The organism is Micromonospora sp. NPDC005197 (assembly GCF_040608295.1).
Taxonomy (GTDB): domain Bacteria; phylum Actinomycetota; class Actinomycetes; order Mycobacteriales; family Micromonosporaceae; genus Micromonospora.
On the sequence record NZ_JBEXHY010000018.1, the window covers coordinates 1 to 56,193 of the forward strand.

Annotated in this window: 53 protein-coding genes and 1 pseudogene (1 of these 54 only partly in view); 36 read left to right on the forward strand and 18 right to left on the reverse strand. The window is 71.1% G+C overall.

Annotated elements, in window-relative coordinates; genetic code table 11:
• Positions 1-41 precede the first annotated feature (41 nt).
• The 3 genes from ABZU46_RS09435 to ABZU46_RS09445 form a co-directional block, all read right to left on the reverse strand.
• Positions 42-989, reverse strand: coding sequence for a permease prefix domain 1-containing protein (locus tag ABZU46_RS09435; RefSeq protein WP_354855977.1), 948 nt, complete (start codon positions 987-989; stop codon positions 42-44).
• Positions 986-1,327: a PadR family transcriptional regulator gene (locus ABZU46_RS09440; protein ID WP_110564981.1), complete on the reverse strand. Its 342-nt coding sequence runs from the start codon at positions 1,325-1,327 to the stop codon at positions 986-988. Before ABZU46_RS09440 ends, ABZU46_RS09435 begins: the two co-directional genes overlap by 4 nt.
• 131 nt (positions 1,328-1,458) lie before the next feature.
• Entirely contained in the window at positions 1,459-2,061 is a 603-nt protein-coding gene (locus ABZU46_RS09445; RefSeq protein WP_354855978.1) for a hypothetical protein, read from the reverse strand.
• Positions 2,062-2,182: 121 nt separating this feature from the next.
• Between ABZU46_RS09445 and ABZU46_RS09450 the strand changes: the two genes are divergently transcribed.
• Positions 2,183-3,646, forward strand: coding sequence for a serine/threonine-protein kinase (locus tag ABZU46_RS09450; protein WP_354855979.1), 1,464 nt, complete (start codon positions 2,183-2,185; stop codon positions 3,644-3,646).
• A 59-nt stretch (positions 3,647-3,705) separates the two neighbouring features.
• Here ABZU46_RS09450 and ABZU46_RS09455 read toward each other — a convergent pair whose 3' ends face one another.
• From ABZU46_RS09455 to ABZU46_RS09465, 3 genes are all read right to left on the reverse strand, one after another.
• The gene (locus ABZU46_RS09455) at positions 3,706-4,242 is read right to left on the reverse strand and encodes a hypothetical protein (RefSeq protein ID WP_354855980.1); all 537 of its coding nucleotides are present in this window, start codon (positions 4,240-4,242) and stop codon (positions 3,706-3,708) included.
• Positions 4,239-4,778 (reverse strand): RNA polymerase sigma factor, encoded by a 540-nt coding sequence (locus ABZU46_RS09460; RefSeq protein WP_354855981.1) that lies wholly within the window; start codon positions 4,776-4,778, stop codon positions 4,239-4,241. Before ABZU46_RS09460 ends, ABZU46_RS09455 begins: the two co-directional genes overlap by 4 nt.
• 91 nt (positions 4,779-4,869) lie before the next feature.
• A complete protein-coding gene (locus ABZU46_RS09465) occupies positions 4,870-5,490 on the reverse strand; it encodes an L-threonylcarbamoyladenylate synthase (protein WP_354855982.1) in 621 nt (206 codons plus the stop codon).
• Between the two features lie 197 nt (positions 5,491-5,687).
• Between ABZU46_RS09465 and ABZU46_RS09470 the strand changes: the two genes are divergently transcribed.
• The 4 genes from ABZU46_RS09470 (at position 5,688) to ABZU46_RS09485 (ending at position 13,315) form a co-directional block, all read left to right on the forward strand.
• The gene (locus ABZU46_RS09470) at positions 5,688-6,053 is read left to right on the forward strand and encodes a hypothetical protein (protein WP_354855983.1); all 366 of its coding nucleotides are present in this window, start codon (positions 5,688-5,690) and stop codon (positions 6,051-6,053) included.
• Positions 6,029-8,086, forward strand: coding sequence for a hypothetical protein (locus ABZU46_RS09475; protein ID WP_354855984.1), 2,058 nt, complete (start codon positions 6,029-6,031; stop codon positions 8,084-8,086). The genes ABZU46_RS09470 and ABZU46_RS09475 overlap by 25 nt, the downstream gene beginning before the upstream one ends.
• Positions 8,087-8,517: 431 nt before the next feature.
• Positions 8,518-12,048: a DNA polymerase III subunit alpha gene (gene dnaE / locus ABZU46_RS09480; RefSeq protein WP_354855985.1), complete on the forward strand. Its 3,531-nt coding sequence runs from the start codon at positions 8,518-8,520 to the stop codon at positions 12,046-12,048.
• Between the two features lie 58 nt (positions 12,049-12,106).
• The gene (locus tag ABZU46_RS09485; protein WP_354855986.1) at positions 12,107-13,315 is read left to right on the forward strand and encodes a YncE family protein; all 1,209 of its coding nucleotides are present in this window, start codon (positions 12,107-12,109) and stop codon (positions 13,313-13,315) included.
• A 53-nt stretch (positions 13,316-13,368) separates the two neighbouring features.
• Here the strand turns inward: ABZU46_RS09485 and abc-f are convergent, their stop codons facing one another.
• Entirely contained in the window at positions 13,369-15,006 is a 1,638-nt protein-coding gene (gene abc-f, locus ABZU46_RS09490) for a ribosomal protection-like ABC-F family protein (RefSeq protein WP_354855987.1), read from the reverse strand.
• 276 nt (positions 15,007-15,282) lie between these two features.
• On the opposite strand from abc-f, the gene ABZU46_RS09495 reads away from it, so the two are divergent.
• Positions 15,283-15,675 (forward strand): type II toxin-antitoxin system RelE/ParE family toxin, encoded by a 393-nt coding sequence (locus ABZU46_RS09495; RefSeq protein WP_354855988.1) that lies wholly within the window; start codon positions 15,283-15,285, stop codon positions 15,673-15,675.
• Positions 15,675-15,989 carry a helix-turn-helix transcriptional regulator gene (locus ABZU46_RS09500; protein ID WP_354855989.1) on the forward strand — a complete coding sequence of 105 codons (315 nt, stop codon included), beginning with the start codon at positions 15,675-15,677 and terminating at the stop codon, positions 15,987-15,989. The genes ABZU46_RS09495 and ABZU46_RS09500 overlap by 1 nt, the downstream gene beginning before the upstream one ends.
• Before the next feature lie 82 nt (positions 15,990-16,071).
• Here ABZU46_RS09500 and ABZU46_RS09505 read toward each other — a convergent pair whose 3' ends face one another.
• Positions 16,072-16,767 carry a response regulator gene (locus ABZU46_RS09505; RefSeq protein WP_354855990.1) on the reverse strand — a complete coding sequence of 232 codons (696 nt, stop codon included), beginning with the start codon at positions 16,765-16,767 and terminating at the stop codon, positions 16,072-16,074.
• The gene (locus tag ABZU46_RS09510; protein ID WP_354855991.1) at positions 16,764-18,350 is read right to left on the reverse strand and encodes a sensor histidine kinase; all 1,587 of its coding nucleotides are present in this window, start codon (positions 18,348-18,350) and stop codon (positions 16,764-16,766) included. Before ABZU46_RS09510 ends, ABZU46_RS09505 begins: the two co-directional genes overlap by 4 nt.
• An 82-nt stretch (positions 18,351-18,432) precedes the next feature.
• Between ABZU46_RS09510 and ABZU46_RS09515 the strand changes: the two genes are divergently transcribed.
• Complete coding sequence (locus tag ABZU46_RS09515; RefSeq protein WP_354855992.1) at positions 18,433-19,812, forward strand: cation:dicarboxylase symporter family transporter; 1,380 nt, start codon at positions 18,433-18,435, stop codon at positions 19,810-19,812.
• Positions 19,813-20,075: 263 nt separating this feature from the next.
• Here the strand turns inward: ABZU46_RS09515 and ABZU46_RS09520 are convergent, their stop codons facing one another.
• Positions 20,076-20,486, reverse strand: coding sequence for a hypothetical protein (locus tag ABZU46_RS09520; protein ID WP_354855993.1), 411 nt, complete (start codon positions 20,484-20,486; stop codon positions 20,076-20,078).
• 176 nt (positions 20,487-20,662) lie between these two features.
• Between ABZU46_RS09520 and ABZU46_RS09525 the strand changes: the two genes are divergently transcribed.
• The 4 genes from ABZU46_RS09525 (at position 20,663) to ABZU46_RS09540 (ending at position 26,293) form a co-directional block, all read left to right on the forward strand.
• Entirely contained in the window at positions 20,663-21,118 is a 456-nt protein-coding gene (locus ABZU46_RS09525) for an RICIN domain-containing protein (protein ID WP_354855994.1), read from the forward strand.
• Positions 21,119-21,322: 204 nt separating this feature from the next.
• Complete coding sequence (locus tag ABZU46_RS09530) at positions 21,323-22,735, forward strand: FAD-dependent oxidoreductase (RefSeq protein WP_354855995.1); 1,413 nt, start codon at positions 21,323-21,325, stop codon at positions 22,733-22,735.
• A gap of 87 nt (positions 22,736-22,822) precedes the next feature.
• Complete coding sequence (locus ABZU46_RS09535; RefSeq protein WP_354855996.1) at positions 22,823-24,994, forward strand: FUSC family protein; 2,172 nt, start codon at positions 22,823-22,825, stop codon at positions 24,992-24,994.
• A gap of 261 nt (positions 24,995-25,255) precedes the next feature.
• Positions 25,256-26,293, forward strand: a complete 1,038-nt coding sequence (locus ABZU46_RS09540) for an aminotransferase class V-fold PLP-dependent enzyme (RefSeq protein WP_354855997.1) — start codon at positions 25,256-25,258, stop codon at positions 26,291-26,293.
• Between the two features lie 6 nt (positions 26,294-26,299).
• On the opposite strand, the gene ABZU46_RS09545 is transcribed toward ABZU46_RS09540, so the two are convergent.
• Positions 26,300-27,472, reverse strand: a complete 1,173-nt coding sequence (locus ABZU46_RS09545) for an acyl-CoA dehydrogenase family protein (protein ID WP_354855998.1) — start codon at positions 27,470-27,472, stop codon at positions 26,300-26,302.
• Between the two features lie 98 nt (positions 27,473-27,570).
• On the opposite strand from ABZU46_RS09545, the gene ABZU46_RS09550 reads away from it, so the two are divergent.
• The 3 genes from ABZU46_RS09550 to ABZU46_RS09560 all read left to right on the forward strand — a co-directional run bounded on the left by ABZU46_RS09550 (position 27,571) and on the right by ABZU46_RS09560 (position 30,951).
• Positions 27,571-28,227: a TetR/AcrR family transcriptional regulator C-terminal domain-containing protein gene (locus tag ABZU46_RS09550; RefSeq protein WP_354855999.1), complete on the forward strand. Its 657-nt coding sequence runs from the start codon at positions 27,571-27,573 to the stop codon at positions 28,225-28,227.
• Between the two features lie 103 nt (positions 28,228-28,330).
• Positions 28,331-29,785, forward strand: coding sequence for an aldehyde dehydrogenase family protein (locus tag ABZU46_RS09555; RefSeq protein ID WP_354856000.1), 1,455 nt, complete (start codon positions 28,331-28,333; stop codon positions 29,783-29,785).
• The gene (locus ABZU46_RS09560) at positions 29,782-30,951 is read left to right on the forward strand and encodes a zinc-binding dehydrogenase (RefSeq protein ID WP_354856001.1); all 1,170 of its coding nucleotides are present in this window, start codon (positions 29,782-29,784) and stop codon (positions 30,949-30,951) included. The genes ABZU46_RS09555 and ABZU46_RS09560 overlap by 4 nt, the downstream gene beginning before the upstream one ends.
• Before the next feature lie 61 nt (positions 30,952-31,012).
• On the opposite strand, the gene ABZU46_RS09565 is transcribed toward ABZU46_RS09560, so the two are convergent.
• The gene (locus ABZU46_RS09565) at positions 31,013-31,300 is read right to left on the reverse strand and encodes a hypothetical protein (protein ID WP_354856002.1); all 288 of its coding nucleotides are present in this window, start codon (positions 31,298-31,300) and stop codon (positions 31,013-31,015) included.
• 314 nt (positions 31,301-31,614) lie between these two features.
• Here ABZU46_RS09565 and ABZU46_RS09570 point away from each other — a divergent pair, with 314 nt between their 5' ends.
• On the forward strand, positions 31,615-32,604 hold the full coding sequence (locus tag ABZU46_RS09570) for a hypothetical protein (RefSeq protein WP_354856003.1): 990 nt from the start codon (positions 31,615-31,617) through the stop codon (positions 32,602-32,604).
• A gap of 115 nt (positions 32,605-32,719) precedes the next feature.
• On the opposite strand, the pseudogene ABZU46_RS09575 reads toward ABZU46_RS09570, so the two are convergent.
• Positions 32,720-32,860, reverse strand: a pseudogene (locus ABZU46_RS09575) (site-specific integrase); the annotation flags it as partial.
• Positions 32,861-32,987: 127 nt separating this feature from the next.
• On the opposite strand from ABZU46_RS09575, the gene ABZU46_RS09580 reads away from it, so the two are divergent.
• Positions 32,988-33,332 (forward strand): hypothetical protein, encoded by a 345-nt coding sequence (locus ABZU46_RS09580; RefSeq protein WP_354856004.1) that lies wholly within the window; start codon positions 32,988-32,990, stop codon positions 33,330-33,332.
• A 133-nt stretch (positions 33,333-33,465) separates the two neighbouring features.
• The gene (locus ABZU46_RS09585; protein WP_354856005.1) at positions 33,466-34,005 is read left to right on the forward strand and encodes an alpha/beta hydrolase; all 540 of its coding nucleotides are present in this window, start codon (positions 33,466-33,468) and stop codon (positions 34,003-34,005) included.
• 6 nt (positions 34,006-34,011) lie between these two features.
• Here the strand turns inward: ABZU46_RS09585 and ABZU46_RS09590 are convergent, their stop codons facing one another.
• Positions 34,012-34,749: a phosphotransferase gene (locus tag ABZU46_RS09590; protein ID WP_354856006.1), complete on the reverse strand. Its 738-nt coding sequence runs from the start codon at positions 34,747-34,749 to the stop codon at positions 34,012-34,014.
• Between the two features lie 130 nt (positions 34,750-34,879).
• Between ABZU46_RS09590 and ABZU46_RS09595 the strand changes: the two genes are divergently transcribed.
• Positions 34,880-35,245, forward strand: coding sequence for a PadR family transcriptional regulator (locus ABZU46_RS09595; RefSeq protein WP_354856007.1), 366 nt, complete (start codon positions 34,880-34,882; stop codon positions 35,243-35,245).
• Positions 35,242-36,618: a permease prefix domain 1-containing protein gene (locus ABZU46_RS09600; RefSeq protein WP_354856008.1), complete on the forward strand. Its 1,377-nt coding sequence runs from the start codon at positions 35,242-35,244 to the stop codon at positions 36,616-36,618. Before ABZU46_RS09595 ends, ABZU46_RS09600 begins: the two co-directional genes overlap by 4 nt.
• Before the next feature lie 143 nt (positions 36,619-36,761).
• Here the strand turns inward: ABZU46_RS09600 and ABZU46_RS09605 are convergent, their stop codons facing one another.
• Entirely contained in the window at positions 36,762-37,295 is a 534-nt protein-coding gene (locus ABZU46_RS09605; RefSeq protein ID WP_354856009.1) for a DUF402 domain-containing protein, read from the reverse strand.
• Between the two features lie 206 nt (positions 37,296-37,501).
• On the opposite strand from ABZU46_RS09605, the gene ABZU46_RS09610 reads away from it, so the two are divergent.
• The 3 genes from ABZU46_RS09610 to ABZU46_RS09620 all read left to right on the forward strand — a co-directional run bounded on the left by ABZU46_RS09610 (position 37,502) and on the right by ABZU46_RS09620 (position 40,224).
• Positions 37,502-38,032 carry a TetR/AcrR family transcriptional regulator gene (locus ABZU46_RS09610; protein ID WP_354856010.1) on the forward strand — a complete coding sequence of 177 codons (531 nt, stop codon included), beginning with the start codon at positions 37,502-37,504 and terminating at the stop codon, positions 38,030-38,032.
• Positions 38,025-39,308 carry an FAD-dependent monooxygenase gene (locus ABZU46_RS09615; protein WP_354856011.1) on the forward strand — a complete coding sequence of 428 codons (1,284 nt, stop codon included), beginning with the start codon at positions 38,025-38,027 and terminating at the stop codon, positions 39,306-39,308. The genes ABZU46_RS09610 and ABZU46_RS09615 overlap by 8 nt, the downstream gene beginning before the upstream one ends.
• 88 nt (positions 39,309-39,396) lie before the next feature.
• On the forward strand, positions 39,397-40,224 hold the full coding sequence (locus ABZU46_RS09620) for an NAD(P)-dependent oxidoreductase (protein WP_354856012.1): 828 nt from the start codon (positions 39,397-39,399) through the stop codon (positions 40,222-40,224).
• A gap of 57 nt (positions 40,225-40,281) precedes the next feature.
• Here ABZU46_RS09620 and ABZU46_RS09625 read toward each other — a convergent pair whose 3' ends face one another.
• Positions 40,282-41,139 carry an SPFH domain-containing protein gene (locus tag ABZU46_RS09625; protein ID WP_354856013.1) on the reverse strand — a complete coding sequence of 286 codons (858 nt, stop codon included), beginning with the start codon at positions 41,137-41,139 and terminating at the stop codon, positions 40,282-40,284.
• A 224-nt stretch (positions 41,140-41,363) separates the two neighbouring features.
• Between ABZU46_RS09625 and ABZU46_RS09630 the strand changes: the two genes are divergently transcribed.
• From ABZU46_RS09630 to ABZU46_RS09665, 8 genes are all read left to right on the forward strand, one after another.
• Entirely contained in the window at positions 41,364-42,125 is a 762-nt protein-coding gene (locus ABZU46_RS09630; RefSeq protein WP_354856014.1) for an ABC transporter ATP-binding protein, read from the forward strand.
• The gene (locus ABZU46_RS09635; protein ID WP_354856015.1) at positions 42,112-42,804 is read left to right on the forward strand and encodes an ABC transporter ATP-binding protein; all 693 of its coding nucleotides are present in this window, start codon (positions 42,112-42,114) and stop codon (positions 42,802-42,804) included. The genes ABZU46_RS09630 and ABZU46_RS09635 overlap by 14 nt, the downstream gene beginning before the upstream one ends.
• Positions 42,805-42,855: 51 nt before the next feature.
• Positions 42,856-44,106, forward strand: a complete 1,251-nt coding sequence (locus ABZU46_RS09640) for an ABC transporter substrate-binding protein (RefSeq protein ID WP_354856016.1) — start codon at positions 42,856-42,858, stop codon at positions 44,104-44,106.
• On the forward strand, positions 44,103-44,984 hold the full coding sequence (locus ABZU46_RS09645; RefSeq protein WP_354856017.1) for a branched-chain amino acid ABC transporter permease: 882 nt from the start codon (positions 44,103-44,105) through the stop codon (positions 44,982-44,984). Before ABZU46_RS09640 ends, ABZU46_RS09645 begins: the two co-directional genes overlap by 4 nt.
• Positions 44,981-45,994, forward strand: a complete 1,014-nt coding sequence (locus tag ABZU46_RS09650; protein ID WP_354856018.1) for a branched-chain amino acid ABC transporter permease — start codon at positions 44,981-44,983, stop codon at positions 45,992-45,994. The genes ABZU46_RS09645 and ABZU46_RS09650 overlap by 4 nt, the downstream gene beginning before the upstream one ends.
• 76 nt (positions 45,995-46,070) lie before the next feature.
• Positions 46,071-46,715, forward strand: coding sequence for a transcriptional regulator (locus tag ABZU46_RS09655; RefSeq protein ID WP_354856019.1), 645 nt, complete (start codon positions 46,071-46,073; stop codon positions 46,713-46,715).
• A 120-nt stretch (positions 46,716-46,835) separates the two neighbouring features.
• A complete protein-coding gene (locus ABZU46_RS09660) occupies positions 46,836-48,404 on the forward strand; it encodes an MFS transporter (protein WP_354856020.1) in 1,569 nt (522 codons plus the stop codon).
• A gap of 11 nt (positions 48,405-48,415) precedes the next feature.
• Complete coding sequence (locus ABZU46_RS09665) at positions 48,416-49,024, forward strand: TetR/AcrR family transcriptional regulator (RefSeq protein ID WP_354856021.1); 609 nt, start codon at positions 48,416-48,418, stop codon at positions 49,022-49,024.
• A gap of 24 nt (positions 49,025-49,048) precedes the next feature.
• Here the strand turns inward: ABZU46_RS09665 and ABZU46_RS09670 are convergent, their stop codons facing one another.
• On the reverse strand, positions 49,049-50,968 hold the full coding sequence (locus tag ABZU46_RS09670) for a helix-turn-helix domain-containing protein (protein WP_354856022.1): 1,920 nt from the start codon (positions 50,966-50,968) through the stop codon (positions 49,049-49,051).
• A gap of 14 nt (positions 50,969-50,982) precedes the next feature.
• On the reverse strand, positions 50,983-51,765 hold the full coding sequence (locus ABZU46_RS09675; protein WP_354856023.1) for a 3-hydroxybutyrate dehydrogenase: 783 nt from the start codon (positions 51,763-51,765) through the stop codon (positions 50,983-50,985).
• A 284-nt stretch (positions 51,766-52,049) separates the two neighbouring features.
• Between ABZU46_RS09675 and ruvC the strand changes: the two genes are divergently transcribed.
• From ruvC to secD, 5 genes are all read left to right on the forward strand, one after another.
• On the forward strand, positions 52,050-52,577 hold the full coding sequence (ruvC, locus tag ABZU46_RS09680) for a crossover junction endodeoxyribonuclease RuvC (protein WP_234583505.1): 528 nt from the start codon (positions 52,050-52,052) through the stop codon (positions 52,575-52,577).
• On the forward strand, positions 52,574-53,176 hold the full coding sequence (gene ruvA / locus ABZU46_RS09685) for a Holliday junction branch migration protein RuvA (RefSeq protein WP_354856024.1): 603 nt from the start codon (positions 52,574-52,576) through the stop codon (positions 53,174-53,176). Before ruvC ends, ruvA begins: the two co-directional genes overlap by 4 nt.
• A gap of 28 nt (positions 53,177-53,204) precedes the next feature.
• Positions 53,205-54,272, forward strand: coding sequence for a Holliday junction branch migration DNA helicase RuvB (gene ruvB, locus ABZU46_RS09690; RefSeq protein ID WP_354856025.1), 1,068 nt, complete (start codon positions 53,205-53,207; stop codon positions 54,270-54,272).
• Positions 54,273-54,410: 138 nt separating this feature from the next.
• Entirely contained in the window at positions 54,411-54,749 is a 339-nt protein-coding gene (yajC, locus tag ABZU46_RS09695; protein ID WP_354856026.1) for a preprotein translocase subunit YajC, read from the forward strand.
• A 277-nt stretch (positions 54,750-55,026) separates the two neighbouring features.
• Positions 55,027-56,193: the 5' portion of a protein translocase subunit SecD gene (gene secD, locus ABZU46_RS09700; RefSeq protein WP_354856027.1), read on the forward strand. Its footprint extends 732 nt past the window's final position; the window shows 1,167 of its 1,899 coding nt (coding positions 1-1,167); it begins with the start codon at positions 55,027-55,029; the stop codon falls past the right edge of the window.

A 56,193-nucleotide genomic window follows, 5' to 3' on the forward strand; every position in this document is an offset into this window, starting at 1 on the left:
CCGGCGCGGACACCGCGTCGGGCCGCCGTCTCCGCTGTCGCTCAGGTCGTCTGGCGACGGGTCTTGAGGGCCGTGTCAATCAGGTCCCACACCAGCACCACGGCGGCGCCCAGCGCGATGAGGGCGTTGAGGAGACCGCGGTTGTCCGCGTCCGCCAGCCAGCTCAGCCGCTCGCCCAGGGCCGGGTTGAGCAGCGCGTCGGAGAGCGCCAGCCCGGCCAGCGCCACCGTGAACGCCAGGTTGAGCAGCGCCTTCACCGCGAACAGCGGCCAGCTCCAGCGCCCGATCCGGTACTTGACGATCTCGAACACCGCGATGGCGAGCAGGACGACGATCAGCGCCGGCAGCCAGAACGACCAGAGCGCCGGGTCGAGGACGGGGATGTTGTCGCCGTCGCTGGCACGCACCCACGACTGGTAGTGCTGCAAGGGCAGGTAGCCGATGGTCAGCACCAGCATGGCCACCGACGCGATGGTGTCGACGAGCGAGACGTCGCGGTGCGCGGGGACGTCGGGCAGCTCGTCGACGGTCCAGTCGGGCAGGTCGACGGTGGGCTGGGACCGCTCGATGAGGACGAAGGTCAGGGTGAGCCAGAAGCTGATGTGCACGGCCACGTGCAGGGCGACGACGAGGCCCGGCCCGATGGCGCCGAAGCCCTTGCCGTCGACGACCGCGACGACCGCGACGACCGTGCCGGCGAGCGCCGGGATGAAGCTGAGCAGCAGCTTCAGCAGCCGCAGCCAGACCAGGTAGTAGGTGGGACCGATGAGCTGGAGCCGGCGGTCGGCGTAGCGGGCGGCCAGCCGGTCGGGGTTGCCCAGCTCGGTGAGCACCTCGCGCTCGGCGGCTGCCGCGTCCTCGCCGCCGCCGGTCCGGTCCTCGATCATGTCCTCGATCGAGGCGCGCAGCTCGGTGGCGATCTCGTCGCGACGCTGGGAGGGCACCGAGCGCAGGGTGGCGGCCAGGTAGCGGTCGGTCAGGGTGTTCATCGGTCCACTCCTTGGATCAGCCCGGTGATGGAGGTCTGCACGGCGGCGAGGTCGTCCAGGAGCCGGCTCAGCATCGACTCGCCCTCGTCGCTGGTCCGGTAGAACTTGCGCGGCCGGCTCTCCTCGGTGTTCCACTCGCTGGTCAGCAGGCCCTGGTCCTCCAGACGGCGCAGCAGCGGGTAGAGCGTGTTGGCGTCGACCGGAAAGCCGTGGTCGGTGAGCCGTTGCAGCAGTGCGTAGCCGTAGTCCGGTCGGCGGAGCGCGACCAGGCTGGCCACCACGACGGTGCCTCGACGCAGCTCCTGCAGGTGCGTCCGTAGAACATCCTCGCTAACCATGTGTCACACCATACTGTGTGACACACAGTGTTGTCTACCGCAACATCATCGTGTCTGCCCACGCCCCGTTTCGGCCGCTCCGACGCGCGGGGCGCCCGGTCGGCACCGGACGCCCCGCCACCTGGTCGGAGTCAGCAGGACCCGCCCTGGCGGAAGTTCCGCTCGACGAAGTTGGCCGGGCCGACCTGGAAGTAGCCGACGCCGGGCCGGATCGGGTGCCCGGTGAACAGCTCCACCCGCGACCCGACGCGAACCAGGTACGCCTCGGCGTCCCCCGCGTCGTTGCGGATCAGCGACCCGCGCGGGCCGTAGATCGCCTCCAACTCCGCGAAGGACATGCCGACCCTGGCCCCGGCGGGCGACTGCGGCGGGGCGGTGGCGGTACCGACCTCCACCAGTCGCCCGTCGCGGAAGGCCAGCAGGAGGACACCGGCCCAGGAGCCGGTCACACCGGCGTGTACGACCGTGCCGCAGCCCGGCGCGGTCCAGTCGATGCGGCCCGCCGCGGTGAGCGCGGCCAGGCTGGCGCCGATCCGATACACGCCGGCCCCGGCGACGCTGAGCACCTGCGGGTGGCTGTGCCCGATGGCGGTGGCGCCGGCGAGCGGACCGCCCGCCGAGGCAGGCGCGGCACCACCGGCCAGGGTCGCGGCGGCCGGGCCGGCGACGGTCAGCGGGACGAGCGTGCCGAGCGCCAGCGCGGCGGTGGTGAGAAGGATCGAGGGACGATTCATGGTGGCTCCTTCGGTGATGGGTCTCCTGCCCTGTTAGTCACCGCGCCGGGGTCATCGGTTCGTCGGGTTTCCGACCGGCCCGGTCTACTGTGCAAAGACCGTGCTGGCCGGGGGTGAAACGGTGACGGCTCCGCAGCGGATCGGGCCCTACGCCATCGAGCGACTGCTGGGCGTCGGCTCGTTCGCGACGGTCTGGTTGGGCTACGACGCGGTGCTCGACGCGCGTGTGGCGATCAAGGTGCTGGCCGAGAACTGGAGTCACGACCTGCGGGTCCGGGAACGCTTCCTCGACGAGGCCCGACTGTTGCGCCGCCTGGAGCATGAACGGCTGATCCCGGTGCACACCGTCGGTGAGTTGCCCGACGGCCGGCCGTACGCGGTCCTGGCCTGGGCTGACCGGGGGAGCCTGCGGGACCGCCTCGCCACCGGCGAGATCCCCGCGCCGACCGCACTGCGGCTGCTCGGCGAGATCTGCGCCGGGGTCGCCGTGCTGCACCGGCACGGCGTCGTGCACCGTGACCTCACCCCGGGCAACGTCCTGTTCCGCTCGGCCGGCCCGGATGCTCCCGATGCCGAACAGGTGCTGATCGCCGACCTCGGCCTCGCCAAGGCGCTCGCCGCCGCCTCGGGGCTGACCGCCCGGGCCGGCACCCCCGGTTACATGGCCCCCGAGCAGGACGACCCGGGCGCGGTGGTCGACACCCGCGCCGACGTGTACGGGCTCGGCCGGCTCGGCATCCGGCTGCTGGCCGCCGATCCGCCGGACGCGCACCCGCCCCGGCCCGGCCCGCCCCCGGACCTCCGACTCCGTGAGGACGTGCCACCGGCGGTGGCGGCGGTGCTCGCGCGGGCGACCGCGTACCACCCGGCCAACCGCTATCCCGACGCCGCAGCCCTGCGGGCCGCGCTGACCCGCGCGAGCGACCCGGCGGGGCGGCCCGTCGCCGTGACCCGGGCGGGTGGCCCGGAGGAGCTGATTGCGGCGGCGGGTTCGGGGCGGCGACCGCCGTCACCTCGGCCGGGGGTCCGCCGCCCGTACCGGTTGCGGCTGGCCGGGGCCGCTGTCGTGGCCGCCGTCGCGGTGGGCCAGGTGGCCGCCGAGCCGGGTGGCACCGGGTCGGGTCGGTCGGCCGGCGGCACGTACACGACCGGGCCGCTGACCGTGGCGTTGCCGCCCGGCTGGTCCGCCACGGGGGCGACCTGGGCCGGTCAGTACGGCGCCGACGGCGAACCGGAACCGGCCCTGGTGATGTCGCCGCGACCCCGCCGCTGGGCCGCCGACCCCGGACTGCCCGGCGCGTTCGTCGGCCTCTCCGCCGCCACGGCGGCACGCACCACGCCGGCCGGATTCCTGGCCGAACGGACGCACGGGGACTGCGCGCCCGCACCGGCCCGCACCACCCGACAGGCGAGCGTCGAATGGACTGTGGTCCGCTACATCTGCGACCAGGGCCGGCCGCAGATCGTCGAGTCGGCCGGCCTGCACCCCGGCGGTCCCGCCCTGGTGTACGTGCAGATCGCCCCGCCGGCGGGCAGCGGACCCGACTTCGTGGACACCCTGCTCGCCGGCGTACGCCTGCGGTAGGTGCGGCTGAACGCGCCCGCCGGCGTGGGTTCAGCGCCGAACGGGGCGCAGGGCACCGGTCAGCGGACCACCACGGTGATGGTGTGCTCCCGGCCCTCCTTGGGGATCGTCACGGCGACGGTGCCGGGGCGGACAAAGCGGATGTCCACCACGCCCGCCTCGTACTGCTGGGAGACCAGCTCCGGGCGGTCCACGGTGACCAGCCCCGGCCCGATGCCCTGGATCCGCAGCACCGCACCGGTGGCGAAGCAGAGCGACCGCAGCAGCTCGATCTCGGTCTCGGCGAGCGGCAGGTCGTAGCGGACGGCGCCCTGACAGGCCGGGGTCGCGGCGGTCGGCGGGGGAGTCGTTCGGGGCGTACCCCTTGTCCTGCCTGGTGCGGGCGGTGCCGCGGGCGGACGCCCGCTGGTCGGCGGCGGTCGGGACGGCGACCCGGTGGGCGTGGGGATCGCGGAGCTCGCGGCGGGCGTCGGCGTCGAACGGGTCGGGCCGGGCGGTTGGACGGGCAGCGGCGAGACGGCGTCGGCGCCGCAGGCGGCGACCCCCACGGTGGCAGCGAGGACGACGGCGAGCCGGCGGACCGACGCCGGGCTCATCCGGCGCCGAGCCGTTGCCGGACCTGCCGCCGGGCCAGGTGCAACCGGGACTTCACTGTGCCCACCGGAAGGTCGAGCAGGGCGGCGATCTCGGGGTAGCTCAGCCCGAGGACGTCGCGCAGGGCCACCACCTCGGCGTGGTCGGGGTGGACCGTGTCGAACGCGTCGAGCAGATCGAGGCGGGTGCCCGCGACCACGCTGGTCCGTCGGGGATCGGCCTGGTCGGGCACCGGAACACCGCCGGCCTCCAGTCGGCAGCGGCGGCGCAGCGTGCGGTACGTGGAGCGGGCCCGGTTGGCGGCCAGCCGGTGCAGCCAGGTGCGAAACGAGGAGCGACCCTCGAACCGGGTGATGCCGTCGGCCAGCGCCAGGAGCGTGTCCTGGCAGGCTTCCTCGGCGTCCTCCCGGTTGGGCAGGAATCGGGCGCACAACCGCAGTACCTCCGGGCGCACCGCGACCAGCAGGGCGTCCAGCGCCGCCGGGTCGCCCTGCGCGGCGCGGCGGGCCAGGGCGTCGAGGTCCGCGGGGTCGGGCATGCCGGGTGTCCAATGCTCGCCGGTGGCCGATCCTCAAGCGTACGGCCGTCGGCGGTGGGGCGCCCTCGTCCGGTCCGGCACCCGACCCGCGCTACTCGAAGCGGGAGACGTCCCCGGCGCCCCGGCGCAGGACCTCCGGCTCGGGCCCGGACAGGTCGATCACCGTCGTCGGCTCCTTGCCACAGTCGCCGGCGTCGAGCACCGCGTCGAGCTGGTGGTCGAGCCGTTCCTTGATCTCCCATCCCTGGGTCATCGGCTCGTCCTCGCCGGGCAGCGCCAGGGTGCTCGACACCAGCGGCTCGCCCAGCTCGGCCAGCAGCGCCTGGGTGACGGTGTGCCGGGGCACCCGCACGCCGACGGTCCGCTTCTTCGGGTGCAGCATCCGGCGGGGCACCTCGCGGGTGGCCGGCAGGATGAACGTGTAGCTGCCCGGCGTGGACGCCTTCACCAGGCGGAACACCGCGTTGTTGATCTGGACGAACTGGCCGAGCTGCGCGAAGTCCCGGCAGACCAGGGTGAAGTGGTGCCGGTCGTCGAGGTGACGGATCTCGCGGATCCGGTCCAGCCCGTCCCGGTTGCCCAGCTGGCAGCCGAGCGCGTAGCACGAGTCGGTGGGGTAGGCGACCAGTCCGCCGCCACGGATCAGGTCCGCGACCTGGCCGATGATCCGGGGCTGCGGGTTTTCCGGGTGTACGTCGTAGTACCTCGCCATGGGGTTGAGACTAGGCGTCCACTCGGCGAACTGCGCAAGACGTCCGTACCGTCCACGCCCGCAGATTTCGCAACGGTCGCGATCCGCCCCTCCTTAGTGAGTGACGAATACGGCCGGATCCGTTTGGGTCAGGCGATGATCAGAGTCATTGCGGACATCGTTGAGGTAAGGGGACTGGTTCATTTTCGGTCACGCCGGTGGCAACGTTGGCGGACGTGTCGTTCTCCGCTGGCGGCACGGCCGCCGTCGTACGCCTCCCGGTCGAGGGCGGAGGGGAGGTGTCCCTCGCCTGGCCCGGCACTCTGCCCCGACCCCGGATCGAGGGCGACACCGCGGTCTACGAGTCGGTGCTGCCCGACGTCGACCTGCGCATGCGTGCCCTGACCGACGATTTCAGCTGGGTGCTCGTCGTCAAGTCGGCCACCGCGGCGATGAACCCGGCGCTGGAGACCTGCGGTTCCGCCTCGACACCCCGGGTCTGTCCAAGCGGCAGCGCGCCGACGGCGGCTTCCAGGTCGTCGACGGCTCGGGCCGCGAGGTGCTCTCCGCCGGCAACGCGCTGATGTGGGACTCGTCCGGCCTCACCGCGAAGACCGCGGCGAACAGCAGCAGAGCCCTGGCGACGTTCGCGGCCCAGGAGAAGCGGGACGCACTGCGCACGGTGCCGGATCGGGCGCGCAAGTCGGAGCTGACGACCGAGGTACGGGACGGGAACCTCGTGATCCGTCCGGACCTGGCATTGCTGCGAGGGAAGGACACCACCTACCCGGTGGCGATCGACCCGTGGACGACGATCGGCAAGTCGATCTGGGGATACACCGGCACGGAGAACGCCACCCGCGACGACGGGGTGGCCCGGGTGGGCAAGAACCCGGACGGGTCCGGAAACTACCGATCCTTCTTCCGGTTCAACCTCACGTCGCTGTCGGGCAAGACGATCCGGTCGGCGAAGTTCCTGACCGAGATGACCCACTCGTGGTCGTGCACGTCCACGCCGGTGAACCTCTACCGCACCGCCGAGTTGGGCAGCTCCGGCAAGCAGAGCTGGGACGGCCCGAACCTGATCACCTGGTTGGATGAGCGGTCCGGGCACGCCCACAAGCCGCCCGCGACACCGAGCTGCGACAACGACCCCCAGCCCGACCTGCCGATGGAGTTCTCGAACACGAACCTGAGGGACGACATCTCCGCCAACCGGGGCGAGGACAGGTACACCCTCGCGCTGGCCGCCCGTCAGTCCGACGGCACGTCCGAGTCGGAGTCGACCTGGTGGAAGAAGTTCGACCCGGCGATGACCAAGCTGACGGTCGAGTACAACACCAACCCGAACACGCCGACGGCGGCGCAACTGTCCACCCACGCCGGGTACACCGGCCCCGCGCAGGCGTGTGTGACCGGCGCGAGCCGGCCCATGGTGCGCTCGGACTATCCGTGGCTCAAGGCCACCCTCACCGACCCGGACGGCAGCAACGGCGGCAGCCTCTCCGGGGTCTTCACTCTGCAGAAGCTGGTCAGCGGAGCGTGGGCCACCCCTGCGGCCTGGCCCAAGACCGATGCTGGCGTCGCCCCCGGTGCCAAGGCAGAGGTGCAGTTGACCACCAAGACCGCCAGCGGGGACGTGTACCGGTGGCAGGTGCAGGCCAAGGACACCCTCGGCGGAATCTCGGGCGGGTCGCCGTGGTGCGAGTTCTACGTCGACTACGCCGCGCCTACGGCGATGCCGAAGGTGACCCCGGCGGACGGTCTCTATCTGGAGTCCCCGCCACTGGGTACGAACCAGGACGTGCATGGCTCGGCCGGCTATTCCGGCAGGTTCACCTTCTCCGCCAACGGCGCCGCCGATGTCTACGACTACGTCTATCAGGTAGCGGGCGGGGCGGAACAGGTGGTGAAGGCTGCCACGTTGGGCGGCTCCGCGACGGTGTGGGTCACGCCGAACTCGATCGGTGAGAACGTGCTGAGCGTCAAGAGCCGAGACCAGGCAGGCAACGCGACCAGCGCGTACGACTACGTCTTCCTCGTCGACAGCCCATCGGCGGCTAAGGCGCACTGGGCGATCAATGAGCTGCTGGTTTCTCGTACAAATCTGGGCACCGCTCCGGCGGACTCGCTGGCGGAATCTCGTCAGGTTGGACCCTGGACACGTGATTCGGCACTTGTAGAACCACATCTACACTCACAACTGGTAGTCCGAGCGAGACGCACGTGTACTACCAGGGTTGAGGCGAACTTCTTCCGTCAGCTCCTACGGTCGGCCCTCCGAGTTGTCGGCAGGCGGGTTTGGCCGCTCGACACTGGGGCGGTCGTCACCCTGGAAGCCCAACGCCTGTCGGGAATCGCGGTCCGCCTTGCGCGCAGCACCGAGCGTCAAGTTGATTGCAACTCGTTGCATGATGTCATCTTCTCCATCGATGCTGAACGCCCGGTACAGCTGAATGCCGTCCCCGGGTCCGCTCCGGACCTCAATTCGCCCGTCAACGTCGAAGTAGCTGGACGCCGTGACGCAGTCTTGCTCGAAGATGCCATTCGGTCCGGCTACTACCGGCTTGTCCACGATGGTAGTCAGATCGTAAGGGGCAGCGAGGACTTGATTTAGACGCTCCTCCGCGCGCTGTATTCCTTCGGCGTCATTCGACTCAAATATCCACACCCAGATCTGCTCCGGGTGTGCGTTCCAGCAGATGAGATCGGGACCGGGATAATTGTCATCGACGTCGCACGACACCAGTGCCTCTGGAAAATGTTGTCGTAGTTCCTCCACACGCACTGCGAGCCCGCCCGCATACGCCGCGTGGATTGAGATGTCCCAATCGTCCATGGCTCCTCCTCGCTGAGTATCGTCGGATGATACGGCCGCTCCCGATGACGGCATGGTGCAGCCGGACCTGGCTGAGGTTGTCACGGCAGGTAACGGACGAGACGCGGACCACCCTCGGCGCGGACGGTGGAGCCGCCGAGATCACCTCGGTAGGGTAGGTCCCGGTCGGCTCCGACCACCGAGATCCACACCGCCGGGGGGCGCCAGGCATGGCTGATTCGTTCGCGCATCTGCACGTGCACACCGAGTACTCGATGCTCGACGGAGCGGCCCGGTTGAAGGACCTGTTCGCCGAGGCCAACCGGCTGGGCATGCCGGCGGTGGCGATCACCGACCACGGCAACATGCACGGCGCGAACGACTTCTACAACCAGGCGATGGCCGCCGGGATCACGCCGATCCTGGGCGTCGAGGCGTACGTGGCGCCGGAGTCGCGCTACCACAAGGCGCGGGTCAAGTGGGGTCGGCCGGAGCAGAAGAGCGACGACGTTTCCGGTAACGGCGCGATCACCCACAAGACCATGTGGGCGAAGAACGCGCAGGGTCTGAAGAACCTGTTCACCCTCAACTCGCGGGCGTCCATGGAGGGGCACTACGTCAAGTGGCCCCGGATGGACATGGAGCTGATCGCCGAGCACGCCGAGGGCATCATGGCGACCACCGGCTGCCCGTCGGGTGCGGTGCAGACCCGGCTGCGGCTGGGGCAGTTCGACGAGGCGCTCAAGGTCGCCGCGAGCTACCAGGACATCTTCGGCAAGGAGAACTACTTCCTGGAGATCATGGATCACGGCCTCTCCATCGAGAGCCGGGTCCGCGAGGGGCTCACCGAGATCGCCCGCAAGCTGGACATCCCGCCGGTCGTCACCAACGACTCGCACTACACGCACGAGGCGCAGGCGACCGCGCACGACGTGCTGCTGTGCGTGCAGACCGGCAGCAACATCGACGACCCGAACCGGTTCCGCTTCGAGGGCGGCGGCTACTTCGTCAAGAGCGCCGACCAGATGCGCGCTGTCGACTCCTCGGAGTTGTGGCAACAGGGTTGCCGCAACACCCTGCTGGTGGCCGAGAAGGTCGACCCGAAGGGCATGTTCGAGTTCCACAACCTGATGCCGCGCTTCCCGGTGCCCGACGGCGAGACGGAGGAGTCCTGGTTCCGCAAGGAGACCTTCGCCGGGCTGGCCCGCCGCTACCCGGGCGGCATCCCGGAGGGGCACGTCGTCCAGGCCGAGTACGAGCTGGGCGTCATCAACCAGATGGGTTTCCCGTCGTACTTCCTCGTGGTCGCCGACTTCATCCAGTGGGCGAAGAACCAGGGCATCGCGGTGGGTCCGGGCCGTGGTTCGGCCGCCGGCTCGCTCGTGGCGTACGCGCTGGGCATCACCGACCTGGACCCGATCCTGCACGGCCTGATCTTCGAGCGGTTCCTCAACCCCGAGCGTGTCTCGATGCCGGATGTCGACATCGACTTCGACGAGCGTCGGCGCGGTGAGGTGATCAAGTACGTCACCGACAAGTGGGGTGAGGACAAGGTCGCCCAGATCGCGACCTTCGGCACGATCAAGGCGAAGGCCGCGATCAAGGACTCGGCCCGGGTGCTGGGTTTCCCGTACGCGGTGGGCGACCGGATCACCAAGGCGATGCCGCCGGCCGTGATGGGCAAGGACATCCCGCTGACCGGCATCTTCGACCCGAAGCACCCGCGCTACGCCGAGGCCGGCGAGATCCGGGGCCTGTACGACTCCGACCCGGACGTCCGCAAGGTGATCGACACGGCCAAGGGCATCGAGGGGCTGATCCGGCAGACAGGTGTGCACGCCGCAGGCGTCATCATGTCCGCCGAGCCGATCATCGAGCACATCCCGTTGATGCGCCGCGACGCCGACGGGGCGATCATCACGCAGTTCGACTACCCGACCTGCGAGTCGCTCGGGCTGCTGAAGATGGACTTCCTCGGCCTGCGCAACCTGACGATCATCGACGACGCGGTCAAGAACATCGAGCTGAACCACGGCCTCAAGCTCGATCTGCTGGGTCTGCCGCTGGACGACAAGGCCGCGTACGAGCTGCTGGCCCGCGGTGACACCCTGGGCGTCTTCCAGCTCGACGGTGGGCCGATGCGGTCGCTGCTGCGGTTGATGAAGCCGGACAACTTCGAGGACATCTCGGCCGTCCTGGCGCTGTACCGGCCCGGTCCGATGGGCGTCGACTCGCACACCAACTACGCGCTGCGCAAGAACGGCCTCCAGGAGATCACGCCGATCCACCCGGAGCTGGAGGAGCCGCTGCGGGAGATCCTGGCGCCCACGCACGGCCTGATCGTCTACCAGGAGCAGGTGCAGCGCGCCGCGCAGATCCTCGCCGGCTACACCCTCGGCCAGGCGGACCTGCTGCGCCGGGCGATGGGTAAGAAGAAGAAGGAGATCCTCGACAAGGAGTTCATCCCGTTCCGGGACGGCTGCCGCGAGCGCGGCTACTCCGACGAGGCGATCCAGGCCGTGTGGGACGTCCTGGTGCCGTTCGCCGGGTACGCCTTCAACAAGGCGCACTCCGCCGCGTACGGCCTGGTGTCCTACTGGACCGCGTACCTCAAGGCGCACTACCCGGCCGAGTACATGGCGGGGCTCCTCACGTCCGTCGGCGACGACAAGGACAAGATGGCGCTCTACCTGTCCGAGTGCCGCCGGATGCGCATCCAGGTGCTGCCGCCGGACGTGAACACCTCGGCCGGGCCGTTCACGCCGGTCGGCAAGGACATCCGCTTCGGCCTGGCCGCGGTCCGCAACGTCGGCGCGAACGTCGTCGCCTCGATCATGCGGTGCCGCCAGGAGAAGGGCGACTACGCCGACTTCTACGACTTCCTGTCCAAGGTGGACGCGGTGGTCTGCAACAAGAAGACAATCGAATCGCTGATCAAGGCCGGTGCGTTCGACTCGCTGAAGCACCCCCGCAAGGGACTGCTCGCGGTGCACGCCGACGCCATCGACGCGTACGCCGACGTCAAGCGCAAGGAGGCGGTCGGCCAGTACGACCTGTTCGGCGCCGGCTTCGGTGACGCCGACACCGGCAGCACGACGGTGATGCCTGTCATCGGCGACAGCGAGTGGGACAAGCGTGACAAGTTGGCCTTCGAGCGCGAGATGCTCGGCCTGTACGTCTCCGACCACCCCCTGTTCGGCCTGGAGCACATCCTGGGCGCGGCGGCCGACACCACCATCGCGTCCCTCGCCGAGGACGGCGCGGTGCCCGACGGTGCTGTCGTCACGCTCGCCGGCATCCTCTCCGGGGTGCAGCGGCGGGTCACCAAGCAGGGGCGGGCCTGGGCCTCGGCCACCCTGGAGGACCTGGCCGGTGGGGTGGAGACGCTGTTCTTCCCCAACACCTACGAGGTGATCGGGCAGTACATCGCCGAGGACGCCATCGTGGTGGTCAAGGGCCGGGTGGACCGCCGCGACGACACGCCACGGATCATGGCGATGGACATGTCCATGCCGGACGTCAGCACCAGCGCCACCAACAAGCCGGTCACCCTCACCATCCCGGTGCACCGCTGCACGCCGCCGCTTGTGGAACGGCTCAAGGAGACGCTGGTACTGCACCCCGGCGACACCGAGGTGCACGTCAAGCTGCTCAACGGCGGCCGCACCACCACCCTGCGGCTGGGCCCGTTCCGGGTGGCGGCGACGACCGCGCTGATGGGTGACCTGAAGAGCGTCCTCGGCCCGGCCGCCGTGAGCTGACCTGGTTAGCCGTGGGGAATCTCCAAACATCGGGGAAAATGTCCGTTATTGTCATAAGGTGTCGTGTCGTCGTCTGCGGGCCGTGGTCCCCGCCCTGGCACTGGTGGCCGGCCTCGCGTCCTGCACCGACCGGGGGTCCACCAACGAAGCCGATGCCGGGTCGACCGCGGCTGGGCCGACCTCAGCCGAGGCGAGCGCGGCCGGGCCGGCACCGACCGCCTTCGGCCCGCTGGCACCGGGAATGCCGACCTATCCGGCGGCCGGCAACGTCTACGCTGCCGCCGGCCCCGACCAGCTGACCGATGCGGTACGCGGCGACCGCTCGATGGTGTACGTGCCAAACACCAAGAGCAACGATGTCTGGTTGATTGACCCCGGGACGTACCAGGTGGTGGGGAAGTTCCCCGGCGGCCCGGAGCCCCAACACGTCGTCCCCTCCTATGACCTGCGGACGCTCTACGTGGCGTCCAGTCAGATCCCCCGGGGTGGCCTGATCCCGATCGACGCCCGGACCGGTGAGCCGGGCGAGTTCCGCAACCTCGAGGACGTCTACAACCTCTACTTCACCCCCGACGGCAAGCAGGCGATCGTGGTCGCCGAGGCGTACCAGCGACTGGACTTCTACGACCTGGCCAACTGGCAGCGGGTGCGCTCGGTGCGGTTTCCCGAGTGCGGCGGCATCAACCACATGGACTACTCCGCCGACGGCCGGACGATGCTGTTCAGTTGCGAGTTCGCCAACCGGATGCTGGTGCTGGACACCGCCTCCCTGCGCAAGGTGCGCGAGTTTCGCCTCACCCGAACGCCCGACGGGATGCCGCAGGACACCCGGCTGACGCCGGACGGCCAGCACTTCCTCGTCGCCGACATGCACGCCAACGGGGTGTACGTCTTCGACGGCCAGGCCACCCGGCAGACAGCGTTCATCCCCACCGGCAGGGGCGCGCACGGCATCTACTTCAGCCGGGACGCCCGGCAGGCGTACGTCACCAACCGCGAGGAGGGCACGGTGACCGTGCTCGACCTGGCGAACCTGAAGCGCACCGCGACCTGGCGGATCCCGAACGGCAGCCCCGACATGGGCGGCCTGTCCGCCGACGGCAAGGTGCTGTGGCTCTCCGGGCGCTTCACCGACGAGGTGTACGCGCTGAACACCTCGACCGGCAAACTGCTGGCCCGGATCCCGGTCGGCAAGGGCCCGCACGGCCTCACCGTCTGGCCGCAGCCCGGTCGCTACTCCCTGGGCCACACCAGCAACATCCGCTAGCGGCCCGGTACCGGGCCGGCCGAACGTTCGTCCGGCCGGGCCGCGACGTCGGGTCAGCCCTGGTCGGGTGCCGCGATCTCCCGCAACTGGCCGTCGGCCAGCCGCAGCCAGCGCTGCACGCCGATCTCGGCGAGGAACCGTTCGTCGTGACTCACCACGACAAACGCACCCTGGTACGCGGTCAGCGCGCTCTCCAGTTGGGCGACGCTGACCAGGTCCAGATTGTTCGTCGGCTCGTCGAGCAGCAGCAGTTGCGGCGCCGGTTCGGCGCAGAGCACGCATGCGAGGGTGGCGCGCAGCCGCTCGCCGCCGGAGAGCACCCCGACCGGCAGGTTCACCCGGGCGCCTCGGAACAGGAACCGGGCCAGCAGGTTCATCCGCTTGGCGTCCGGCAGGCTCGGCGCGTACGCGGCGAAGTTCTCCGCGACCGTGCGGTCGAGGTCCAGCAGGTCCAGCCGCTGCGACAGGTACGCGATCCGCCCGTCGGCCCGTTTGATCTCGCCGCCGGCCGGTTCGAGATCGCCGTTGACGAGGCGCAGCAGGGTCGACTTGCCGACGCCGTTCGCCCCGGTGAGCGCGATCCGCTCCGGCCCCCGGATCACCAGGTCGGCGCCGTCGCCGCCGAACAGCTCCCGATCGTCGAAGCGGGCCCGCAGCCCCGTACCGGAGAAGACCGTCCGTCCGGACGGGACGGTGGTGTCCGGCAGGTCGACGGTGATCTTGTCCTCGTCGCGGACCGCCCGGCCGGTCTCGTCGAGCCGGGCCTTGGCCGAGCCGAGCCGGGCGGAGTGGGTCTCCTGCGACCTGCCCGCCGACTCCTGCGCGCTGCGCTTGAGCCCACCAGCGACGATCCGGGCCAGACCGGCGTTCTTCAGGTTCTTGGAGGCGTTGCTGGCCCGCCGGTCGGCCCGCTCACGGGCCTGCTGCATCTCCCGCTTCTCCCGCTTGACCTCCTGCCCGGCGTTGCGCAGGTTGCTCTCGGCCACCTCCCGCGCCGCCTGCACCGCCTCGGTGTACGCGGTGAAGTTGCCCCCGTACCAGTTGATTTCGCCTCGTTCCAGCTCGGCGATGCGGTCCATCCGGTCCAGCAGCTCCCGGTCGTGGCTGACCAGCAGCAGGCACCCGGACCAGTCGGACAGCACGTCGTAGAGCTTGTGCCGAGCCTCCAGGTCCAGGTTGTTGGTCGGCTCGTCGAGCAGCAGCACGTCGGGCCGTCGCAGCAGTTGCGCCGCCAGGCCGAGGGAGACCACCTGACCGCCGCTGAGGGTGTGCAGCCGGCGGTCGAGCGCCAGGTCACCCAGGCCGAGGCGGTCCAGCTCGGCGCGGGTGCGCTCCTCGATGTCCCAGTCGTCGCCGATGGTGACGAAGTGCGCCTCGCTGGCGTCGCCGGCCTCGATGGCGTGCAGCGCCGCGATCCGCTCGGCGACGCCGAGCACCTGGGCCACGGTCAGGTCGCCGACCAGCGGCAGCGTCTGCGGGAGGTAACCGACCACGCCGTCGACGGTGACGCTGCCGCCGCCGGGCGTCAGCTCCCCGGCGATCAGCCGCAGCAGGGTGCTCTTGCCGGCGCCGTTGGGCGCGACCAGGCCGGTACGACCGCCCGGAACGGTGAAGGACAGCTCCGAGAAGACCGGGGTGTCGTCCGGCCAGGAGAAGGACAGGTTCGAGCAGACGATGTACGCATCAGACATGCGAGTGACCTCGAAGGGTGGGGTGGGCGCGCGCCTAAGCCGCCCGACGACAACGGGAACCGGTGGAACGACGGCATGGCCTCGGCGGCTGCGCCTACGCGCGCCGAACCGATGGCCGAACATGTCCGGTCTCACCCGGAGATGTCGTCGTCACCCGCCATGTCTGGTCTCCCTGGTCGTACCGCTAACCCAACCCGGCAAGTCTAACAACGGATCTTGACCCCGCCACCGCATTAGAGCGCAGCGGTTCTGTATAGCTCAGGCTATAGTTGGTCCATGTCTCATGAGCCGCCACGTCGCTGGGCGATCAAGACGACAACGGATGTCCGTAACTGGTTGCGATCCCTGCGAGATGCCGACCCTGCGACGTACCGGTCCGTCAACGTAGCGATCGACATGCTCGCGGATACCGGTCCGGCCCTGGGGCGGCCACTGGTCGACACCCTCAAGGGCTCGACCATCAGCAACCTGAAAGAGCTTCGACCGAGATCCGGAAGGGACGTTGCCGTTCGGGTGCTGTTCGTCTTCGATCCCTGGTCCCAGGCCGTCCTGCTGGTGGCCGGCAACAAGGCGGGAGATTGGAATCGATGGTACGACAAGGCGATTCCGGTGGCCGAGATTGCGTACGAGGGCTGGCTTGCCTTCGAGAAGAAGCGGAGGGAGGGCTGATGAGCGACTTCCATGATTGGAACGACATCCGGGCCGAGCTGCACGACGGGGACGATGAAGCGCTCGACGCCGAACGTGCCCGTACCGAGGCGTGGATCAGCGCGTTCCACCTTGCCGAGGAGCGGAAGCGGTTGGGCTTGACCCAGCGGCAGGTGGCCGAGCTGATGGGTGTCACGCCCGGCCGAATCAGCCAGATCGAGAACGGTGATCTGGAGGCTAATGAGGTCGCGACACTGAGTCGGTATGCGCGAGCGCTCGGCGCCCGAATGCGGATCATCTTCGACTACGGCGACGACTTGCGCCAGATCGCCTGATCTGACGATCAGCACATGTGCAGGCCACAGCAGCCGTTGATCACTCAAGCATCCACCCGGCGCCGCTTGACGTCGCGTTGCGTCAGCGGGGGCGGTACTCGACCTCGGGGCGGCCGGGGGTGCCGTAGCGGGGGGTGCGCACCGCGCGGTCGATGGTGACCAGGTACTCCAGGTAGCGGCGGGCGGTCACCCGGGAGATGCCGGTCGCCGCGCTCACCTCGGTGGCGGACAACCCCGCCCCCGGGCCGGATCCGTCGGCCAGCGCCGCGCGTACCCGATTGAGGGTCTGCGCGTCGAGGCCCTTGGGCAGGCTGTGCCCGGCGGTGCCGCGCAGGGTGGCGAACATCCGGTCCACGTCGTGCTGGGCGGTCACCTCACCGTCGGCGAGCGCCTGGGCGCGGTAGTCGGCGTAGCGCTCCAGCTTGTCGCGGAACGCCGCGAACGTGAACGGTTTGAGCAGGTAGTGGGTCACCCCGAGGGACACCGCGGTGCGCACCACCGCCAGGTCCCGCGCGGAGGTCACCGCGAGCACGTCGACGCTGCTGCCGGCCGCGCGCAGCGCCCGGCAGACGTCCAGGCCGTGCAGGTCGGGCAGCCGAAAATCCAGGAGTACGAGGTCCACGTCGCCGCCGCCACCCGCGCGCAGAGCCGCCATCGCCGCCCGCGCGGTGTGCGCCACCCCGACCACCACGAAACCCCGAACCCGTTCGGTGTACGCGGCGTGCGCCTCGGCCAGCAGCGGCTCGTCCTCGACGACCAGCACCCGGATGTCGGTCATCGCGGGGCACCGCCGACCGGTAGTCGGACCGTGAACAGGCTGCCGCCGTCGTCCGAGCGGGCCACCTCGTGCCGGCCACCGTGGCGGCGGACCACCTGCCCGATCAGCGCCAGACCGAGACCCCGGCCGCTGCTCTTGGTGGACCAGCCGCGCCGGAACGCGTCCGCCACCCGGTCCTCGGCCAGCCCGGGGCCGCTGTCGGCGACCCGGACCACCAGTTCGTCGTCGACGGCGCCGACGAAGACCCGCACCGTACGCGGCGGGGGCGTGCCGGCGACCGCCTCCAGGGCGTTGTCGATCAGGTTGCCGACGACGGTGAGCAGGTCGTTGGTCGGCAACGGGCTGTCGTCGAGGCGGCAGTCCGGCTCGATGACGAGGTCCACGCCGCGCTCGCCGGCCTGGGCGGACTTGCCGAGCAGCAGCGCGGCCAGGGCCGGCTCGGTGACCGCGTCGACCACCCGGTCGGTCAGCTGCTGCGCGAGGGCCAGGTCCCGGGTGCCGAGCCGGACCGCCTCGTCGGCGCGGCCCAGCTCCACCAGCGTGAGGACGGTGTGCAGGCGGTTGGCCGACTCGTGGGTCTGCGCCTGCAACGCCTCGGTCAGCGCGCGGACCGAGTCCAGCTCGCTGGCGAGGGTACGCAGCTCGGTCTGGTCGCGCAGGGTCAGCACGGTGCCGAGCGGCGCGCCCTCGAAGCGAGCGGTCCGCTGGTTGGCCACCAGCACCCGGTCACCGGCCAGCATGGGCTCGTCGAGGGCGTCGCGCCCGGAGCCGAGCAGCTCGGCCACGGCGGGCGGCAGGTCGATCCCGGCGACCGGCTGGTCGGTGACCGGCTCGTCGGCGTCGAGATCGAGCAACCGCCGGCCCTCGTCGTTGATCAGCGCCACCCGCCGATCGGTGGTCAGCACCACGAGACCCTCGCGCACCGAGTGCAGGACAGCGTCGTAGTACTCGTACATCCGGGTCATCTGCGCCGGTCCCAGGCCGTGGGTCTGGCGACGCAGCCGGCGGCTGAGCAGCCACGATCCGGTCGCGGCGAGCGCGAGCGCCGGCGCCGCGACGCCGAGCAGCACGGGGAGCTGGCGCAGGAGCTTGCGGTTGATGGCCCGGGTGGTGATGCCCACCGAGACCAGGCCGACGATGCGCCGCTGCTCGTCGTACACCGGCACCACCGCGCGCACCGACTCGCCGAGCGTCCCGACGTTGGTGGTGGTGAACGGGTGCCCCGCCAGGGCGGGCCCGATGTCGCCGACGAACGGCTCGCCGATGCGGTCCCGGGTCGGGTGCGAGAAACGGGTGCGGTCGGGGGCCATCACGACCACGAAGTCGGTGCCCGTGGCCAGCCGGGTCGATTCGGCGTACGGCGCAAGGATGCTGGCCGGGTCGGCGGTCGTGAGGGCCGCGCGGACGTCGGGGGAGCGGGCCACGGTCTGCGCCACCGCGAGCACCTCCTCCTGCGCGGCCTGGCGGGAGTCGACGCGGGCCAGCCAGACGGCGCCCGCCGCGCCGGCCAGCACGAGCAGCGTCACCACCACCGCCTGGAGGGCGAAGAGCTGCCCCGCGATGCTCCACTGCCGTCGGGCCACCTCCATCACCTCCTCGGATTTTCGCGGTGAACAGAATGACCGCAAATTTGTCAACGGGTGAGACGCGCTTCACATTGTCGACATGGACACCACCGCATCCACCACCACGGCGGAGCCGTCGGCCCGCCGGGACCGTACCCGTTACCTGTACCTGGCCGTCATCGTGGCCGTGCTCGCCGGCATCGTGGTCGGCCTGGTCGCCCCCGATTTCGGCAAGGAACTCAAGCCGATCGGCACGGGCTTCGTCAACCTGATCAAGATGATGATCAGCCCGGTCATCTTCTGCACGATCGTGCTGGGCGTCGGTTCCGTCCGCCAGGCCGCGAAGGTCGGCAAGGTCGGCGGCCTGGCGCTCGGCTACTTCCTGACCATGTCGACCGTCGCGCTCGCCATCGGCCTGGTCGTCGGCAACCTCATCCACCCCGGCTCCGGCCTGGACCTCGGCCAGGACCTCGCGGGCGCGGGCAAGGCCGCCGCCGGTGACGAGGCCGGCGGTACGGCGGAATTCCTGCTCGGGATCATCCCGACCACGCTTTTCTCCGCGCTCACCGAGGGGGAGGTGCTCCAGACGCTGCTGGTGGCGCTGCTCGTCGGCTTCGCGGTGCAGGCGATGGGCCGGCGCGGTGAGCCCGTGCTCGGCGCGATCGCCGTCCTCCAGCGGGTCGTCTTCAAGGTCCTCGCCATGATCATGTGGCTGGCGCCGATCGGCGCGTTCGGCGCGATGGCGGCCGTCGTCGGCGCGACCGGCGTGGACGCCCTCAAGAGCCTCGCCCAGATCATGCTCGGCTTCTACGCCACCTGTCTGATCTTCGTGCTGGTCGTCCTGGGCGCGTTGCTGTGGTTCGTGGCCCGGATCTCGATCTTCTCGCTGCTGCGCTACCTCGGCCGGGAGTTCCTGCTGATCCTGTCGACCTCGTCGTCGGAGTCGGCGCTGCCCCGGCTCATCGCCAAGATGGAGCACTTCGGCGTGAGCAAGCCGGTCGTGGGCATCACGGTGCCGACCGGGTACTCGTTCAACCTCGACGGCACCGCGATCTACCTGACGATGGCGTCGCTGTTCATCGCCGACGCGCTCGGCAAGCCCCTGGCTATCGGCGAGCAGATCTCGCTGCTGCTGTTCATGATCATCGCGTCGAAGGGCGCCGCCGGAGTCACCGGCGCCGGGCTGGCCACGCTTGCCGGTGGCCTCCAGTCGCACCGGCCGGACCTGGTGGACGGCGTCGGGCTGATCGTCGGCATCGACCGGTTCATGTCGGAGGCGCGGGCGCTGACGAACTTCGCCGGCAACGCGGTGGCGACCGTCCTGGTGGGAACCTGGACCGGCGAGTTCGACCGGGACCGGGCGGCCGGCGTGCTGCGCGGCGACGACCCGTTCGACGAGGCCACCATGCTCGACGACCACGACGACGAGTCGGCGGCACGCCCCGACGAATCGACCGCGCCAGCTGGCGTCCCGGCCTGACCGTCCCGGGGGGTGATCGACTCCAGGTCGGCGATATCGGGGTATCCAAGCTTGTAGGACACCCCGATATCGCTGATCTCGTGTCGATCTTCACCGAGAGGTTGACCTCCGGCTGACGACAGAGACCAAATGCTCCCGTGCGACACGACCTCGGCACCCGCCACCGCTGGCAATCTTGGACACTTTCCGTTAGCTGCTAACGGAAACTGTCCAAGATCTACCCTGTCAACCGCCTCCCGCGCCCCGGACGGCGTCGCCCTGGGTCAGCTCGTCGACCTCAGGGCCGCCGCACGGAACTTGGCTGGTGGCAGGTATCCGTGGGCGTCCACGTAGTGGAGCAGGAGCTGAGGAGCGGCGTACGCGACGTTGTCGCCCCGCACCTCGAATTCGGCGCTCTCGCGGGCGATCATGCCCTCCCGAATGGCTTCTCTGGCGTCGTCGCCCAGGTCCCGGATGCAGATCTCGCAGTAGTGGTGTCCCCGTGTCTGGCGGACTCGCACCTTGGCCAGTTCCGTCAGAGCTGGCATCAACCCGCCCGGGGGAGCGCCGGTCGGGAACGGATGCGAGGCGTCCAGCCAGCCGACGTTGAGCAGCGGCTCGTCGGATGGCCCACGCCCGTCCTCGTCATGCCGCTTGAGGTACGTGTACGGCGTCAGGTCCACGAAGTAGGTCACGGGTTCTGTGTACCCACCCTCCGCGCACTTGACAGGGGGTGTGTGAGCGTTAACATCGATAAGCGCCATGCATCGGCTCGGCCACCGTCACCGACCTGTGGTCCGGCGCCGGTCTCGGCACCGTCACCGGCACGCTCACCCGATCCATCCCCGCCCACGGGAGCGGCCTGTACCGGGTGGCGCCGCTGACCACCGCCCCCACGCCGACCACCTACACGGTGGCTGCGCGGCACAGCGGCAAGCTCCTCGACGTCTTCAACGCGTCCACCGCCGATGGCGCCAACGTCGTGCAGTGGGGCGCCAACGGGCAGGCCAACCAGCGGTGGCGGTTCCAGGACGCCGGTGGCGGCTACTCGACGGTGACAAGTGTCAGCAGCGGCAAGTGTCTCGACGTGTACGGCGGCGGGGGCGCCACCGCCGACGGCGTCCGCGTGATCCAGTGGACCTGCAACGGCGGCACCAATCAGCAGTGGCGCGTCGAGGACCTCGGAACCGGCTACGTCAGGCTCGTGGCCCGCCACAGCGGGAAGTGTCTCGACGTGCTGAACGCCGCCACGGCGGACGGTGCTCAGGCCGTGCAGTGGACGTGCGGCACCGGCGCCAGCCAGCAGTGGCGACGCACCACCGCGTAGCGCGCCGTCGGCCCTCGCGGCGGTAATGCGCCGCAGCGGGCGCGGATCCTCGTCACGTCGCTGCCGACGGTCTGGGCGCTGATCGCGGCCGGCACACTGCTGGCACGGCGCTACGCCAGCGGGCCAACTGAAGGCTGACGGCGGGCGCTGCGGTGGTTACGGTCGTGGATGCCGAGGTTTCCCGACCGTTCGAGGAGTGATCGCATGGCCCCCTCTCCGTCCCGGCTCTTCGCGGAGATAGCGACGGCCGAACGACCGGCCGAGACCAGAGTGGTCATGCGGCGAGCGGTGGTGCTCGGCGGCAGCATGGCCGGGTTGCTGGCGGCCCGGGTTTTGAGCGATCACGCCGAGGAAGTGCTGATCATCGAACGGGATCCGTCCAATGTCGACGCCGGGCCTCGGCCGGGGGTGCCCCAGGGCAGCCAGGTGCACGCGCTGCTGCCCGCCGGCCAGGTCCAGTTGGAACGCTGGTTTCCCGGCATCGCCGACGAGGCGCTGGCGCTCGGCGCCCCTCCGCCGCCGCGCGACCAGGGCACCGCGAAGGTCTTCATCAACGGCGTACTGGGTCTGCCGCCGGCAGCGACCGGCACCGGGCCGGCGTTGATCACCACGCGTCCGTTCCTGGAGGCGCTGGTCCGTCGGCGGACCCTCGCCGTCGACAACATCCAGATGGTGTACGGCCGGGCCGAGGGCCTCCTCTTCGACGAGCGGCGCGTCACCGGCGCCCGGTACGTGCCCGAGGGCGGCAGCGAGCCGGTCGTCGAAACGGCGGACCTGGTGGTGGACGCGATGGGCCGGTCCAGCCGGTTGAGTGACTGGCTGGCCGAGGAGGGGTGGCCGCGCCCGCCGATGCACCGTATGCCGATCAAGCTGAACTACGCGACGGCGCTCTACAAGCGCGACGAGAAGGTCAGCGACGCTTGGGTGGCGGTCTTCCACACCATGGCGGGCAAGGGGCGTACCGCCCGGATCGGCGGGATCAACTCGGTCGAAGGGGACCGTTGGATCATGCTGGTCGCCGGCTACGACGGGGACCGGCCCAGCCGCGATGTCGCCGACTTCACCACCCGCTGCCGGAAGCACTACCCGCAGATGTTCGGCGACATCGCCGAACACGGCGAGATGCTCGGCCCGGTGGTCACGTACCACCAGGCGGACAGCCGACGCCGCGACTTCCATGAGCTCGACCGCCTGCCCGCCGGGTTGGTCGCCGCCGGTGACGCGGTCGCGTCCTTCAACCCGGTGTACGGCCAGGGCATGACCTCCGCGACGCTGCACGCCTCCTGCCTGTCAAACTATCTGCGGTCCGGGCCGAAGCCGCACGACGAGCCCGCGCGGGCGTACTTCGACCAGGTCCGCGTGGTGGTCGACGCCGCCTGGCAGGTCTCCACCACCGCCGACATCGAGCTGCCGCACGTCGACGGGCCGTACCCGCCCGGTTACCGGGTCACCAAGTGGTTCGGCGATCTGCTCTTCCGGGCGTCGCTCACCGACCCGGTGCTCAACGCCCGGTTGGGGCGGGTGACCACAATGCTCGACCACCCGGCCGCCCTGAGCCGCCCCGGCACCCTGTTCCGGGCGCTCCGCTTCGGCCTGCGCGGCCGCTCTCGGCGGTGATTCGTCGCCAAACCCGCAGCCCGTGGCGGGGTGCGGTGGAGAATGGTGGGTCGGGAAGGGGTGCCGCGACGAACCGGGGGAGCAGGCGTGCTCGCAACCAGCCTCCTTGGCCGGCTGCGCCGCCGTGACCCGGGGGACGCCGTCCTGCGGCGCGCGGTGCGCCTGACGCTCGTCGCGTCCGTCATCTTCTACGCCTGCCGGTACGGGGCGGGCAGCCCGGTGCTCGCCACGTACGGGCTGTTCGGCGCGATCGCCGCCGGGTCGTTCGCCCAGTTGCCCGGTCCGGCGCCGCAGCGGGCGCGGATCCTCGTCACGTCGCTGCCGGCGGTCTGGGCGCTGATCGCGGCCGGCACGCTGCTGGCGTGGAGCACGTGGGCGGCGGCCGGCGGGATGCTTGTCGTCGGGTTCGTCGTGGCGTTCGCGGGGGTCGGGAATCCACGCCTGGTGGGTCTGGCCAGCGCGTTCCAGCTCTTCTACATTCTGGCGTCCTTTCCGCCGTACCAACCGGACACCCTGCCGCAGCGACTGGGCGGGGTCACGCTCGCGATCGTGCTGCTCGCCGCGGCCGAGGTGCTGCTCTGGCCCGACCCGGTGCCGGTCACCTTCCGGCAGCTGCTCACCCGGGCGGCGGACGGCGTCGGGGCGTTCCTCGACGACGCCGCCGACGCGCTGACCGACCCGCACGCCGGTCACGCTGGTCGGGACAGCCGGCGCGCGCGGGCGTACGACCTGGTGGCCCCGCTCGGTCTGGGCCGCAACCCGCCGGAGCGGGCGCCGACCGCGGCGGGCGCCCAGGACCGGGCTCTGCGGATCTCGGCGGCGGCGCTGCGGGAGGTGCTCGCCGAGGCGGACCGGCTCGCGGGGGACGCCCCGCCGGAGCCGATCGGAGAGCTGGCGGCGGCGCGGCTGGTGCGCACCTGCGCTGAGACGACCCGGGCCGCCGGCCGGAGCCTGTCACCGGGTGCGCCGCCGGTCGACCTCGCTGGCCTGGACGTCGCGATCCGCGCGGCCGAGGCCGCCTACCCGGTGGGGCGAGGTGGCGGCGCCGACGCGCCGGACGTACCCCGGATGTGCCGGGACGCGACCGCGCTGGCCCTCGCCGACCAGGTGCGGGTCTTCGCCGTCGGTGCCCGGGTCGCCGCCGGGGCACGGCCCGCCGGAGGCGAGGCCTACCCCAGACTTTTCGGGTACGCGCGACACAGCCCGTGGACGCTGTACTGGTGGCAGTTCCGCTCCCACCTTGCTCCCAGCTCCGCACACCTGCACAGCGCGCTTCGGCTGGCCGTGGCGCTGTCGGTCGCCCGGGTGGCTGCCGGGGTGTTGCAGCTCAACCACGGCTTCTGGGTGCTCCTGGCGACACTCACGGTCCTGCGGACCTCGGCCGCCGACACGCGCACCGCGCTGCGACCCGCAGTGCTCGGCACGATCGCGGGCGTCGTCGTCAGTGGCCTGCTGGTGCTCCTCGTCGAGGACCCTGTCGTGTACGCCGTCGTTCTGCCGGTCACGCTGCTGCTGGCGTTCGGTGTCGGTCGGCTGCTGGGCCCGGTGTGGCAACAGGCGCTGTTCACCCTGCTGCTGACGGTCGTGTTCAGTCAGCTCAGCCCCGAGGGTTGGCGGCTCGCCGAGGCCCGGCTGGTCGACGTCGGGCTCGGCGCGGTGATCGGTGTGCTCGCCGGCGTCGCCATGTGGCCGCGCGGTGCGAGCCGCGACCTGCGCCACAACGCCGCGCGTTACCTGACGGCCAGCGGGGACGCGGTCGAGCGGACCGTCGAGGCGGTGCTCGGCGACGCCCCGCCGCCCGAGGACGACCTCGATCGGGTCCGCCAGCGGATGGTCCTGGTCGACTCGTCCTACTGCCAGTACCACTCCGAGCGCCACGACCCGCAGCGCGCACGCGTGAACTGGGACGCCGTCCTGGGTGCCGGACAGCACGTGGTGCCCGGCGCCGAGTCGCTGCTGCGGCGCAACCCGCCCGGCTGCCTCGCCGGCTGGCCGGCGGCGGCGGCCCTGCTGCGGGACGCGGCCGGGCAACTGCGCTCGGCGTACGACGAGCTGGCCGGAGAGGTGGCACAGGGCCGGGCCGCGGGCCCGGTGCCGGCCCCGACCGACTGTGTCGACGAGGTGGACCGGGTCCGTCCGCTGCTCGGCGACGTCGACTCCTCGGCGGTACGGCACCTGGTGGAGGTCGATCGATGGCTCGCCGGCCTCGCCGACAGCCTCACCCGGATCCACCCGCCGGACGCGAACCGGCGTCGATGACGTCGCCGCCCGCGCCTGGCTGGTCTCCTCGGCGGCAGGTTGGTCGTGAGCGACATACCTCAGAGTCATATCTATACCTGAGAGTCATCACGCTCTCCCCGGTGCCCGGCTCCGGGTGGCGAGCGGCGGGCGCCGGGTGCGGGGTGCCGGGCGCAGCCCGCAAGCCCGCAAGCCGCCGGCAGTCCGCCGCCGGGAGCCCGCAGGCCGCGGGACTCCGATTGGCCGTGCCCCTGCGCGACGAGCCCGCCTAGCGTCGGTGGCATGGAGATCGCGCAGGCACAGCAGTTGTGGAAGCCGGAGCCCGGCTGGTTGAACACGGCCTCCTACGGGTTGCCGCCAGAGCCGGCCTGGACGGCGTTGCAGGAGGCCCTGGCCGCCTGGCGGGTCGGCAGCACGTCATGGGAGGGCTGGGGCGACTCGGTGCAGCGTTCCCGGAACGCGTTCGCCGGTCTGATCGGCGTGCCGGCCAGTGACGTGGCGGTCGGCGCGACCGTCTCCCAGATGCTGGCGCCGGTGGCGGCGGGGCTGCCGGCGGGGGCCACCGTGGTCGTTCCGGAGATCGAGTTCACCTCGAACCTGTTCCCCTGGCTGGTTCAGGAGGAGCGCGGCGTCACGGTCCGCACGGTGCCGGCGGACCGGCTGGTCGACGCGATCGACGCCGACACCGACCTCGTCGCGTTCAGCCTGGTGCAGTCGGCCGACGGCTCGGTCGCCGCGTACGACGAGATCGTGGCCGCGGCCCGCGCGCACGACGCGCTGGTGGTGGTGGACGCGACCCAGGCGTGCGGGTGGCTGCCGTTCGATGGCAGCCGGGCCGACGTGGTGGCCGTGGGCGGCTACAAGTGGCTGATGAACCCGCGCGGCACCGCGTACACCTATCTGGCCCCGGCGCTGCGCGAGCGCCTGCGCCCGGACGCCGCCGGCTGGTACGCGGGCCGCGACCCGCACGCCTCCTACTACGGCCCGCCGCTGCGGCTGGCCGACGACGCCCGCCGGTTCGACATCTCGCCGGCCTGGTTCAGCTGGGTCGGCGCGGCCCCCGCCATGGAGCTGGTCGCCGAGATCGGCGTGCCGGCGATCCAGGAGCACGACGTGGCACTGGCCAACCGGTTCCTGACCGGCCTGGGCCGGCCGCCGGGGGACAGCGCCATCGTCACCGTCGAGGTGCCCGGCGCGGAGCAGCGTCTCGCCGCGGCCGGCATCCGGGCGGCGGTGCGCGCCGGGCGGGTCCGCGCCTCGTTCCACCTCTACTCCACCGAGGCCGATGTGGACGCCGCCCTGGAGGCGCTGGCGGGGTGACGCGGTTCAGGCCAGGTGGCCACCGATCTTCGTGTACCCGCGCAGCAGGTCTCGCGAGATGATCAGCCGCTGCATTTCGTCGGTGCCCTCGAAGATGCGGTAGAGCCGCACCTGCCGGTACCAGCGCTCGATGGGCAGCTCCCGGGTGTAGCCCATGCCACCGTGGATCTGGAGCACCCTGTCGACCACCCGGTTGACCATGCCGGCGCCGTAGAGCTTGCCCATCGACGACGCGTGCCGCGGGTCGAGGCCCTGGTCGACCGTCCACGCGGAACGCAGCACCAGCCAGCGGGCCGCCTCCAACTCGGTCTCCGAGTCGGCGATCATCCACTGGATGGCCTGGTTGGTGCCGATCTTCGCGCCGAACGTCTCGCGGGTGTTGGCGTAGTCGATGGCCATCTGCAGGACCCGCTCGGCGATGCCGATGGCGTGCGACGGGATGGTGTAGCGGCCCTTGCCGATCCACTCCATGCCGAGGGTGAAGCCCTGCCCGATCTCGCCGAGGATGTTGCGGTGCGGCACGCGTACGCCGTCGAAGATCAGCGACGCGGGCCCGCCCTCGCCCATGGTCTGGATGAACTCCGAGCGCCAGCCCATCGCCCGGTCCACCAGGAACGCGGTCGCGCCGCCGTTGCGGGCGCCCTTCTCCCGGTCGGTCACCGCGACGACGATGGCGAAGTCGGCGTCGTGGCCGCCGGTGATGAAGGTCTTCTCGCCGTCGAGGATCCAGTCGTCGCCGTCGCGGCGGGCGGAGAGCCGGATGTTCGCCGCGTCCGAGCCGGCGCCCGGTTCGGTGATCGCGAAGCAGGACCGCCGCTCGCCCTCGATCGTCGGAATGAGGAATTCCTGCTTCTGCTCCTCGGTGGCGTGGAACAGGATGTTGTCCGCCTCGCCACCGAAGCGGAACGGCACGAACGTGTGGCCCAGCTCCGTCCAGATCAACGACTGGAGGACGGCCGGCAGGTTCATCCCGCCGTACTCCTCGGGGGTCGCCAGGCCCCAGAAGCCGAACTTGCGCGCCTTGAGTTGCAGCTCGCGCACCTCGGAGTGATCCAGGCCCGGTTGGTGCGCCCGCTCGCGGCGCAGCACCTCCGCCTCCAGGGGCATCACCTCGCGGCGGATGAACGACCGGACGGTGTCCCGTACCGCCCGTTCCTCGTCGGTGAGCGAAAAGTCCACGGTGGTCCTCCTGGCGTCGGCGCGGCCGGTCACCCCTAAACTAGCGGTGTAAGTTTTGATGCGTCCAGACCCTACGTCGCCGACTCGCGAGGAGCGCAGTGCCCCGACCCCGCCAGCCCCGGCTCACCCGGCAGCTGATCGTCGACACCGCCACGGCGCTCATCGACGCCGAGGGTCTGCCCGCGCTCTCCACCCGTCGACTCGCCGCCGCGCTGGGCGTGCAGGGCCCGTCGCTCTACAACCACTTCGCCACCAAGGACGAGATCCTCGACGCGGTCGCCGACGCGGTGACCGGCGCCGTCGACATCAGCGGCTTCACCGGCCGGGACTGGGCCGGCGCGCTGCGCGACTGGGCCTGGTCGTACCGGCGGGCGCTCACCGCGCACCCGAACATCGTGCCGTACCTGGCCCAGGGGCCCGGTCGCCGGCCGGCCGCCCTCGCCATGGCCGACGCGGTCTACGGCGGCCTGGTCCGCGCCGGGTGGCCACCGGCCCGCGCCACCCACATCGGCGCGGCGCTGCGCTACTTCGTGGCCGGCTCGGCGCTCGGCTCGTTCGCCCGCGGCTTCGTCGAGGATCCCGAGCTGTACGCCGCGCACTACCCGCACCTGCGCCAGGCGCACCGGCTCGCCGAGCACCAGCAGAGCGTGGACGAGGGCGCCTTTGCCCTCGGCCTGGACGCGCTGCTGCACGGCCTGGCCGCCGAGTACGTCCGCACCGTCGGGCCGGTGGAGTCCGGGCGGTCCAGCGGGTAGCGTCCAAACTCCCAGCGCTAGTTTCAGCGCCCGCCGCGACCCGTCGCCTTCGCCCGCCGCCCAGCCCGCCCCCATCGCCCGTCGCCACCCCGGAAGGGACGCCATGGACCTCGCCGCCCCGCCGTCGCTGCTGCCCGATGCCCTGCGCCTCCGGCGCCACCTGCACATCGGCGGCGAGTGGACGTCTCCCGCCGGCACCGACGTGATCGACGTGGAGAACCCGAGCACCGGCGAGCTGATCGGTCAGGTGCCCGCCGGCACCGCGGCCGATGTGGACGCCGCCGTCGCCGCCGCCCGCGCCGCCTTTCCCGGCTGGGCGGCCACCGCGCCCGCCGAACGGTCCGCGTACCTCGACCGGCTGCACGCCGCGCTCGCGGCGCGCGCCGACGACCTCGCCCGCACCGTCGCCGTCGAGCTGGGCGCCCCGCTCAAGCTCGCCACCCGCGTGCAGGTCGCGCTGCCGCTGATCGTGCTGCGCGACCACGTGGCGCTCGCCGCCCGGCCGCCGGTCGAGGAGACCATCGGCAACTCCCTCGTCGTGCGCGAGCCGATCGGCGTGGTCGGCGCGATCACCCCGTGGAACTACCCCCTGCACCAGGTGATGGCGAAGGTCGCGCCCGCGCTCGCCGCCGGCTGCACGGTCGTGCTCAAGCCCAGCGAGCTGACCCCGCTGACCGCGTACCTGCTGTTCGACGCGGTCACCGAGGCCGGTCTGCCGCCGGGTGTGCTCAACCTGGTCCCCGGCACCGGCGCGGCGGTCGGCGAGGCGCTCGCCGGGCACCCCGACGTCGACCTGGTCTCGTTCACCGGCTCCACCGCCACCGGCACCCGGATCATGCGACTCGCCGCCGACCGGATCGCCCGGGTCGCGCTGGAGCTGGGTGGCAAGTCCGCCAACGTGATCCTCGAGGATGCCGACCTGGCCGCCGCGGTCAAGGTCGGCGTCGGCAACGCCCTGATGAACTCCGGCCAGACCTGCACGGCGTGGACCCGGATGCTGGTGCACCGCGACCGGTACGCCGAGGCGCTCGACCTGGTCGCGACGGCGGTGGCCGGCTACCGCGTCGGCGACCCGTTCGACCCGGCCACCCGCCTCGGCCCCCTGGTCTCCGCCGCCCAGGCGACGCGGGTGCGCGGCCACGTCGAGCGGGCTCTCGCCGACGGCGCCCGCCTCGTCGCCGGTGGCCCGGACGCCCCGGTCCCGGCGCGGGGGCACTTCGTCGCCCCGACCGTCTTCGCCGACGTGCACCCGGACAGCGCGCTCGCCCAGGAGGAGGTCTTCGGCCCGGTGCTCGCCGTTCTCCCGTTCGACGACACCGACGAGGCCGTCGCCATCGCCAACAACTCGCGCTACGGGCTGGCCGGCGCGGTCTGGTCCGCCGACACCGAGGCGGCGCTCGCGGTGGCGCGGCGGCTGCGGACCGGCGCGGTCGACATCAACGGCGCGGCGTTCAACCCACTCGCGCCCTTCGGCGGCTACAAGCAGTCCGGCCTGGGCCGGGAGCTGGGCGTGCACGGGCTCGCCGAGTTCTGCGAGCTGAAGGCGATCCAGCGATGAGCGCCGCCGAGCCGACGGGCGTACCGGGGGTGGCTGCGGAGCAGGCGGCCGTGCCGGCGGTCAGCGCTGAGCCGGCGGGCGGGTCGGTCACCGTCCGCGCGCTGGTCGCGCGCGGGCCCGGCGCCGAGCTGCGGGTCGAGCGGGTACGCCTGCCCGCGCCCGGCCCCGGCGAGGTGCGGGTGACGATCCGGGCGGCCGGGGTCTGCCACTCCGACCTGTCCATGGTCAACGGCACTCTGGCCGCGACGTTCCCGCTGGTGCTCGGGCACGAGGCGACCGGCGTGGTGGCCGAGGCAGGGGCGGGCACCCGGCTGCCGGTCGGCACGCCGGTGGTGCTCAACTGGGCGCCCGCCTGCCGGACCTGCTGGTGGTGCCGGCACGACGAGCCGTGGCTCTGCGCCGCCAACACCGCCCCGACCGTGGCGCGCGGCGAGACCGAGGACGGCATCGGGCTGCACCTCACGCTGGGTCTCGGCGCGCTCGCCGAGGCGGTGGTGGTGCCGGAGAGCGCCGTCGTACCGATCCCCGCCGGGCTGCCCGCCGAGCAGGCCGCGCTGCTCGGCTGCGCGGTGCTCACGGGCGTCGGCGCGGTCGGCAACACCGCCCGGGTCGCGCCCGGCGAGTCGGTCGCCGTCATCGGGCTCGGCGGGGTCGGGCTCGCCGTTCTCGCCGCAGCCCGCCGGGCCGGCGCCACGACGATCCTCGCCGTCGACGTGGCCGAGGCGAAGCGGGACCTGGCCCTCGCCGCCGGGGCCACCGACTTCCTGCTCTCCGACGACCGGCTCTCCAAGGAGGTGCGGGCACGCACCGAGGGCCGCGGCGTCGACCACGCCTTCGAGTGCGTCGGGCGGGCCGCCACGATCCGGGCGGCGTGGCGGCTCACCCGGCGCGGGGGAGCGGTCACCGTGGTCGGCATGGGCGCCAAGGACGACATGGTCAGCCTCGGCGCGCTCGACATCTTCCACTCCGCCCGTACGCTGCGCTCCTCGGTGTACGGCTCGTCCGACCCGGACCGCGAGGTGCCGGTGCTGGCCACCGAGCTCGCCGACGGCGCACTGGATCTGCGCGTGCTGGTCAGCGGCACGATCGGGCTGGACGAGGCGCCCACCGCGTTCGACCGGTTGGCGCGGGGCGAGGGCGCCCGCTGGGTGGTCACACTGGACTGAGCCGAGCAGGCTCGCATGCGGGCCTGCTCGGGCCGGTGACGTCAGCGGCGATCAGTTTCGATCAGAAGGGTGGTGTGTCCTCGCCCATCAACGCCAGCACGACGCCACCCCTCCCGCTCTTGAGGCTCTGGACCACGACCTTGCCGGTGCTGCCGTCGGGCAGTTCCAACGTGAAAGCCTTCCCGACCGCGTTCTTGGGGCCGTTGCCGGCGCTGTTGGCGGGCCGGAAGTCGCCTGCCCACGGTCGAATCCCACCCTTGCGGGCGGGCTCGGCGAAGAGGGCGGCGGTGCCAGGGGTCCTGGTGCCGTCCGAGGAGAGAAGCACTGAGGCGCTGCGATAGGTAGCCATATGCGCCAAGGCTATCCCGGACTGCGCTCGATCGCGCCCCGCAACTGCCCCTAAACCGAACGGCCAGGGGAGCGATCGTGATCTGCTACCCCTTTGCGACGATCGTGCGGTGGCTAAGGGCCGAGCCAGACGCCGGTCGCTGAATCCGCAGCCTTGGTCCCTGGCGGAGCCGGATGTGTGCGCGTGCCCTCGGGCTGGACCGAGCTTGTCCTATCCCGGTGCTCTCATCCCGTCATGCATGTCGTCGTCTGTGGCGCACTCGTGGAGAACGGCGCGGTCCTGCTGGTACACCGCAGCCCATAAGGTTTACTTCTATGGTCCGCACCACACCTCCGCGTCCCCTGGACATCACCGCGCTCTTCCCCGAACTGCGGGAACATTCCATCACCGCTACCCGCCTGCATCCCCGACCCGGCGCTCCGACCGTTAGGGACAGCTCGGTCGGCGGACCGCTGCTGTGGCCGGCCGACGAGGTATGGCCGGTCTGCGACGACGCCGGGGCGCACGAGCCATACAACCTGGCCACCCCGGCCGCCCTGCGCTGCAGGCGGGAGATCCTCGCGACCGCAGAAGCCCGGGAGCCGCTGCCGGGCGGGTACTTCTTGACTGCGCAGGAGCGGGCCGAGCTCGATGCGGCCGACGCATTGGACCTGGACGACCTGATCGAGGACCCCATCCCGTTGGTCCCGGTCGCGCAGCTGTACCGACATGATGTCCCGGACTACGCCGGTCCGGACGGCACCGACCTGCTCCAGGTGCTGTGGTGCCCGGTGGACCACTCGGACCGGCACTACAGCCCTCGCGTCTTCCTCTTCTGGCGCGACAGTTCCGCCGTCGGCCCGCTGCTCGAAGCGCCTCCCGAGCCGCCGGTGATCAGCGACATGTACCTGCCGGTTCCGTGCGTGGTGCACCCCGAGCAGGTTCGCGAGTGCCAATACGCCGCTCTACTCCCCGATGACCTGCGCGAGCGGCTCGACGAGTGGGACGAAGACGATAGCCGTCCCCACTATCAGTATCAGACCGACTTGTCGCTGGCGCCGGGATGGAAGGTCGGCGGGTACGCGAACTGGTCACTGACCGATCCGTACCCGATGGATTGTGCTGCCTGCGGCACCACGATGACCTTGATTTTCACCGTGGGCTCGGGCGACTGGAACGGCATGCATTGCAGCTGGCGCCCGTCCGAGGAGAACCCGACCGTGTCCCCAGACATCGTCGGCGTGCAGATCGGGCGTGGCTACTCGCTGTACACCTTCCGCTGCCCCAAATCATTCGATCATCCCCCGGCGACCGCTATGCAGTGACGCGGCCTCCCTCCATGGCTTGCCGGCCTCCCAAGCGCACTCGACTCGACAGAGCCGCGAGCGCTGGGGGTGTCCCGGAAGCCATGTGTGCGGCGAGGATGTAGTTGTTGAGGTGCCGGTCGATGTTCTTGCGGGCCCGGTCGTAGCGCATGGTGGTGTGCGGGTCGGCGTGGCGAGCGGCGATCTGCACGTCGCGCAGGCTGACGCCGGCGTTGAGCATGGTCGTCACGAAGGTGTGTCGCAGCATGTGGGGGGCATCCTCGGCATTCGGATCCCTGCGGTCTGGGTCAGCGCGCAGAACGAGGTGATCGGAGGGTGCGGTGCCGGATTGGCGAAGCGGTACCTCGCTACCGGACTGCGCGGACGGTGCCTACTCTTCCGCCGTGGCGCGTACCCGAATCAGGAGCATCGTCGTCGAGGACATCGTCTACCGATGGACCGTCGGACTGGTCGATCCGAGCCGTGTCAAGGTCAAGGTCTGGCGCGACGGGCCCGGCGGTGCATTGCAGGTCATGGCGTTCTTTGATGACCCATGGCTGAACTATGGACCGATCATCACCGCACCTGCCGGCCGAGCGGCCGAAGTGTTCGAACTGAGCCCGATCGCCCCGGCTTTGGTCGCGAAGATCATCCGGCAGGCACTCGACATGGGCTGGCAGGCACATCACAACGCAACGACGCGGCTCCAGCTCACCCGCGACCGCGAACGGTTGGAGCCATCACCCTAGTGACAGGGCGCCGGACGCGACCGCTGTCCGCGGATGCGGATGCCGTTAGAACCTCGGGAGCGGCCGGCCCCCTGAGGCCGCACTCGCTTCTGTGGGTCACGCGGTTTGATCACGATGTCGATGCGAAGGGGGCATGGTGGGACGCAGAGCGATCATCTTCCACGGGACCGGCGGTAACCCGGACGTCGTCTGGTATCGCTGGCTGGCGGAGCGGCTCGAGGCTCGGGGTTACACCGTCGAGGTGCCGCACCTCCCGGGCGTCAACGTCGAGCCGATCGCGACGTTCCTGCCGACGGTGCTCGACGGGCGCCGCTTCGACGAGGACACGGTCCTGGTGGGCCACTCCGGCGGCGCGGCCCTGCTGTTGGCGCTCCTGGAGCATGTCGAGGTGCCCGTCGCCCAGGCGATCCTGGTCGCCGGCTACTGCACCCGGCCCAACACCAGCGAGGAACCGGTCCTCCAGGAGAGCTACGACTGGGCCGCGATCCGGTCGCACGTGCGCGAGATCCTCTTCATCAACTCCCGCGCGGATCCGTACGGCTGCGACGACCGACAGGGACGCGCCATGTTCGAGCGGCTCGGCGGCACCCAGATCGTGCGCGACGACGGGCACTTCGGCGACTACAACCAGCCATACGAGCGGTTCGAGCTGCTCGACCGACTCATCCCCTGACGTTCGTCACATCCGCGCCCGCAGCACGTCGACCTCGCAGCCGGGCGCCGAGGGGTCGAAGCCGTGCTCGGCCAGCCACCGGATCACCAGCAGGCTGCGCAACGACCACCACGCCCGGATCACGTCGAGGTCGACGTCGGCGCCGTAGCCGGCCACGACGTCGCCGAGGTGCTCCTCGTGTCCGAGAGTCAACGTGGCGAGGTCGAACAGGGCGTCGCCCCGGCTCGCCTCGGACCAGTCGAGCACGCCGGTGACCTCGTCACCGTCGACGAACACGTGGGCGACCTGCAGGTCGCCGTGCGTGAACACAGGTGTCCACGGCCGGAGTGCAGCCTCGGCGACGTGGCGGTTTCGGGTGACCAGGTCGGTGGGGAGAACGCCGTTCGCGACGAGCCACCGGCACTCACCGTCGAGCTGCGCGGCCAGCTCGTCGAGGCTCCGACCGGGCCAGGGTGGCAGCGGCGCGTCGTGCAACGCCCGTACGGCGGCGCCCGCCGCGGCCCACGCCGTCGGGGGCGCGGTCGACGGCTCGCCGAGGCGGCCGAGTGCCCTGCCGCGCAGGACGGCGAGCGCGAGCACAGGCGGGTTGCGCCACAGGACCTCCGGAGTTGGCACGGGCGCCATGGCCATTGCCGCGACCTCGACGTCCGCGTGACCCGGATCGGCGTCGATCTTGAGGAACACGTCGCCGACGCGCACGGTCGCCCGCTCCTGGTGGGCGACGACGACCTCGATCTCCTGCACGCTGGCGATTGTCGCGGGATCGACCACCGACGTGCGAGGGGTTTTCCGCGCACCCCCGGGGAGTCGTTGCGCCCGGGAAATACCTAGCAGTACTATGCATTGTGCTTCTAGGGTTGAGGTGGGAGGTCTCGTGAAGGTCGCTAAGGATCTGGTTGCCGCTTCGGCGACACCGATGGTGCTCGGCATACTGGCCGAGGGGGAGAGCTACGGCTACGCCATCCTCCGGCGGATCAACGAGCTGTCCGGAGGTGAGTTGGACTGGACCGAGGGGCTGTTGTACCCGCTGCTGCACCGGCTTGAGCGCCTGGCCTATGTGGAGGCGAGCTGGCAGTCGGTCGCCGGTGAGCGCAAACGCAAGTACTACCGGATCACCGACCGGGGCCTGGCCGAGCTGGCCGAGCAGCGCCGGCAGTGGGACACCGTCGTGGGCGCGCTCAAGGAGATCTGGCACGACCGTACGCCGCTGACGGTGCGCCCGCTGGGGGGCCTCGCATGACGGCGCACGACGGGCCGGAGGAGCTGGAAGCGCAGTTCGCACAGTGGCGCCGATACGTGCTCCGGCGTCGGGAGCTGCAGTCGGTGGACGCCGACGAGTTGGAAGACCACCTCCGCGGCTCGGTCGACGAGCTCGTCGCGGCGGGCCTGAGCCCGGACGAGGCGTTCCTGGTCGCGGTCAAGCGGATGGGCAGTCTCGACGAGCTCTCCCGCGAGTTCGCCCGGGAGCATTCGGAACGGCTGTGGAAGCAACTGGTGCTGACCGGCGACTCCGGCAACCCGGCCGCCGGCTCGCGCTCCCGGCGGGACCTGTGGGTCATGCTGGCCTGTGCGGCCGGCGCGGTGGCGTCCGTCAAAGTTCCCGCGCTGTTCGGGTTGACCTTCGACGACGACGGGTCGTTCTACGCGCGCAACGCCACGCTGTTCGCGCTGCCCTGGCTGGCGGCGTTCCTGGCCTGGCGCCGGCGAGCCCGATCGGTGGTGATCGCGGTGCTGGTGGCGCTGTTCGCCCTCGGTGCCGTGGCGGCGAACGTCTACCCCCTGGCGGACGACTCGCAGTCCGTGGTCGTGACCGGCATCCACCTTCCGATCGCCCTGTGGCTCGTGGTCGGTCTGGCCTATGTCGTCGACGACTGGCGCTCGTCGCGTCGACGCATGGACTTCATCCGCTTCACCGGCGAGTGGTTCATCTACTTCGTGCTGATGGCCCTCGGCGGCGGCGTGCTCGCCGCGTTCCTGTTCAACACCTTCGCGGCCATCGGGATCGTCCCGGAGGCGTTCATCTCGCAGTGGCTCCTGCCCTGCGGCGCCGCGGCCGCGGTCGTCGTGGCCGGGTGGCTCGTCGAGGCCAAGCAGAGCGTCGTCGAGAACATCGCGCCGGTCCTCACGCGGCTGTTCACCCCGCTCTTCACCGCCGCCCTGCTCGCCTTCCTCGTCGCCGTCGTCTGGACCAGCCACGGCATCGACGTCGAGCGCGAGGCGTTGATCCTGTTCGACCTTCTGCTCGTCGTGGTGCTGGGGCTGCTGCTCTACTCGCTCTCGGCCCGCGATCCGCTGGCCCCGCCCGGCCCGTTCGACAAACTCCAGCTCGCGCTCGTGGTCAGCGCGTTGGCCATCGACGTGCTGGTGCTGGTGGAGATCACCGGGCGCATCACCGACAACTACGGCGGTACGCCCAACCGGGCGGCAGCGCTCGGCGAGAACGTGATCCTGCTGGTCAACCTCGCGTGGTCGGCGTGGCTCCTGCTGAGCTTCCTGCGTCGGCGTACGCCCTTCGCGGCGCTCGAACGGTGGCAGACCGGCTACCTGCCGGTGTACGCCGCGTGGGCCTGGATCGTGGTCCTCGTCTTTCCCCCGTTGTTCAGCTACGCCTAGGGGATCACGTTCAGGTCGTCAACGGGATCTGGTGGAAGCCGTGGACGGGCGTGCCGTGGCGTGACCCGGCCGCCCGTCCCGGCGAACGGCCAGCCCGCTCCTCGTCGCCGCTGTCATCCGGCTCAGCTGAGCGGGACCGGCCTTCATCCGGCGTCGATGAGGGACCAGTCTTGAGGAAATACGACGTGCAGCAGGTCGGTGATACTGGCCGGTGGGAAGTCCGGCCAGGAGCGTTGCGGGTCGTGCCGTCGGTTGAGACGTCGATCAAGGAAACGCTGGGTACGGATGAGTCCCTCGGTCGCCTCACCCATGCTGAGCGCGCCGTCCTGCATGGCCGTGGCGTACTCGTCGAGATCCAGGACCCGGTAGGGATGGTCGCCAGGTCCGACGATCACGTCGATCCACAAGTCGTCGACCGTGACCACGCTCCCATGATCAATGACTCGTACCAGGTCGCAGTACCACCAGCCCTGCTGCTCGGCTGGGAACAGGACCGGCTGATTGATCTGGAACCCGTCATCGAGCAGCACGAAGCTGCGCTGCTCATACGGTCGATTGTCGAGGTGAAATCCCCAGTCGTAGACGATGGCGTCGCCAAGGCGCAGCCCCGCCGCGCGCAGCTTCCCGTCGCGCACCACGGTCACGGCGGTCGCCTCACGCTCGGAACCATCAGTCACATGCAGCAGCTTCGCAGGTCGACGACTCGACGATCAACCTTGTCGGCACGACCAGCCCCGATCGCTGCGGCTGGTCCGAACCGGACCGGGAGGTCTTCATCAACCAGGTGGTTGACAGCTCGACACACAGATGCTCAACTATCAACCAACCACTTGGTTGGGGATGGTGGAGAATGACGGAACAGCTCGATCGTCGGCAGGCGCTGGTGCACGCGGCCTTCTCGGCGATCGCCGAGGGTGGCTTCGAGGGGTTCCGGCTGCGGCCGATCGCCGCCGCGGCCGGCATCGACCACTCCACCCTGCACCACTACTTCCGGACCAAGGCCGACCTGATCGCCGCAGTGCTCGAGCACGTGACCAGCCAATTCGAGGCCACGATGCACGCCGACCTGGAACCCGCCGCCCGATTGCGGCAACACCTCAGCGAGATCGCCACCGCGGTCGCGCAACGGCCCGAGTTGTTCATCGTGCTCGATGAGCTCGACCTTCGGGCTCGACGGGACGAGTCCACCGGGGCCGATATCGAGCGGGACGAACAGGGTTGGCGGGACGCGCTCGCGGCGATCTTCACCGAAGGCGTCGCGCGACACGTCTGGTCGGTGGACCTTGACGTCGCTGCCAGCGTCGAGCTGGTGATCGCCACCGTCAAAGGCATTCGTCTGCGTCCCGACAAGGCCGAGTCGGTTGTCAACCAACTGTGCGACCTCTTCGCACCAGAAAGTCTGACCCATGACTGACGTGCTCATCGTCGGCGGTGGCATCGGCGGCCTCGCACTCGCCCAGGGTCTGCGTAAACACGGCATCACCGTCGCCGTGTACGAGCGTGACCGACGCCGCGACGACCGGGTGGACCGCTACCGGCTCGCGGTCAACCCGGCGGGCAGCCGGTCGCTGCGTGCCTGCCTGCCCGACCGACACTGGCAGGCGTTCATCGACACCGCGGGCCGGCCCGGCGGCGGTTTCGGCTTCCTGGGCACGGACCTGCGCACGCTGGTCCTCGTGGAGGACGCGGTCATGTATCCCGACGATCCCGACCCCGCCGAACGGGCCTACCCGGTCGACCGTCACACGCTGCGCGGCGTTCTCCTCGACGGACTCGACGACACCGTCCACTACGACAAGGCATTCGAGCGCTACGAGCTCGCCGCCGACGGTCGCCCCACCGCGCACTTCGCCGACGGGACGTCCGCCACCTGCGACGTCCTGGTCGGCGCGGACGGGATCAACTCCCGGGTACGGGCGCAGTACCTGCCGACCGCCACGCAGAGAGATGCCGGTGCGGTAGGCGTCGGGCTCAAGTTGCCGCTGAACGACGACACCCGAGCCTGGTTACCCGCCCGGCTGGCTGAGGGCATGAACCTCATCGTGACCGGTGCGCCGCACTTCCTGTTCACCTCCGTTTTCGAACGCCGGCAGCCGGTGGGGGACGACTATCTGCTGTGCGCGTTCGTCGCCCGTAACGAGCTGTTCCCCTCGCGTCCGGAGCGCCTCGACGGCCCACAGTTGAAGGCCTACGTCGCCGGGCTGATCACCCACTGGCATCCGGCGCTCCGCCAGCTGATCGACCAGTGTCCACCGAACGACGTGAGTGCGTTTCCGTTCCAGGCGTCCGACCGTCCGGCGCCCTGGACGCCCTCGCGGGTCACCGTGCTCGGCGACGCCGTGCACGGCATGCCACCGGCCGGCGGTAACGGCGCCAACACCGCACTGCGCGACGCCGCCCTGCTCACCCGGCAGTTGTCGCTGGCCGACGGCGGCCACCTGCCGCTGCTGGATGCGATCGGCGGATACGAGGCCGAGATGCGCGAGTACGGATTCGACGCCGTCGACCTGGCCCTGCGGACGCTGCACCAGGGCATGATGAGCAACCGGGTGAGCGTGGGCCTGACCCGTGGCTGGTTCAGCCTCTGCGGCATCGCGTCACCGCTGCGCCGGATGACGTTCGGCGCGAGCTGGGCCAAGATCAGCGCCCCCCGCCAGTGGGAACGGTCCGCCACCAACCGGACGAGCTGATCCGCTCGACCGGTCCGGGGCGAGGGCGCCCGCTGGGTGGTCACCCTGGACTGGCCATCCTGTCGGTGCGGGCCGGCAGGATGGCGTCATGGGTTCACGTCTGGGCACGGTCGTCGTCACGGGTGCCGCCGGTCGCATTGGTTCGGCGGTCTGCCGTCACCTACGCGACGACGTGCGCCGCCTCGTTCTGGTCGATCGGGTGCCCTCGCAGCCGCAGCCGCAGTCGCCGACAGACCGGGCGATTCAACTGGATCTGGCGGACGCCGACGCGGTGACCGCCGCGCTCAAGGGCGCGGACGCGGTGGTGCACCTGGCCGGGCTGCCGGACGAGGCACCCCTGGCCGACCTGCTGGAGAGCAACGTGCTGGGCACGTACCACGTGTTGGAGGCGGCCCGTCGGCAGCGGGTAGGGCGGGTCGTCCTCGCCAGCAGCAACCGTGTCACCGGCTTCTACCCCGTCGGCCAGGTGGTCGGGCCGGACGAGCCGGTCCGACCGGACGGTTTCTACGGGGTGAGCAAGGTCGCTGTCGAAGCGCTCGGGCGCCTGTACGCCGACAAGTTCGGCCTGTCGGTGGTGTGCCTGCGCATCGGCAGCTTCGAGGACGCGCCGGACGAGGCCCGCTACCTGGCGACCTGGTTGAGCCCGCGCGACGGCATCGGTTTCGTTCGCGCGGCTCTCACCGCTCCCGACGTGCGCTTCGCGACCGCCTACGCCGTGTCCGCCAACACTCGGGCGTTCTGGGACACCACGGCCGGGGCTCGGCTCGGCTATCTGCCGGTGGACAACGCGGAGGTTTTCGCCGACGGGGTGCCCGGTTCGCGCGACCCGGTCGACCCCGCCGCCCTGCAGGGCGGCGCCTTCACCGACGCCGCGTACTCGCTGCGGCACGTCAGGGCGGACGAGCCGTCCTGTTGAGTTGAGCATCGAGCGGCACGGCGCCGGCCCACCCGCCACGGGTGGGCCGGTTCCTTCTCACTTGCCGGTGACGATGCCCGGGTTGATGCACAGGCCCGGGTTGGCGCCGTTCTTCTCGGCGATCTCCAGGCAGCGGGTCACCTTGTCGACCTTCGCGTTGGTCTCTGTGATCTGCTTGGAGATCTCGGCGTTCTTACGGTCCTGCTCCAGGTTGCGGGTCTGGGCGAGCTTGTCCTGGAACGCCTTGATGTTGCCCTCGGTCTTGTCGTCGTGGTTCACCCGGGTGATGGTCACCGAGAGGATGTCCACGTCGCTGGCGAGGCGGGTGTCCGCGCTGGTCTTGATGTTCGCCGCGAACGGTTTGAGGTCGACGTTGAGGTCACCGGTCCGGGCGTCGATCTTCTCCAGGGGGTTGTACGCGGCGAAGGCGTCGTTGACCGCGCTGTCGAGCTGCACACCCACCCGCTGCCCCCGGAAGCTGTCGAAGTCTCCCTTGTAGTCCATGAACTGCTTCGGCGCGTTCTCCGGCCTGACCTGCCACTCGATGAGCACCTCGACGCAGGCGTCGGCGAGCGTGCCGGTGCGGACGCGCACGCAGTTGTTGCCGCCGATGTGGTCGTACTTCTGCCGGCCGGCGTCCCACTCGCCGACCTTCTGCCAGGGGGCGACCCACTTCAGGCCGGAGCCGGTCACCTTGCCGGTGGGCTTGCCGAAGCTCGTGACGATGCCGACCGAGCGGATGGGCACCGAGTGGGCGCTGGAGGTGACACCGACCAGCAGGGTGAGGGCGAGAAAGACGAGCGTCGCGAGGGCGGCCATCCGCTTCAGCGACCGCGCGGGGGCGACGAGAGCCAGGACGGCGCTGACCGCCAGGGCGACGGCGAAGACGATCGCCATGGTGAAGCCGACGGGCATGGGGTGGGGACCTTCCGCTGGGCTGTGTGGATCATCAACCTAGGAGGTCGGGTCAAGTCGGCTGGACGGGGGAGTGGAGGCCGGGCACGTCCTCTGCCCGTCGAATATGGATGCGATCGACATGGCTCGACTCGCGCGAGCGGCCGTAGGTTTCCTCCACGCGACGGGCCTGTGACCGCGGTCACCGAATCGACCGTCGCCGCGACCGTGCGGAGGATGAGGCGATGGCCGGGCAAGCGCTCCTGTCGGCCCGCGGGCTGACCCGGGACTTCCGGGGCTTCCGGGCGGTCGACGAGGTCGACCTGGACGTCGCGCCGGAGAGTGTGCACGCGCTCGTCGGCCCGAACGGCGCCGGCAAGACCACCCTGTTCAACCTGCTCACCGGGTTTCTCGCGCCCAGTGGCGGACGGATCGAGCTGGCCGGGCGGGACGTCACGGGGCTGCCGCCGGAGCGGGTCGCCCGGCTCGGCGTGGCCCGCTCGTTCCAGATCACCAGCCTCTTCCCGCAGCTGTCCGCCCGCGAGCACGTCGCGCTGGCGTTGCAGTCCTGCAGTGGGCTGGGCTGGCGGTTCTGGCGTTCGGCGAAGCTGCTGGACCGCTACACCGAACGGGCCGACGAGCTGCTGGCCATGGTGGGGTTGGCCGACCTGGCGCAGGCCCCGTCGGCGGCGCTGGCGTACGGCCGCAAGCGTGCCCTGGAGCTGGCCATCGCCCTCGCGCTGGACCCGAAGGTGCTGCTGCTCGACGAGCCGACCGCGGGGATGGGCCTGGAGGACGTCGACCGCACCGTCGAGCTGATCAGCCGGGTCCGGGCGGGCCGCACCGTGGTGATGGTCGAGCACAACATGAGCGTGGTCGGCCGGCTCGCCGACACCGTCACCGTCCTGCAGGCCGGCAGGGTCCTCGTCGAGGGCCCGTACGAGCAGGTCCGCGCCGACGAGCGCGTGATCACCGCCTACCTGGGAGCCGCTGATGCTGCGCATTGAGAACCTCTCCGCGTTCTACGGCGAGGCGCAGGTGCTGCGGGAGGTCGGCCTGGAGGTCGCCGCCGGCGAGGTGGTCACCCTCGTGGGCCGCAACGGCGCCGGCAAATCCACTCTGCTGCGCTGCGTGATGGGGCTGCACTCCGGCCAGCGCGGCATTGTGGAGCTGGACGGGCGGGACATCACCAGGCTGCCCGCGCACCGCCGGGCCCGCCTCGGGCTGGGCTGGGTGCCCGACGACCGGGGCAGCTACGCCACCCTGACCGTCACCGAGAACCTCACCCTGCCGCCCACGGTCGGCCCCGACCCGTGGCCGCTGGAGCGGGTGTACGAGGCGTTCCCCGCTCTCCACACCCGGCGGGACTCGGCGGCCACCATGCTCTCCGGCGGCGAGCAGCAGATGCTGGCCCTGGCCCGGGTGCTGCGCATGGGTGCGCGGCTGCTGCTCTGCGACGAGCCCACCGAGGGGCTGTCACCGCTGCTCGTGCAGCAGGTCGGCGACCTGCTGCGGGAGGCCAAGCAGCACGGGGTGACCGTGCTGCTGGTCGAGCAGAACCTGCACTTCGCCACCGGCGTCGCCGACCGGCACTACCTGCTGGCCGAGGGACGTGTCGCCGAGGCGATGGACAACTCCGAGGTGCGCTCGCGCGAACGCGAGCTGCTCGCGTACCTCGGGATCTGATTCTTCTCAACGACGAGCCGCGCGACGGCGCGCGGAATGGATGGAGTGGGCATGCGCAGGACGGTGGGTGTGGCCGCGGCGTCGGCCGCGGTGGTGCTGGTCGCGGGTTGCGGCGGCGGTGGACCCCAGTCGGGCGGCGATCAGAAGCTGACCGGCGACAAGATCGTGCTGGGCGTGCTCAACGACCAGTCCGGGGCGTACTCGGAGTTGTCCGGCAAGAACTCGGTGACGGCGGTGGAGATGGCCATCGCCGACTTCACCGCGAAGTACGGCGACAAGGCGGTGACCAAGGACATCACCGTGGAGACCGCCGACCACCAGAACAAGCCGGACGTGGCCAACTCCAAGGCCCAGGAGATGTACGACCGCAAGGGCGTCGACCTCATCCTGGACGTGCCCACCTCGTCGGCGGCGCTGAAGGTGGCCGACGTGGCGAAGGAGAAGAAGAAGCTCTACTTCAACATCGGCGCGGCGACGACCGACCTGACCGGCAAGAGCTGCAACAAATACACGTTCCACTACGCCTACGACACGTACATGCTGGCCAACGGCACCGGGAAGACCACCACCGAGCAGATCGGCAAGAACTGGTACATCCTCTACCCGAACTACGCGTTCGGGCAGGACATGGAGAAGAGCTTCTCCAGCGCCATCACGGCTGCCGGCGGGACTGTCGTCGGGAAGGACGGGGCGCCGTTCCCGAACACCAGCGGCGACTTCTCCACCTTCCTGCTCAAGGCGCCGACGCTGAACCCGAAGCCGGACGTGCTGGGCACCATGCAGGCCGGCGCGGAGCTGGTCAACGTGGTGAAGCAGTACAACGAGTTCAAGTTGCGCGACAAGGGCGTCGGCCTCGCCGTGGGCCTGATGTTCCTCACCGACATCCACTCGCTCACCCCGGCCGCGCTGGCCGGCACGACGTACACCGACGCCTGGTACTGGAACTTCGACGCGAAGAACCGGGAGTTCGCCGACCGGTTCCAGCAGAAGACCGGCACCCGGCCGACGTTCGCGCACGCCGCCAACTACTCGGCGGCCCTGCAGTACCTGGAGGCGGTGCAGGCCGCCGGCACCGACGACGCGGACACCGTGGTCAAGGGCCTGGAGGGCAAGACGGTCGAGGACGTCTTCCTGCGCAACGGCAAGATCCGCGCCGAGGACCACCGGGTGGTGCACGACGCGTACCTGGCCCAGGTGAAGCCGCAGGCCGAGGTCACCGAGCCGTGGGACTACGTGAAGGTGCTCAAGACGATCCCCGCCGCGGAGGCGTTCCGCGCGCCGTCCGCGGACTGCAAGCTATGAGTGGTTTCGCGCAGAACACCTTCAACGGGCTGGTGAGCGGGGCGTTCTACGCCCTGCTCGCCCTCGGGCTCGCCGTCATCTTCGGCATGCTGCGGGTGGTCAACTTCGCGCACGGCGCGTTCTACATGCTCGGCGCGTTCGGCGCGTACGTGCTGCTCACCGAGGCGGGCGTGCCGTTCTGGGCGGCCCTGGTGATCATGCCGGTGGGGCTCGGGCTGCTCGGCATGGCCCTGGAGCGCGCGGTGATCCACCGGCTGACGAAGCTCGACCCGCTCTACAACTTCCTGCTCACCTTCGGCCTGACGCTGATCCTGCAGGACCTGGTGAAGCTGCGCTACGGCGTGCAGTCCAGCCCGTACGCGACCCCGGCGCTGTTGGACGGGACCGTGAACTTCGGCCTGTTCGACTTCCCGACGTACCGCGTCTTCATCCTCGGCTTCGCGGTGCTGCTCTGTGTGGCGGTGTGGTGGGTGCTCACCCGGACCCGGATCGGCATGGTCGTCCGCGCGGCCACCGAGCGGCCCGACCTGACCCGGGCGTTCGGGATCGACGTCGGGCGCTGGGTGACGCCGGTCTTCGGCTTCGGCATCGGCCTGGCCGGGCTCGCCGGTGTGCTGGCCGCGCCGATGCGTGCGGTCAACCCGCTGATGGGCGCCGACCTGATCATCGTGGTCTTCGCGGTGGTCGTGATCGGCGGTCTGGGTTCCATCTTCGGCTCGGTCGCCGCCGGCTTCGGCATCGGCCTGGTGCAGGCGTGGGGCGAGGCGTACCTGTCGAACTTCCCGATCGTGTCGCAGACGATCGTCTTCATCGTGATGGCCGGCGTCCTGCTCTGGCGTCCGGCCGGCCTGTTCGGTCGTGAGGAGGCCCCGGCATGACGAGCACCGTGGACATTCCCGCCGACGCGTCCCGCTCGACGCCGCCGTCCGGGCTGGTCGCCGTGGCCCACGCCCCCGGCTGGGTGCGGTACGCGCTGCTCGCCGTGGGGCTGGCCGTCGCGGCCTGGCTGCCCAACGGCCTCTACCCGGCGGTCGCGGTGGACATCCTCTGCTGGGCGCTGTTCGCCGTGGCGGTGGACCTGCTGCTCGGCTTCACCGGGCTGATGTCCTTCGGGCACGCCGCGTTCTGGGGCACCTCCGCGTACGTCACCGGGTTGGTGGCCATCCACGCCGGCCTGCCGTTCCCCCTGGCGGTGCTGGCCGGAGCGCTCGCCGCGGCCGTCCTCGCCGTGCCGATCGGCTATCTCGCGGTCAAGCGGACCGGCATCTACTTCGCCATGGTGACCCTCGCGTTCGCGCAGATGGTCTACTACGTGGCCAACGAGTGGCGCTCCGTGACGCAGGGGGAGAACGGCCTGCAGGGGGTGCCCCGTTCGTTCTTCGGCCTGGATCTGACCGACGACTACTACTTCTACTATGCGATCCTGCCGATCGTGCTGCTCGGGCTGGCCGCCGCCTGGCGGATCGTGCACTCGCCGTTCGGCCGGGTGCTCGTCGGCATCCGCGACAATCCGGCCCGCGCCCGTGCCCTGGGCTATCCGGTGCACCGCTACAAGCTCACCGCGTTCGTCCTGTCCGGGTTCATCGCCGGCCTCGGCGGCGGCCTGTTCGCGGTGGGGCACCGGTTCGTCTCGCTCGACGTGCTGCACTGGACCACCTCCGGCAAGGCGGTCATCGTGGTGGTGCTCGGCGGGATCGGGACGCTGTGGGGCGGGGTGCTCGGCGCCGCGGTCGTCGTACGCCTGGAGGACTGGTTGTCGTTCTCCGGATTCGAGGCGATCGGCCTGGTCACGGGCGGCATCTTCGTCCTCGTGGTGGTGCTCTTCCGGCGCGGCATCTGGGGCAGCGCCGCCGCGCTGGCCCGCCGGCTGGCGCTCCGGCGCCGGTAAATTCCCGCCGGGCGCATCCGCCGCGCGCGCTCGCGGCGAACCCCCGGGTAGAGAACGTCTACCCGGGGGTACGTCTGTGCTGACCGAGCCGATGCTGACCGAGCCGATGCCGGCCGACGCCGTGCAGACCGCGCTCAAGCGGGTCTCGCTGGCGGCCGAGGACCTGGACGGTAACCGTGTCGCCGCGCTGACGCGGGAGCTGGCCGCCGAGTGGGGCGTGCCGGCGCTCTGGGAGCAGGTCTGTCGGCCGTTGCTGGGGCGGTTGTCGGGGCGCGGCGCCGCCGAGATCGCCGTCGAGCACGCCCTGGCCGAGGGTGTCCGGGTCGGACTGGACGTGTACCGCCGCGAGCCCGGCCGCTCCCTGCCCGTCGGCGGGGTGCTGCTGGCCGGGGCCGAGCAGGAGACGCACTCCCTCGGCCTGCACGCGCTCGCCGCCGCCCTGCGGGAGCAGGGCCGCGGCTGCCTGCACCTGGGGCCCGCGCTGCCCTGGCCCGCCCTGACCAGCGCGGTGTACCGGGCTCGCCCGCACACCGTCGTGCTCTGGTCGCAGACGCCGGTCACCGGCCGCGCGTACCGCCTCGTGCGCTTCGCCCGGGACTTTCCGCGCCTGCGGGTGTACGGCGCCGGGCCGGGCTGGATCGAGCCGCTGGCCGCGCCGGTGGGCCATCTGGGCGGGCTGCCGGCCGCCGTCGCCGCCTGTCTGGCGGCGCAGCGGAGGTGATGCCCGCCACATACGATACGGATCGGTTCCGTATCGTTAATGCCCGCCCTTAGGCTGTCCCGCGATACGAGTCTGGCTCGTATCGTATTGCGTCGGGTGCAACCGGGGGGAGAACCGGGCATGGAACTGCACGAGAACACGGGACATCCGAGGAGGTGGGCGATCCTGGGGGTGCTGGTGATCAGCCTCCTCGTCGTCGTCCTCGACAACACGATCCTCAACGTCGCGCTGCGCACCCTGGCCGACCCGGTGCACGGCCTCGGGGCCAGCCAGGGCGAGCTGGAGTGGTCCATCAACTCCTACACGCTGGTCTTCGCCGGACTGCTGTTCACCTTCGGGGTGCTCGGCGACCGCGCCGGCCGCAAGCGCTTCCTGATGATCGGGCTGGCGCTGTTCGGCCTGGCGTCGCTGCTCTCCGCGTACGCACACAGCCCCGCGCAGCTCATCGCGGCCCGCGCCCTGATGGGGGTCGGCGGCGCGGCCATCATGCCAGTGACGCTCTCGATCATCTCCAACGTGTTCGACCCGCGTGAGCGCGGCCGGGCCATCGGCATCTGGGCCGGCGCGGTCGGCCTGGCCGTGGCGATCGGCCCGATCCTCGGCGGCACGCTGCTGGAGCACTTCTGGTGGGGCTCGGTCTTCCTGATCAACGTCCCGGTGGTCGTCGCCGGCGTTCTCCTGGTGGCGCTGCTCGTCCCCGAATCGCGTGACCCGCGCCCCGGCCGCGTCGACCTGCTCGGCGTCCTGCTCTCCGTGGTCGGCCTGGTGGCCCTCTCCTACGGCATCATCGACGGTGGCGAGCATGGCTTCGACCGTCCGGTGGCCTGGGGCTCGATCCTGGTGGGCCTCGCCGTGCTGGCCTGGTTCGTGCGGCACGAGCTGCGCTCCGACCACCCGTCGCTGGACGTCCGGCTGTTCAAGGTGCCGCGCTTCGCCGCGCCGGTGGCGATCGTCGGCCTGGTGTTCTTCGCCGCGATGGGCGTGATGTTCTTCAGCTCGTTCTACCTGCAGTTGGTCCGCGACTACAGCCCGCTGCAGACCGGCCTGCTCTTCCTGCCCTTCGCCGGCGCCCAGCTGATCTTCGCGCCGCGCAGCGCCGCGATGGTCCGCCGCTACGGCGGCCGGGCGGTCGCCGCCGTGGGGCTGGGGCTGACAGTGGTGGCGCTGGCCGCGTTCGCCTTCATCGGCGCGTCCACCCCGATCTGGATCGTGCTTGTCGTCTTCTTCATCCAGGGCGTCGGGATGGCCAACATCATGCCGCCGGCCACCGAGTCCATCATGTCGGCGCTGCCCCGCGAGAAGGCCGGCGTGGGCTCCGCGGTGAGCAACACCGTCCGCCAGGTGGCCGGCGCGCTCGGCGTGGCGGTCCTCGGCTCGGTGCTCTCCGCGGTCTACCGCAGTGACGTGGGCGACGCGTTGACCGGCCTGCCCGCACAGGCCCAGGACGCGGCCAACGAGTCGATCTCCGGGGCGTACGCTGCGGCCGCGAAGCTCGGCCCGGCGGCGCCGACGCTGATCTCGGCGGCCAACGACGCCTTCGTCACCGCCATGCACTGGGCGGCGGCGCTGTCCGCGGTCGTCGCGGCCCTCGGCGTGCTGGTGGTGCTGCGATGGATGCCGGGTCGCGACGCGCTGGCTCCGGCCTCGGCGGCCCCCGCCGCCGAGCCCGAGTTGGCCGGGACGGCCTAGGTTAGGGGACAATGTCCGACATGACGTCCACCGCCGATGCTCGGCGGTCGCCCGGGCGACCGCGGAGCATCCGCGCCGACGAGGCGATCATCGAGGCGACCCTCGACCTGCTCGCCGAGGGAAGCACCGTCGAGGCGCTCTCGATCGAGGCGATCGCCACCCGCGCCGGCGTCGGCAAGGCCACCATCTACCGCCGCTGGGCCGGCAAGGACGCGTTGCTGCTGGACGCGCTGCGCCGGCTCAAGGGCATCATGCCGCAGCCAGCCGGTCACTCCGTCCGCGACGACCTGCTCCTGCTGGTCGGCGCGGTCGGGCAGAACGTCGACCCCCGCGCCGCGAAGATCATGCCCTGCCTGGTGCCGGCGGTGAACCGCAGCCCGGACCAATACCAGCTCTACCAGACCATCATCGAGCCCCGGCGTCAGCTGATGCGCGAGGTGCTGCGGCGCGGCATCGACGAGGGGCTGCTGCGCCCCGACATCGACGTCGAGGTGACCATGGCGCTGCTCACCGGGCCGATGCTGATCCAACGGGTCCTGCAGTGGAACCCGGAGCTGGACGAGCGAAACCTGCCCACGCAGGTCGTCGACGGCGTCCTCGACGGCATCCGCGCCCGCTGACCCGACCGCGCGCCCCCGGCGGGGTCAACCCGCAGGGGCGCGCAGGCGGTGCAGGCGCAGCGCCAACTGCACCTCCAACGCCCGCTCGGGCCGCTGCCAGTCCGCGCCGAGCAGTTGCCCGACCCGCTCCAGCCGCTGGGTCACCGTGTTGACGTGCACGTGCAACTGCTCGGCGGCCCGGGCCAGGCTGCCGCCCACCCCGAAGTACGCCTCCAGCGTCTTCACCAGCGCCGTCCCGCGCCGGGCGTCGTAGTCGACCACCGGCCCGACCGTGGCGGTGAGGAACTGGGCCACGTCCCGCTCACCCCGGTCACCGACCGTGCCCAGCAGCAGACCGACGAAGCCGAGCTCCGCGGTGCTGGCGCCCTGACCGGCGCGGCCCAGCGCGCCCAGCGCCGTCAGACAGCGGTCCGCCTCGTGGAACGTCCCGGCCAGCGTCCCCGGCCCGGTCGACGGGCCGCTCGCCCCGGCCGTCACCGGCCGGCCGGTCACCCGCGACAGGTCCCGCGCGACCGCGCGGGCGCTGCCACCGGCATCCTGGCCGGGCAGCATCAGGACCACCCGACCGTCGCGCGCCGCGGCCAGGCCACCGCGCGCTGAAGCGTACGTGGTGGCCCAGGAGAGCACCCGCTGCCGGGCCGAGCCGGTCGCCGCGATCGCGTCGTCGCCCACCGCCACCAGCACGTGCGGCGCGTCCAGGTCCACGCCGAGCCGCCGGGCCCGGCTGCGCAGCGCGTCGGTGTCGCGCAGCGGCCGGGCGATCAGGTCGTCCAGCAACTCGCCACGGACCCGCCCCTCCGCCTCGGCCACGGTCCGGCGGAACAGCAGCAGCAGCGCGGTCACCAGCGCGGCCCGCTCCAGGATCCGCTGGTCGGCGTCGACCAACTCGTCGTCGGGACGCAGCACCAACGCGCCCAGGTTCTCCGCGCCGGCCACCACCGCCGCGTACCAGAGCGGGCCGCGGCGCACGCTGCGTCCCTCCGTACGCGAGGCGGCCACCGCCTCGACGATGTCCGCCCGGTCCGGCTCGTCGATCTCGCCCACCCGGGCCAGCAACCGGCCCTGGGCGTCCAACGCCAACAGCGCCCCGCCCAGCACCTCGGTCACCGCGGCGGCCACGTCCTCCACCCCGCCGCCGCGCAGCACCAGCGCCGTCATCCGGTCGTGCGCCGCCGCGGCCCGCTCCACCGAGCTGCTGTGCGCCCGGATGGTGGTGTTCGCCGCCGACAACTCGGCCAACGCCGAGCGGGTCTCGGCCAGCAGCCGGGCCGTGTCGATCGCCACCGCGGCGTGCGCGGCGAGGGAGACCAGCAGCGCCACCTCCTCGCGGGCGAACGGCCGGGCCGAGCGGTTGGCCGAGTAGAGCACCCCGATCGAGGTGGAACCGAGTCGCAGCGGCACCCCGAGGATCGCCACCAGGCCCTCCTCGCCCACACCGGCGTCGATCTCCCCGGTGTGGTGAAAGCGCGCGTCCTCGCCGTAGTTGGCGGTCACGTACGGGGCGCCGGACTGGGCCACCAGGCCACCGAGGCCGGCGCCCATCGGCAGCCGCAGCCGCTGGAAGCGGGCCGAGACCGACCCGTCGGTCACCCGCATGTAGGTGTCGCCGCGCTCGTCGTCGTTGAGCGTCATGTACGCCACGTCGGCGCCGAGCAGGTGACGGGCCCGGTGCACGATCGCCCGCAGCACGTCGTCCAGGTCGCGCAGCCCGGCCAGGTCGCTGACCGTGTCGTACAGGCCGGACAGCTCGGTCTCCCGACGGCGGCGGCGCTCCAGCAGCGCGCGAACCCGCAACGCCACAGTCTTGGCCTGCTCCAGCTCGGCCAGCCGGTCGGCGGGCATCCCGGCGGCGCGCGCGGCCACCAACGGGCCCTCGAACTCCACCGCGGCGGCCTCGCGAGCGAGCAGTTCGAGGAACTCCACCGGCGACGACATGGTCGACATTGTGCTCAGGCCCACTAGTTGGCCGTCCAGCCCCCGTCGAGCGCGATCGACGCGCCCGTGATGAAGGCCGCCGGCGGCGAACAGAGGTACGCCAACAGCTCGGCCACCTCCTCCGGCTCGATCAGCCGCTTGATGGCGGCCCGCGCCAGCATGACCTTCTCGATCACCTCGGCCTCGCCGATGCCGTGGCTGGCCGCCTGATCGGCGATCTGGCTCTCCACCAGGGCGGTCCGCACGTACGCCGGGTTGATGCAGTTGGCGGTCACCCCGTGCGCGGCCCCCTCCAGCGCCACCACCTTCGACAGCCCTTCGAGGGCGTGCTTCGCCGAGACGTAGGCCGCCTTGTAGGGCGAGGCGCGCAGGCCGTGCACCGACGAGATGTTGACGATCCGGCCCCAGCCCCGGGCGTACATGTGCGGCAACGCGCGGCGGATCAGCAGAAACGGCGCCTCCACCATCACCCGCTGGATGTACTCGAAGCGCTCGACGGGGAAGTCCTGCAGCGGCGCCACGTGCTGGAGCCCGGCGTTGTTCACCACGATGTCCACGTCCACGTCGAGCGCGTCCACGGCCGCCGCGTCGGCCAGGTCCACGCCCTCGGCGCGTCCGCCGGCCTCGGCGGCCACCGCCTTGGCCGCCTCCAGGTTGCGATCCACCACGAGCACCTTGGCGCCGGCCGCGCCCAACCGCAGGGCGCAGGCCCGCCCGATGCCGCTGCCGCCCCCGGTGACCAGGGCGGTCCGACCAGCGAGGTCGACCTGTACGACGTGGGGGACCGCCACGGGTTCTGCCGTCATGGCGCAAGAAGTTACGAGCTGTGTGCCCTGCGGCACATGGGGCAGCGACACATACTCCGTACCCCTGCTGTGTGGCCCCCTGCCCCCATGGCCCGCGCCCGCCCCGCCGAGCCGCGCGCCGAAAGGCTGTCTCTCGGGCGTCGGAGGCAGCAACCTCCGGGACGTTGCCCAGATCGTGGCGCGGGGTGTGGGGTATGGGAGGGCGTGTCCCGTGGGGCCGGTGGGAAGGCCGACAGTTAGGGTGTCGAACACACGTACTGCTGACGGCTGGGGGAGGGGGCGGCGTGCGGGTGCTGGGGGTCGACCCGGGGTTGACGCGGTGTGGGGTGGGCGTCGTCGAGGGGGTGCCCGGTCGGCCCTGCACGCTCATCGCCTACTACGTGGTCTACACCGACCCGGCCGACGACCTGCCGCTGCGCCTGCTGCACCTGGACCGGTCGCTGACCAAGCTGGTCGCCGAGCACCAGCCGGAGAGCGTCGCCGTCGAGCGGGTGTTCAGCCAGCACAACGTCCGGACGGTGATGGGCACCGCGCAGGCCAGCGGCATCGCCGTGCTGGCCGGGGCGCGGGCGGGGCTGCCGGTGCAGACGTACACCCCGAGCGAGGTGAAGGCGGCGGTGACCGGTTCCGGTCAGGCCGACAAGGCGCAGGTGACCGCCATGGTGACCCGGCTGCTGCGGCTGGACGAGCCACCGAAGCCGGCCGACGCCGCCGACGCTCTCGCCCTGGCCATCTGCCACGTGTGGCGCGGTGGCACCCGTTCCAAGCTGGCCGCCGCGGCCGATCGGGCACGACGAGGAGGAGCACGATGATCGCCAGCGTGCGCGGCACGGTGACCGCGACAGGTCCGGATCTGGCCGTGATCGAGGTCGGCGGGGTCGGCCTGGCCGTGCACTGCGCCCCCGGGACCCTCGCCGAGCTGCGGGTGGGGCAGCCGGCGCGGCTGGCCACCAGCCTGGTGGTCCGGGAGGATTCCCTGACCCTCTACGGTTTCGCCGACGACGACGCCAAGGCGCTGTTCGAGCTGTTGCAGACCGCCAGCGGGGTCGGCCCACGGCTGGCCCAGGCCGTGCTGGCCGTGCACACGCCGGACGCGGTGCGAAAGGCCATCGCCAACGCCGACACCGCCGCGTTGACCCGGGTGCCCGGGATCGGCAAGAAGGGCGCCGAGCGCCTGGTGCTGGAATTGCGGGACCGGATCGGTCCGGTGTCGATCGGCGCCGACGGGGTGGGCGGCGTGACCGGCGGCGCCTGGCCCGATCAGGTACGGCAGGCGCTGGTCGGTCTGGGCTGGACGGCCGGGCAGGCCGACCAGGCGGTGGCCGCGGTGGCGGAGACCATCGACGGCGCCACCCCGCCCGTGCCGGTCCTGCTCAAGCAGGCCATCCGCCTGCTGGGTCGTACCCGATGACCGCCCAGGGGCGACGGGAGGCGGCACGGTGAGCGAGACCGACGGGCTCGTCTCGGCGTACGTCAGTGATGCCGACCGGGACGCGGAGGCCACCGTGCGGCCCCGGCGGCTGGCCGAGTTCATCGCCCAGGACCGGGTGCGCGATCAGCTCGACCTGTTGTTGCAGGGCGCCATGCGGCGGGGGTCCCCGCCGGATCACATCCTGCTCTCCGGCCCACCCGGGCTTGGCAAGACGAGCCTGGCCAACATCGTCGCCGCGGAGCTGGGCGCCGGCATCCGCGTGACCAGCGGCCCGGCGATCGAGCGTTCCGGTGACCTGGCGGCGATCCTGACCAGCCTCGCCGAGGGCGATGTGCTCTTCATCGACGAGATCCACCGGATCGCCCGGCCGGCGGAGGAGCTGCTCTACAGCGCGATGGAGGACTTCCGGGTCGACGTGGTGGTCGGCAAGGGGCCGGGCGCCACCGCGATCCCGCTGGACGTCGAGCCGTTCACCCTGGTCGGCGCGACCACCCGCTCGGGTCTGTTGACCGGGCCCATGCGGGACCGGTTCGGCTTCGTCGCGCACCTCGACTTCTACGCCCCGGCGGATCTGGAGACGCTGCTGCACCGTTCGGCGCGCATCCTCGGGGTGCCGATCACCGCCGACGGCGCGGCGGAGATCGCCGGCCGGTCCCGGGGCACCCCCCGGATCGCCAACCGGCTGCTGCGCCGGGTCCGCGACTACGCCGAGGTCCGGGCCGACGGCGTGGTCACCCTGGGCACCGCCCGCAAGGCCCTGACGGTGTACGACGTCGACGCGCTGGGCCTGGACCGGCTGGACCGGGCGGTGCTGACCGCGCTGGTGGACTCGTTCCGGGGCGGCCCGGTCGGGTTGTCCACCCTCGCCGTGGCGGTGGGGGAGCAGCCGGACACGGTCGAGGAGGTCTGCGAGCCGTTCCTGGTGCGTGCCGGCCTGCTGGCGCGTACCCCGCGGGGGCGGGTGGCCACGGAAGCCGCCTGGAGGCACCTGGGGCGTACTCCACCGAATGGTACATTTGGGATGGATATCCCGTCTCCGCCCGGTCTGTTCTCCCTGGACACCGATCAGCCGTGATGTGAACGTGATCTGTGCCGCATTCGGTGTTCTCAGGTGCAGGGATTAGACTTCGCCGCGGTCTGTACAGGATGTGAGAATCCGCCTCCGCTCCGGCACTCCCGTGCCGGACAGGTGGCCAATGGGAAGGCAGTAACCGTGCAATACCTTGCAGCGGGTGGTGGGGCCGGCGGCTTCACGCCGATCCTGATGATCGTCCTGCTCTTCGGCGTCATGTATTTCATGATGATCCGTCCGCAGCAGAAGCGTCGCCGCGATGCGGAGGCCATGCAGTCCGCGTTGGGCCCGGGCGACGAGGTTGTCACCATCGGCGGGCTCTACGGCACGGTCACCGGCGTCGAGGACGACGCCGTGCTGCTCGAGATCGCTCCGGGCGTGCAGACCCGCTACGCCCGACCGGCCATCGCCCGGGTGGTCACCCGCGCGGAGCTGCCGAGCGAGCCGGTCACCGAGGACGCGGACACCGTCAAGGAGTGACCCTCCCGCGGGGGTGACGGTTCCGGCGTACGGCCGGGTGACCGGCTCCCCGGCCACCGCGCCCAACGGGGCAGCGGACGTGACGTGAAAACTGGATAGTTGGGTCGACGCCGGGCGTCGGCACGTTCCCGTGGCCGTCGGCGTCCCCATGCCGGCGTGTCCGGCCACTGTGTCGGCACCCCGTCGGCCCAGGTCAGACCCGTTGGCCGGGACCCCCGGCCCGACACTCGCCGCCGCCGCGCGCAGCGGCGCGACCGTACAGGGAGACAGGACAACCGTGGCACCACCTCAGGGACAGATGCGCCCCGGCCGGCAGCTCGCCGTGCTCGGGTTCATCTTCGTGGTCCTCTACCTTCTGGTGTTCTTCGCGGGCGGTGCCAGCGGCAGCTTCAAGGACCGGCTGGAGCCCAAGCTCGGCCTGGACCTGATCGGCGGCACCCGGATGACGCTGCAGGCGACCAACAGCGTCGATGGCAAGCCCCCGACGGCCCAAAACCTTGAGGAGGCCCGGCAGATCATCGAGAACCGGGTCAACGGGCTCGGCGTGGCCGAGGCCGAGGTGGTCACCGAGGGCAACCGGAACATCGTCATCTCCCTGCCCGGTGAGAACCGGAACCTCGACGAGGTGGGCAGCGCCGCCGAGCTGCGTTTCCGCAAGGTGCTCAAGGCCGCCGACGGCAGCGGGACGGTCGCCGCCCCGCCGGCCGCCACGGCAGCCCCGGGCAGCGTCACCCCGTCCGGTGCCCCCTCGGCGACCCCGTCGGGCAGCGGCGCCCCCTCGGCGACCCCGTCGGGCAGCGGTGGACAGGGCGGGATGGCGCCCGCGCCGTCCGCCAGCGCGACACCGACCCCCTCGGCCTCGGCGAGCGCCGCCGCCCCGTCGGCGAGCGCCAGCGCCGAGCCGGTGCCGGCGAGCATCGAGGAGCAGCGCAAGGCCGTCGAGCAGAAGGTCGGCGCCGCCGCCTGGCAGGCCGCCAGCGGTCTGCAGGCCCCCGCCGACCTGAGCGCCGACCCGTCGCTGGGCGACAAGCTCAAGCCGTTCAGCACGCTGAGCCCGCAAGAGGTTGCCGTGCTGCCGGCGCAGATGCAGTTCAACGTGCCGACGATCGGCTGCGCCCAGCTCGACAAGCGCCCCCCGGCCTCGATCTCCGACCCGAAGCAGCAGGTCGTGTCCTGCGAGGACGGCGCCTCGAAGTACCTGCTCGACCAGGCCAAGGTGCTGGGCACCGACGTGGACGACGCCAACGCGGTGCTCGACCAGACCAACGCCTGGGTGGTCAGCCTCGACTTCACCGGCGACGGCCAGGGCAAGTGGACCGCGTTGACCCGTGAGGCGTTCACCAACGAGGGCCAGGCCTGCGACGCGACCGCCCTCGGCCAGGACGGCAAGTGCCGGGTGGCCGTCGTGCTGGACAACGAGATCGTCTCCTCCCCCGAGATCCAG

Bases quoted from the DNA above. Each gene is read 5' to 3' on its own strand.
- ABZU46_RS09615 (WP_354856011.1), top strand. From the start codon at position 38,025: ATGACTGACGTGCTCATCGTCGGCGGTGGCATCGGCGGCCTCGCACTC.
- ABZU46_RS09530 (WP_354855995.1), top strand. From the start codon at position 21,323: ATGGCCCCCTCTCCGTCCCGGCTCTTCGCGGAGATAGCGACGGCCGAA.
- ABZU46_RS09440 (WP_110564981.1), bottom strand. From the start codon at position 1,327: ATGGTTAGCGAGGATGTTCTACGGACGCACCTGCAGGAGCTGCGTCGA.
- abc-f (WP_354855987.1), bottom strand. From the start codon at position 15,006: ATGTCTGATGCGTACATCGTCTGCTCGAACCTGTCCTTCTCCTGGCCG.
- ABZU46_RS09635 (WP_354856015.1), top strand. From the start codon at position 42,112: ATGCTGCGCATTGAGAACCTCTCCGCGTTCTACGGCGAGGCGCAGGTG.
- ABZU46_RS09560 (WP_354856001.1), top strand. From the start codon at position 29,782: ATGAGCGCCGCCGAGCCGACGGGCGTACCGGGGGTGGCTGCGGAGCAG.
- ruvA (WP_354856024.1), top strand. From the start codon at position 52,574: ATGATCGCCAGCGTGCGCGGCACGGTGACCGCGACAGGTCCGGATCTG.
- ABZU46_RS09640 (WP_354856016.1), top strand. From the start codon at position 42,856: ATGCGCAGGACGGTGGGTGTGGCCGCGGCGTCGGCCGCGGTGGTGCTG.
- ABZU46_RS09675 (WP_354856023.1), bottom strand. From the start codon at position 51,765: ATGACGGCAGAACCCGTGGCGGTCCCCCACGTCGTACAGGTCGACCTC.
- ABZU46_RS09620 (WP_354856012.1), top strand. From the start codon at position 39,397: ATGGGTTCACGTCTGGGCACGGTCGTCGTCACGGGTGCCGCCGGTCGC.
- ABZU46_RS09650 (WP_354856018.1), top strand. From the start codon at position 44,981: ATGACGAGCACCGTGGACATTCCCGCCGACGCGTCCCGCTCGACGCCG.
- ABZU46_RS09665 (WP_354856021.1), top strand. From the start codon at position 48,416: ATGTCCGACATGACGTCCACCGCCGATGCTCGGCGGTCGCCCGGGCGA.
- ABZU46_RS09670 (WP_354856022.1), bottom strand. From the start codon at position 50,968: ATGTCGACCATGTCGTCGCCGGTGGAGTTCCTCGAACTGCTCGCTCGC.
- ABZU46_RS09515 (WP_354855992.1), top strand. From the start codon at position 18,433: ATGGACACCACCGCATCCACCACCACGGCGGAGCCGTCGGCCCGCCGG.
- ABZU46_RS09455 (WP_354855980.1), bottom strand. From the start codon at position 4,242: ATGAGCCCGGCGTCGGTCCGCCGGCTCGCCGTCGTCCTCGCTGCCACC.
- ABZU46_RS09445 (WP_354855978.1), bottom strand. From the start codon at position 2,061: ATGAATCGTCCCTCGATCCTTCTCACCACCGCCGCGCTGGCGCTCGGC.
- ABZU46_RS09625 (WP_354856013.1), bottom strand. From the start codon at position 41,139: ATGCCCGTCGGCTTCACCATGGCGATCGTCTTCGCCGTCGCCCTGGCG.
- ABZU46_RS09495 (WP_354855988.1), top strand. From the start codon at position 15,283: ATGTCTCATGAGCCGCCACGTCGCTGGGCGATCAAGACGACAACGGAT.
- ABZU46_RS09660 (WP_354856020.1), top strand. From the start codon at position 46,836: ATGGAACTGCACGAGAACACGGGACATCCGAGGAGGTGGGCGATCCTG.
- ABZU46_RS09600 (WP_354856008.1), top strand. From the start codon at position 35,242: ATGACGGCGCACGACGGGCCGGAGGAGCTGGAAGCGCAGTTCGCACAG.
- ABZU46_RS09645 (WP_354856017.1), top strand. From the start codon at position 44,103: ATGAGTGGTTTCGCGCAGAACACCTTCAACGGGCTGGTGAGCGGGGCG.
- ABZU46_RS09465 (WP_354855982.1), bottom strand. From the start codon at position 5,490: ATGGCGAGGTACTACGACGTACACCCGGAAAACCCGCAGCCCCGGATC.
- ABZU46_RS09435 (WP_354855977.1), bottom strand. From the start codon at position 989: ATGAACACCCTGACCGACCGCTACCTGGCCGCCACCCTGCGCTCGGTG.
- ABZU46_RS09555 (WP_354856000.1), top strand. From the start codon at position 28,331: ATGGACCTCGCCGCCCCGCCGTCGCTGCTGCCCGATGCCCTGCGCCTC.
- dnaE (WP_354855985.1), top strand. From the start codon at position 8,518: ATGGCTGATTCGTTCGCGCATCTGCACGTGCACACCGAGTACTCGATG.
- ABZU46_RS09505 (WP_354855990.1), bottom strand. From the start codon at position 16,767: ATGACCGACATCCGGGTGCTGGTCGTCGAGGACGAGCCGCTGCTGGCC.
- ABZU46_RS09630 (WP_354856014.1), top strand. From the start codon at position 41,364: ATGGCCGGGCAAGCGCTCCTGTCGGCCCGCGGGCTGACCCGGGACTTC.
- ABZU46_RS09460 (WP_354855981.1), bottom strand. From the start codon at position 4,778: ATGCCCGACCCCGCGGACCTCGACGCCCTGGCCCGCCGCGCCGCGCAG.
- ABZU46_RS09500 (WP_354855989.1), top strand. From the start codon at position 15,675: ATGAGCGACTTCCATGATTGGAACGACATCCGGGCCGAGCTGCACGAC.
- ABZU46_RS09570 (WP_354856003.1), top strand. From the start codon at position 31,615: ATGGTCCGCACCACACCTCCGCGTCCCCTGGACATCACCGCGCTCTTC.
- ABZU46_RS09540 (WP_354855997.1), top strand. From the start codon at position 25,256: ATGGAGATCGCGCAGGCACAGCAGTTGTGGAAGCCGGAGCCCGGCTGG.
- ABZU46_RS09565 (WP_354856002.1), bottom strand. From the start codon at position 31,300: ATGGCTACCTATCGCAGCGCCTCAGTGCTTCTCTCCTCGGACGGCACC.
- ABZU46_RS09585 (WP_354856005.1), top strand. From the start codon at position 33,466: ATGGTGGGACGCAGAGCGATCATCTTCCACGGGACCGGCGGTAACCCG.